The sequence below is a fragment of the Isoptericola hypogeus genome (assembly GCF_039531145.1).
In the GTDB taxonomy this organism is placed as follows: domain Bacteria; phylum Actinomycetota; class Actinomycetes; order Actinomycetales; family Cellulomonadaceae; genus Isoptericola; species Isoptericola hypogeus.
Genome location: NZ_BAAAPM010000004.1, coordinates 237,811 through 278,501, shown reverse-complemented (window position 1 = coordinate 278,501; position 40,691 = coordinate 237,811). Strand labels below are relative to the sequence as shown.

General features: G+C 74.3%; 36 protein-coding genes (1 of these 36 running past the window's edge). 12 read left to right on the top strand and 24 right to left on the bottom strand.

Annotated features, from left to right (window positions below; translation table 11 throughout):
• Nucleotides 1-61: 61 nt before the first annotated feature.
• The 3 genes from ABD254_RS12620 to pgsA form a co-directional block, all read right to left on the bottom strand.
• The gene (locus tag ABD254_RS12620) at nt 62-409 is read right to left on the bottom strand and encodes a helix-turn-helix domain-containing protein (RefSeq protein ID WP_344248765.1); all 348 of its coding nucleotides are present in this window, start codon (nt 407-409) and stop codon (nt 62-64) included.
• Nucleotides 410-644: 235 nt separating this feature from the next.
• Nucleotides 645-1,118 (bottom strand): CinA family protein, encoded by a 474-nt coding sequence (locus ABD254_RS12615; RefSeq protein ID WP_344248783.1) that lies wholly within the window; start codon nt 1,116-1,118, stop codon nt 645-647.
• Nucleotides 1,115-1,714, bottom strand: a complete 600-nt coding sequence (gene pgsA / locus ABD254_RS12610) for a CDP-diacylglycerol--glycerol-3-phosphate 3-phosphatidyltransferase (protein ID WP_344248764.1) — start codon at nt 1,712-1,714, stop codon at nt 1,115-1,117. The genes ABD254_RS12615 and pgsA overlap by 4 nt, the downstream gene beginning before the upstream one ends.
• 95 nt (nt 1,715-1,809) lie before the next feature.
• Between pgsA and ABD254_RS12605 the strand changes: the two genes are divergently transcribed.
• A complete protein-coding gene (locus ABD254_RS12605) occupies nt 1,810-3,129 on the top strand; it encodes a CapA family protein (protein ID WP_344248763.1) in 1,320 nt (439 codons plus the stop codon).
• A 59-nt stretch (nt 3,130-3,188) separates the two neighbouring features.
• On the opposite strand, the gene ABD254_RS12600 is transcribed toward ABD254_RS12605, so the two are convergent.
• A complete protein-coding gene (locus ABD254_RS12600) occupies nt 3,189-6,008 on the bottom strand; it encodes an FtsK/SpoIIIE family DNA translocase (protein WP_344248762.1) in 2,820 nt (939 codons plus the stop codon).
• A gap of 64 nt (nt 6,009-6,072) precedes the next feature.
• Nucleotides 6,073-6,486 carry a hypothetical protein gene (locus ABD254_RS12595; RefSeq protein ID WP_344248761.1) on the bottom strand — a complete coding sequence of 138 codons (414 nt, stop codon included), beginning with the start codon at nt 6,484-6,486 and terminating at the stop codon, nt 6,073-6,075.
• Between the two features lie 92 nt (nt 6,487-6,578).
• Between ABD254_RS12595 and ABD254_RS12590 the strand changes: the two genes are divergently transcribed.
• The gene (locus ABD254_RS12590) at nt 6,579-7,163 is read left to right on the top strand and encodes a TetR/AcrR family transcriptional regulator (protein WP_344248760.1); all 585 of its coding nucleotides are present in this window, start codon (nt 6,579-6,581) and stop codon (nt 7,161-7,163) included.
• 48 nt (nt 7,164-7,211) lie between these two features.
• Here the strand turns inward: ABD254_RS12590 and add are convergent, their stop codons facing one another.
• From add to dapA, 4 genes are all read right to left on the bottom strand, one after another.
• Nucleotides 7,212-8,225, bottom strand: a complete 1,014-nt coding sequence (add, locus tag ABD254_RS12585) for an adenosine deaminase (protein WP_344248759.1) — start codon at nt 8,223-8,225, stop codon at nt 7,212-7,214.
• Nucleotides 8,222-9,046, bottom strand: a complete 825-nt coding sequence (locus ABD254_RS12580) for a DUF4328 domain-containing protein (RefSeq protein ID WP_344248758.1) — start codon at nt 9,044-9,046, stop codon at nt 8,222-8,224. Before ABD254_RS12580 ends, add begins: the two co-directional genes overlap by 4 nt.
• A gap of 231 nt (nt 9,047-9,277) precedes the next feature.
• Nucleotides 9,278-10,963: a ribonuclease J gene (locus tag ABD254_RS12575; RefSeq protein WP_344248757.1), complete on the bottom strand. Its 1,686-nt coding sequence runs from the start codon at nt 10,961-10,963 to the stop codon at nt 9,278-9,280.
• Nucleotides 10,964-10,985: 22 nt separating this feature from the next.
• Nucleotides 10,986-11,921 (bottom strand): 4-hydroxy-tetrahydrodipicolinate synthase, encoded by a 936-nt coding sequence (gene dapA, locus ABD254_RS12570; RefSeq protein WP_344248756.1) that lies wholly within the window; start codon nt 11,919-11,921, stop codon nt 10,986-10,988.
• A 109-nt stretch (nt 11,922-12,030) separates the two neighbouring features.
• Between dapA and ABD254_RS12565 the strand changes: the two genes are divergently transcribed.
• The 5 genes from ABD254_RS12565 to ABD254_RS12545 all read left to right on the top strand — a co-directional run bounded on the left by ABD254_RS12565 (nt 12,031) and on the right by ABD254_RS12545 (nt 17,741).
• Entirely contained in the window at nt 12,031-13,503 is a 1,473-nt protein-coding gene (locus ABD254_RS12565) for an NAD-dependent succinate-semialdehyde dehydrogenase (protein ID WP_344248755.1), read from the top strand.
• A gap of 187 nt (nt 13,504-13,690) precedes the next feature.
• Nucleotides 13,691-14,467: an AzlC family ABC transporter permease gene (locus ABD254_RS12560; protein ID WP_344248754.1), complete on the top strand. Its 777-nt coding sequence runs from the start codon at nt 13,691-13,693 to the stop codon at nt 14,465-14,467.
• Nucleotides 14,464-14,784 carry an AzlD domain-containing protein gene (locus ABD254_RS12555; RefSeq protein ID WP_344248753.1) on the top strand — a complete coding sequence of 107 codons (321 nt, stop codon included), beginning with the start codon at nt 14,464-14,466 and terminating at the stop codon, nt 14,782-14,784. Before ABD254_RS12560 ends, ABD254_RS12555 begins: the two co-directional genes overlap by 4 nt.
• 35 nt (nt 14,785-14,819) lie before the next feature.
• The gene (locus ABD254_RS12550; protein ID WP_344248752.1) at nt 14,820-15,329 is read left to right on the top strand and encodes a GNAT family N-acetyltransferase; all 510 of its coding nucleotides are present in this window, start codon (nt 14,820-14,822) and stop codon (nt 15,327-15,329) included.
• Nucleotides 15,330-15,431: 102 nt separating this feature from the next.
• A complete protein-coding gene (locus ABD254_RS12545) occupies nt 15,432-17,741 on the top strand; it encodes an aryl-beta-d-glycosidase (RefSeq protein ID WP_344248782.1) in 2,310 nt (769 codons plus the stop codon).
• Between the two features lie 83 nt (nt 17,742-17,824).
• Here the strand turns inward: ABD254_RS12545 and ABD254_RS12540 are convergent, their stop codons facing one another.
• Nucleotides 17,825-18,472 carry a TetR/AcrR family transcriptional regulator gene (locus tag ABD254_RS12540; RefSeq protein ID WP_425553764.1) on the bottom strand — a complete coding sequence of 216 codons (648 nt, stop codon included), beginning with the start codon at nt 18,470-18,472 and terminating at the stop codon, nt 17,825-17,827.
• Between the two features lie 152 nt (nt 18,473-18,624).
• Here ABD254_RS12540 and ABD254_RS12535 point away from each other — a divergent pair, with 152 nt between their 5' ends.
• From ABD254_RS12535 to ABD254_RS12520, 4 genes are all read left to right on the top strand, one after another.
• Nucleotides 18,625-19,944, top strand: coding sequence for an MFS transporter (locus ABD254_RS12535; protein WP_344248750.1), 1,320 nt, complete (start codon nt 18,625-18,627; stop codon nt 19,942-19,944).
• Nucleotides 19,944-21,845, top strand: coding sequence for a glycoside hydrolase family 3 protein (locus ABD254_RS12530; protein ID WP_344248749.1), 1,902 nt, complete (start codon nt 19,944-19,946; stop codon nt 21,843-21,845). Before ABD254_RS12535 ends, ABD254_RS12530 begins: the two co-directional genes overlap by 1 nt.
• Before the next feature lie 103 nt (nt 21,846-21,948).
• Complete coding sequence (locus tag ABD254_RS12525; RefSeq protein WP_344248748.1) at nt 21,949-23,127, top strand: MFS transporter; 1,179 nt, start codon at nt 21,949-21,951, stop codon at nt 23,125-23,127.
• A gap of 80 nt (nt 23,128-23,207) precedes the next feature.
• Complete coding sequence (locus tag ABD254_RS12520; RefSeq protein WP_344248747.1) at nt 23,208-23,732, top strand: hypothetical protein; 525 nt, start codon at nt 23,208-23,210, stop codon at nt 23,730-23,732.
• On the opposite strand, the gene ABD254_RS12515 is transcribed toward ABD254_RS12520, so the two are convergent.
• From ABD254_RS12515 to ABD254_RS12480, 8 genes are all read right to left on the bottom strand, one after another.
• Nucleotides 23,710-24,186, bottom strand: a complete 477-nt coding sequence (locus ABD254_RS12515; protein ID WP_344248746.1) for a hypothetical protein — start codon at nt 24,184-24,186, stop codon at nt 23,710-23,712. The two genes, ABD254_RS12520 and ABD254_RS12515, sit on opposite strands and share 23 nt — an antisense overlap.
• Nucleotides 24,183-24,950 (bottom strand): 4-hydroxy-tetrahydrodipicolinate reductase, encoded by a 768-nt coding sequence (gene dapB / locus ABD254_RS12510; protein WP_344248745.1) that lies wholly within the window; start codon nt 24,948-24,950, stop codon nt 24,183-24,185. Before dapB ends, ABD254_RS12515 begins: the two co-directional genes overlap by 4 nt.
• 84 nt (nt 24,951-25,034) lie before the next feature.
• Nucleotides 25,035-26,363, bottom strand: coding sequence for a M16 family metallopeptidase (locus tag ABD254_RS12505; RefSeq protein ID WP_344248744.1), 1,329 nt, complete (start codon nt 26,361-26,363; stop codon nt 25,035-25,037).
• Nucleotides 26,364-26,370: 7 nt separating this feature from the next.
• Nucleotides 26,371-28,608: a polyribonucleotide nucleotidyltransferase gene (locus ABD254_RS12500; protein ID WP_344248743.1), complete on the bottom strand. Its 2,238-nt coding sequence runs from the start codon at nt 28,606-28,608 to the stop codon at nt 26,371-26,373.
• A gap of 235 nt (nt 28,609-28,843) precedes the next feature.
• The gene (gene rpsO, locus ABD254_RS12495; RefSeq protein ID WP_344248742.1) at nt 28,844-29,113 is read right to left on the bottom strand and encodes a 30S ribosomal protein S15; all 270 of its coding nucleotides are present in this window, start codon (nt 29,111-29,113) and stop codon (nt 28,844-28,846) included.
• 159 nt (nt 29,114-29,272) lie between these two features.
• Nucleotides 29,273-31,105 (bottom strand): peroxidase family protein, encoded by a 1,833-nt coding sequence (locus ABD254_RS12490; protein WP_344248741.1) that lies wholly within the window; start codon nt 31,103-31,105, stop codon nt 29,273-29,275.
• Between the two features lie 320 nt (nt 31,106-31,425).
• Nucleotides 31,426-32,400 (bottom strand): bifunctional riboflavin kinase/FAD synthetase, encoded by a 975-nt coding sequence (locus ABD254_RS12485; protein ID WP_344248740.1) that lies wholly within the window; start codon nt 32,398-32,400, stop codon nt 31,426-31,428.
• A gap of 94 nt (nt 32,401-32,494) precedes the next feature.
• Entirely contained in the window at nt 32,495-33,088 is a 594-nt protein-coding gene (locus ABD254_RS12480) for a TetR/AcrR family transcriptional regulator (RefSeq protein ID WP_344248739.1), read from the bottom strand.
• Between the two features lie 120 nt (nt 33,089-33,208).
• Between ABD254_RS12480 and ABD254_RS12475 the strand changes: the two genes are divergently transcribed.
• Nucleotides 33,209-34,357 carry an ABC transporter permease gene (locus ABD254_RS12475; RefSeq protein WP_344248738.1) on the top strand — a complete coding sequence of 383 codons (1,149 nt, stop codon included), beginning with the start codon at nt 33,209-33,211 and terminating at the stop codon, nt 34,355-34,357.
• A 10-nt stretch (nt 34,358-34,367) separates the two neighbouring features.
• Here the strand turns inward: ABD254_RS12475 and truB are convergent, their stop codons facing one another.
• From truB to ABD254_RS12445, 6 genes are all read right to left on the bottom strand, one after another.
• Nucleotides 34,368-35,336 (bottom strand): tRNA pseudouridine(55) synthase TruB, encoded by a 969-nt coding sequence (truB, locus tag ABD254_RS12470; RefSeq protein WP_344248737.1) that lies wholly within the window; start codon nt 35,334-35,336, stop codon nt 34,368-34,370.
• Between the two features lie 121 nt (nt 35,337-35,457).
• Nucleotides 35,458-35,916 carry a 30S ribosome-binding factor RbfA gene (gene rbfA, locus ABD254_RS12465; protein WP_344248736.1) on the bottom strand — a complete coding sequence of 153 codons (459 nt, stop codon included), beginning with the start codon at nt 35,914-35,916 and terminating at the stop codon, nt 35,458-35,460.
• A 118-nt stretch (nt 35,917-36,034) separates the two neighbouring features.
• Nucleotides 36,035-38,923, bottom strand: a complete 2,889-nt coding sequence (gene infB / locus ABD254_RS12460) for a translation initiation factor IF-2 (protein WP_344248735.1) — start codon at nt 38,921-38,923, stop codon at nt 36,035-36,037.
• 183 nt (nt 38,924-39,106) lie between these two features.
• Entirely contained in the window at nt 39,107-39,319 is a 213-nt protein-coding gene (locus tag ABD254_RS12455; RefSeq protein ID WP_425553762.1) for a YlxR family protein, read from the bottom strand.
• A gap of 159 nt (nt 39,320-39,478) precedes the next feature.
• A complete protein-coding gene (nusA, locus tag ABD254_RS12450) occupies nt 39,479-40,546 on the bottom strand; it encodes a transcription termination factor NusA (RefSeq protein WP_344248733.1) in 1,068 nt (355 codons plus the stop codon).
• A gap of 2 nt (nt 40,547-40,548) precedes the next feature.
• Nucleotides 40,549-40,691, bottom strand: partial view of a ribosome maturation factor RimP gene (locus ABD254_RS12445; RefSeq protein WP_344248732.1) — the 3' end only. It continues 460 nt past the right edge of the window; the window shows 143 of its 603 coding nt (coding positions 461-603); the start codon falls outside the window, past its right edge — the gene reads right to left on this strand; the stop codon is at nt 40,549-40,551.

Here is a 40,691-nt window from a genome sequence, read left to right as displayed (position 1 = left end):
CCCCGGACGACGGTCCGAGGCGGGCACTTCGCCCTGCCACTTGACAGAACAGGCCTACATATCAGCCGACCGGCGCGAGGTCCTCGCGCCGTGCCGGCCCGACGCCACGGGACTCGCCGCGGCTGAGCATGCCGGCGAACACGTCCGCCGGGATGGTGTCGGGGATGTGCAGGCCCTCGGCGACGGCGATCCGGTCGCTCACCTCGCGCAGCACGATGGACATCGGGACGTCCAGCGCCTCGCAGATGGACGCGAGCAGCTCGGAGGACGCCTCCTTCTGACCGCGCTCGACCTCGCTGAGGTAACCGAGCGAGACCCTCGCCGCGGACGACACCTCACGCAGGGTGCGCCCCTGACGCTGCCGCGCGTCGCGCAGCACGTCGCCGATCTCTCGTCGCAGTACGACCATCTCGCGCCCCCTCTCCGTGTCCGGCCCTGCCGGCTGGTGTCCGGTCGTGACCGTGGTCCTCGTCCGTCCTGTCCTGCCCCTGGTTCCAGGGGTGGCACTACCGTATCGTGCCCGCGGCGGCTCAGGCCGTGCGGGGCGAAGATCGAGACGGCTTCGTGCCCTGTCGGTGATCACAACTGCCGCAACGTCTCGCCCCGGGCCCTTGTTCCCGGCATCACGAGCCGTCACGCATCCTTCACCGGAGCGCCTCGAGCGCCAGCTCGAGCGCCGCGCGCACCGCGCCGTCGCGGACGGCCGCGCGGTCGCCCCCGAGATCCAGGCGCCGCACCAGCGCGGCGCCGGGCGCGCTCACGGCGACGTACACCTCGCCCGGCGGGTGGCCGTCCTGCGCCTGGGGCCCGGCCACGCCCGTCGTCGCGACGCCCACGTCCGCGCCGACGACCCGGCGCACCCCGTCGGCCATCTGCGTCGCGACGTCCGGGTCGACGGCGCCGCGCGCGGCGAGGAGCGCAGCGTCGACGCCGAGCAGCGAGGACTTCACCTCGGTCGCGTACGCGACGACGCCGCCCCGCACCACGGCCGACGCCCCCGGCACCTCGACGAGCGCGGCCACGAGCAGCCCGCCGGTGAGCGACTCCGCCACGCCGAGCGTGAGGCCTGCCAACCGCGCCGCGTCCAGCACCTCGGACGCCGGCGACGCCGCCGTCATGCCGCCGCGCGGCCCGGCCGACGCCGCGCCTCGGCTCGCAGCCGCCACCCCTGCACCGCGTAGTCGACGCCCGTCACGACCGTGACGACGATCGCGACGGCGAGCACGACCCACGCGACGACGCCCACGAACGCCGGCAGGTGCGCGAGCGGCAGCAGGAACAGCGAGATCGCCGCGATCTGGAGGACCGTCTTGATCTTGCCGCCGCGCGACGCGGGCATCACCGCGTACCGGAGCACCACCATGCGCAGCACCGTCACGCCGAGCTCCCGGACCAGGATCACGGCCGGCACCCACCAGGGCAGCTCGCCGAGCGGCCACCAGAGCAGGACGAGGGCGGCACCGACGAGCGCCTTGTCCGCGATCGGGTCCAGCAGCTTGCCGACGTCGGTGACCAGGCCGCGGGACCGCGCCAGATGTCCGTCGACGCGGTCGCTCAGCGCCGCGAGCAGGAAGATCCCCGTCGCGACGAGCCGCCAGGTCACCGACTCCCCGTCCTCGACGAGGAGCGCCCAGGCGAACACCGGCACCAGCAGGATGCGCAGAACGGTCACCGCGTTGGCGATGTTCCAGGGCGAGGGAGCTTCCGTGACCACGGGCCCACCCTATCCGCGCGGGTTTCACCCGGCGCCGCCGCGGTCGCTGCCGGACGGTCGGTGCGCAAGCACCCGGGGCGCTCTATCCTCCTCGGGTGGCCCGCCACACGTCCGACGACGGACCCCGCCCGCACCGACGCCTCCGGCTCGTCCTCGTCGCGCTCGGTTCCGCGGCGACGGCCGCGGTGGTCGCCGCCGCCCTCACGGGCGTCCTCCCGCCGGGGTCCCAGGACGCACCCGGGCCCGAGGCCGACGCGGGGACGTCCGCGGGAGGCCCGGCGTCGTCGGCGCCCGCCACCTCGCCCGCGCCCGAGCCCACCCCCGAGGCGGCGCGCTTCACGCTCCTCGCGGCCGGCGACATCCTGCCCCACGGCCCGGTCGTCGCGTCCGCGACCGGGGCCGACGGGTCGATCGACTTCAGCCCGCTGCTGGCCGGCATCGACCCCTGGGTCACCGGCGCCGACCTCGCGCTGTGCCACCTGGAGGTCCCCGTCGCCCCGCAAGGGACGCCGGCCAGCGGCTACCCCCTCTTCGGCGCGCCGCGCGAGCTGGTGCGCGACCTCGGCGAGCAGGGCTGGGACGGCTGCTCCACGGCGTCGAACCACTCCGTGGACCGCGGCTATCCGGGGGTCCGCACCACGCTGCGCCGCCTGGACGCGACGGGCATGGGGCACGTCGGCACGGCGCGCGCCGCCGCCGAGCAGGACACGCCCCAGCTCTACCACCTCGAGCGCGCGGGACGGCAGGTCACGGTGGCCCACCTGGCCGCGACCTACGGCCTCAACGGCCTGCCGATGCCCGCGGAGGCTCCGTGGGCGGTGACCCTGATCGACGCCGACGAGATCGTGGAGCAGGCCCGCGCGGCGCGCGAGGCGGGCGCCGACCTCGTGCTCGTCAGCCTGCACGCCGGCGTCGAGTACACCGAGGTGCTCACGGACCAGCAGACGGAGGTCGTACGCCGGCTGGCCCGGTCCCGCGCGGTCGACCTCGTGATCGGCCACCACGCGCACGTGCCGCAGGCGATCGACCGGGTCGGGCGCGGGCCCGACGGCGACGGGATGTGGGTCGCCTACGGCCTCGGCAACCTGCTGTCCAACCAGTCCGACGACTGCTGCGACCCGCGGACGAGCAACGGCGTCCTCCTGTCCGCGACGGTGACCCAGGAGGCCCCGGGCTCGCCCGCGCGGGTGACGGGCGTCCGCTGGACCGGCACGACCGTCGACATCGCCGCGGGCCACGAGGTGCGTGCCCTGCCCGACCTGAGGCACGACCCGGCCGGCACGACGTTCTCCGCCGCCGAGATCGCGGCCCGCCAGGAGCGGGTGGCGGACGCCGTCGGCGGTGCGGCGAAGCAGCGCATCGCGCCCCAGGAGCCGACCGGCCCCGCGCCGGACGTCGTCCCGCGGCGCGGCTGAACGACGGTCGCGACGCGGTGCCCGGGACGATGCCGGCTCGCGTGCGGTTCAGGCCGGGCTCAGCGCCAGCCGTGCTCCGGGTCGGTGTCCGCGCCGTCGTGGTAGTCCGTCGCGACCGGCGGCGCGTGCCCGTCGGTCCCGTCCGCGTAGGGGTCGGCCGCCGGGGCCGGGGCGCCGCCGTCGGCCTCCTGGTCGTACGCCTGGGACGTCTCGCCCCGGATGAGCGCGAGGGCCGAGGGCAGGTCGTCGGGGAGCACGAGCACCTCGCGCGCCTTCGACCCCTCCGACGGGCCGACGATCTCCCGCGACTCGAGCAGGTCCATGAGACGGCCCGCCTTGGCGAACCCGACGCGCAGCTTGCGTTGCAGCATCGACGTGGAGCCGAACTGGGTGGTCACCACCAGCTCCGCGGCCTGCAGCAGCAGGTCCAGGTCGTCGCCGATGTCCTCGTCCACCTGCTTCTTCGCGGCGGCCGGGGCCGTGACGTCCTCCCGGTACACGGGCTTGAGCTGCGACTTCACGTGCTCGACGACGGCGTGGACCTCGGACTCGGTGACCCACGCGCCCTGCACGCGCATCGGCTTGGCCGCTCCCATCGGGAGGAACAGCGCGTCGCCCTGGCCGATGAGCTTCTCGGCGCCCGGCTGGTCGAGCACCACGCGCGAGTCGGCGAGCGACGACGTCGCGAACGCCAGCCGGGAGGGCACGTTCGCCTTGATGAGGCCGGTGACGACGTCGACCGACGGGCGCTGCGTCGCCAGCACGAGGTGGATGCCGGCCGCGCGCGCGAGCTGGGTGATGCGCTGGATCGACGCCTCCACGTCGCGGGGCGCGACCATCATGAGGTCCGCGAGCTCGTCCACGACGACCAGCAGGTACGGGTACGGCGCGATCTTGCGCTCCGAGCCCGGCAGCGGCTGGACCTTGCCCGAGCGGACGGCGGCGTTGAAGTCGTCGAGGTGCTTGTACCCGAAGGCCGCGAGGTCGTCGTAGCGCGCGTCCATCTCGCGCACCACCCAGTCGAGGGCCTCGGCGGCCTTCTTGGGGCTGGTGATGATCGGCGTGATGAGGTGCGGGATGCCCTCGTAGATCGTCAGCTCGACGCGCTTGGGGTCGACGAGGATCATGCGCACCTGCTCCGGCGTCGAGCGCATGAGGATCGACGAGATCATCGAGTTGATGAAGCTCGACTTGCCGGCTCCCGTGGCGCCGGCCACGAGAATGTGCGGCATCTTCGCGAGGTTCGCGACGACGTAGCCGCCCTCGACGTCCTTGCCGACGCCCATCACCATCGGGTGCTCGGTGCGGCGCGCGGCCGACGAGCGCAGCACGTCGCCGAGCACGACCGTCTCGCGGTCGGAGTTCGGGATCTCGATGCCGATCGCGGACTTGCCGGGGATGGGCGACAGGATCCGCACGTCGGCGCTCGCGACGGCGTACGCGATGTTGTTGGACAGCGAGGTGATGCGCTCGACCTTCGTCTTCGCCCCGACCTCGACCTCGTACCGGGTCACGGTCGGCCCGCGGGTGAAACCCGTGACCTGGGCGTCGACTCCGAAGTCCTCGAAGACCTTGGTCAGCGCCTCGACGACGCGGTCGTTCGCGGCCGAGCGGGTCTTGTGCGGCGCCCCCTTGCCGAGGGAGTCCTCGCTGGGGAGCAGGTAGACCGTGTCGCCGTCGAGCATCGGCTGGGTGCCGCGACCCATGGGCGGCAGGTCGGAGGGCGGTGCGGCTCCGGCCGGCTCCTCGACCAGCGCGGGCGACTCCGCACCGACGGCCGCCGCCGCCCCCGCCGCGACGACCTGCGTGGGCGCCGCCTTGTCGACCTTGCGGGTCGAGCCCGTGCGCGCCGCGGCCGCCTCCTTCTCCAGCAGGGCCGCCTTCTCGAAAGCCTCGTCGCCGGCGTACTCGTCCAGCCCTGCCGCCTCCGCCGCCTCCGCCGCGCGTTGCGCCTTGGTCTTGCGGGTGCGCTTGGGGCGCGGCGCGGCGCCGTCCGAGCCGTCGTGCCGCGAGACACCCTCGGCCAGCGGGAGACCGTCGTCCCCGACCTCCTCGGGCCGGTGGTTGCCCGTGAGCCGGTCGTACACGCCGCGCAGGCGGTCGGGGATGCGGTGCACGGGCGTGGCCGTGACGACGAGCAGGCCGAAGAAACCGAGCAGGAGGAAGAGCGGGACGGCGACCCACTCGGTCACGCCGGTCACGACGGGCGTGGCGGTGACGTACCCGATGATGCCGCCCGCGTCCTGCAGGGCGGCGAAGCCGTCGCTCGGCGCGGGCGTGTCCTCGGCGACGGCGACGAGCGCGCACACCGACACGACGATGAACGTCAGGCCGATCGCGACGCGAGAGTTCGCCTGCCCCCGCTCGGGGTGCCGCATCACGCGGAACCCGAGCCAGAGCAGCAGCACGGGCACGGCCACCCCGGCCAGGCCGACGGTGCCGGCGACGACGGCGTGCACGACGTCGCCGAACGTGCCGGAGATCCCCCACCACTCCCGCGCGGCCACTACCAGCGCGAGGGCGATGAGGAAGAAGGCGACGCCGTCTCGGCGGTGCTCGGGTTCCAGGTCTCTTGCTCCCTTGGTGATGCTGCGGGTCACGGCGCCCAGCCCGTGCGCGACGCCGAGGTACAGCCCGCGGACCGCGCGGACGGGCCACGACGGACCGCTGCGCGCCGGGCGCCGGGCGGGCGAGCGGCGGGTGCCGCCCGACGAGCCCTTGGTGCGGCCCGAGCCCTTGCCGCTCCGGCCACCGGCCCGCGAGGACGAGCTGCGCGCGGGCGCGCGACGAGCAGGGGCGGACACGGACGCGTTCCGCCCCGTCCGCGCCGTTCCCCGCGGGGTCCCGGTGACCTTCCGGGCAGGTGTCCGGGTCGCCATGATGTCCCACCGTACCCGCGGACGCGGGGCCGACGGCGCAGGTCGCGGACGCGTGTCCCGGACCTCAGCCCGCCGTGAGGAGCCCGAACGCGAGGGTCACCACGCCGGCGGCGAGCGCGAGCGCCCCCAGCGGGAGCAGCACGACGGCGCGGTTCGGCGACCGGCGGCCGGCGCCCATCGCCGAGAAGAAGAAGCCGGCCGGCAGGAGGATCGCCCCGACGAGCACCCCGGTGGCCGCAAGCCAGCGGGGGAAGCCCGCCAGGTCGGTCGCCTCGGCGAGCAGCAGGCACAGCAGCCCCAGGATGACCAGCACCCCGGCGTGCGCGTGGCCGGCCCGGAAGAAGGACGTCTGGAAGCCGGTCGCTGCGACCTTGCCGGTGACGACCTTCACCAGGAAGTACCCGCCGGACTCGATGCCCACGACGGTCAGCAGCACGATGCCCGCGGTGACGCGGGCGGGATCGGAGAGCTCGAGCACGGTGACGTCCTCTGGTCGACGGGAACCCTGTTTACGAACACTGTTATAGAACACCGTTCGCAAACTCTCGTCAAGGGGTCTACGCTCGCGGCATGGCTCGCCCACGGCTGCACGACGACGCCCTGCGCACCCGGCTGCTCGAGGTCGCCTCCCGGGCGATCTCGACGGGCGGGGAGCAGGCGGTGTCGGTGCGCTCGGTCGCGGCCGCGGCGGGCACGAGCCCGTCGGCCGTGTACGCCTTGTTCGGCTCGCGCGACGCGCTCGTGTCCGCGGTCAGCGCCGAGGGCTTCCGCCGCTTCGCCGAACGCCTCGCCGCGGTGGGGCGCACCGACGACCCCACGGGCGACCTGCTGGCCCTGGGCGCCGCGTACCGGCACAGCGCGCTCGCCGACCCGCACTTCTACCGGACGATGTTCGACCGGGCCGTGCGGCCCGGCGCCGACGCGCCGCCCCCGGTCGAGCAGCCCACGTTCCTCGTGCTGCGGGACGCCGTCGCGCGGGTGCTCGGTGCCGCCAGGCCCGAGCAGGCCGCGACCGTGGCCGTCGGGCTCTGGGGCCTGGTGCACGGCCTCGTCTCGCTCGAGCTGGCCGGCCTGCTCCCCGGGGACGAGGCCGCCCGGGCCGCCCGCTACGAGGCGGCGGCGGGCGCCCTCGGCCCGGCCCTGTTCAGGACCTGAGCGCTCCCCCGTGCGCTCGTACGCTGCCGAGGGCGAGCTGCCGTTCTGTCAGCCCGCCGCGCGCCAGGCGTCGACGGCGGCGAGGTGCCGCGCGATCTGCTCGGGCGGGAGGAAGGACCCGGCGAACGACGCAGCGGCGAGGTCGGCCCGCTGGTCGCGGGTCAGCGCGAAGGCCGCCGTCACGGCGTCGTCGACCTCGTCCACGTACGCGCCGAAGTAGGACGGGTCGTCCGAGTTGATCGACACGTTCAGGCCGGCCGCCATCATCGCCGGCAGCGGGTGGGCCGCCAGCGACGGCACCGCGCGCAGGCGCACGTTCGACCACGGGCAGACGGTCAGCGGCACCCGCTCGGCCACGAGGCGCGCCACCACGGCCTCGTCCTCCATCGCGCGGATCCCGTGGTCGACCCGCTCGACCCCGAGGACGTCGAGCACCTCGACGGCGTTCGACGCCGGACCCTCCTCCGCCGCGTGCGCGGTGCGGCGCAGCCCGTGCGCGGCCGCACGCTCGAACGCCCGCGCGAACGGCGTCGCGGCGAACCCGACCTCCGTTGAGGCGAGGCCGACCGCGGCGAACGGCGCGCCCGCCGCGAGGACAGCGTCGAGCACCGCCTCGGCCTCGGCCGCCGGGCGGTGTCGCAGGAACGCGAGGATCAGCAGCCCGGAGACGCCGTGCGACGCCTCGCCGTCCGCCACGCCCTCGGCGAGGCCCGCGACGACGTCCTCCAGGGCGACGCCCCGCTCGAGGTGCGTCTGCAGGTCGACCATGATCTCGGCGTGCCGCACCCCGCCCGCCGCGGCCCGGCGCAGGTAGGCGCGGGTGAGGTCCGCGAAGTCGTCGGCGGTGCGCAGCACCTGCGAGGTCGCGTGGTAGAGGTCGAGGAACGACTGCAGGTCGCCGAAGGCGTACGCGGCGCGCAGCTCGCCGGGGTCGCGGTACGGCAGGGCGACGCGGTTCCGCTCGGCCAGCGCGAACGCCAGCTCGGGCTCCAGCGTGCCCTCCAGGTGCAGGTGCAGCTCGGCGCGCGGCGGGCGCGCCGGGGGCGGCGTGGTCGCGGTCATGCCCCGCAGGCTACGTCGGCGGCGCCGGGACCTCGCCGCCCCGGCCGGGACACGGCCGAGCGCCGGACGCCGCCGGTCGGCACGACCGCCCGCTCGCGCTGGACCCGCGTGACCTCGCGAACGATCCCCACCCACAGGACCAAGGGCACCCACGTGAGGACCGTCACGACGGTCTCGTACGGCACGAGGACCACCGGCTCCTCCGGCCTGAGGTCGAGGGCCCGGAGCGCGACCGAGTTCGTGGCGAGGGACAGCGCCACCCACCAGCCCCACCACGCGCCCAGGGAGCCCGCGCGGTGCGCGGCGAGCCGTTCCCCCATGGTGGCGCGTCGCAGGTCCCGCACCATCTGGCATGGGAACCAGAAGGAGACGACGGGGAGCACCCACGCGAACCACGGCCAGGCGTCACCACGCCGAGGCCCATTGCCAGGGGCGAGGTGCGTCGCGAAGACCTGGCTGCGGCGGACCCACGTGCCGACGACCACGAGGGCCGCCGACTGCACCACGAGGAGTCCGAGCGACAGCCAGGCGTACGCCGTCGGGGCGGCGGCCGTTGTTCCCGCCGCACGCTGCGCGACCTCGCCCGGTGCCGACGCCAGCAGGAGCAGCTGGACGACTCCCCACACCAGGGCCAGTGCGATCGACGCCCGAGCGAGCCCGACCGGCGCCGGCGGCGTCGTCCACCCGGCTGGGAGCGCCGGGAACGGCTCGAGGTCCGTCGACCGCCCCCGCCGGGTGTCGGACCGGTGCACGGACGTCGGACGGACGACCACCGGCCGGGCGGCGGGACGGACGGCGGGCTGGACGGACTCGGACGGCATCGGCGCTCCTTCTCGGGCGTTCAGGGACGTGCCCGGCACCGTAGCCGTGCGGCGTCGGGTACCCGCCGAGATATCCACAGGGCCGGCACGGGTCGCCCCGTGCCGGCCCTGCCGGGTCCTGTTCCTGCGCTCCGGCTCAGGCCTCCACACTCCTGGTCGGCCCGAGCCTGCGCTCCGCTACGGGCGCGTGCCTTGCTCCGCTGCGGCCCCCACCCTGCGCTGCGCTCCGGCTCAGGCCTCCACGACCACCGGCACGATCATGGGCCGCCGGCGCAGCCGCCGGTTGACCCACTGCCCGATGACCCGCCGCATGATCTGCTGCAGCTGGTAGGTGTCGGTCGCGCCCCCGGCGATGGCCTCCTCGAGCGCGGCCACGACGTCGGGCTGGATCTCCTCGAACACGGCGGCGTCCTCGGCCATGCCTCGGGCCAGGATCTGCGGCCCCGCGAGCACCTTGCCGGTGGCGGTGTCCACCACGGCGAAGACGGAGACGAAGCCCTCCTCGGCCAGGGTCCGGCGGTCCTTGAGCTCGTTCTCCGTGACGGCGCCGACCGTGGAGCCGTCGACGAAGACGTAGCCGCAGGGCACCGCGCCGACCACGGACGCCTTGCCGTCCACCAGGTCGACGACGACGCCGTCCTCGGCGAGCACGACGCGGTCCGCCGGGACGCCGGTGCGGACGGCCAGCGCCGCGTTGGCCACGAGGTGCCGGACCTCGCCGTGCACCGGCATGACGTTCTTGGGCCGCAGCACGTTGTAGCAGTACAGGAGCTCGCCGGCGCTCGCGTGCCCGGAGACGTGCACCTTGGCGTTGCCGGAGTGCACGACGCGCGCCCCGAGCCGCGTGAGGCCGTTGATGACCCGGAACACCGAGTTCTCGTTGCCCGGGATCAGCGACGACGCGAGGATCACGGTGTCGCCGTGCCCGACCTGGACCTTGTGGTCGCCGTTGGCCATCCGGCTCAGGGCGGCCATCGGCTCACCCTGGGAGCCCGTGGACATGTAGACGATGCGGTCGTCGGGCAGGCTCGCGGCCTGCTTGAGCTCGATGAGGACGCCCGGGGGGACCGTGAGGTAGCCGAGCTCCGCGGCGATGCCCATGTTGCGCACCATCGACCGGCCCACGAGCGCGACCTTGCGGCCGTGCGCGTGCGCGGCGTTGAGCACCTGCTGCACGCGGTGCACGTGCGACGAGAACGACGCGACGATGACGCGCTTCTCGGCCTGGGCGAAGACGTTGTCGAGCACCGGGCCGATCTCGACCTCGTTGGTCACGAAGCCGGGGACCTCGGCGTTGGTGGAGTCGACCATGAACAGGTCGACCCCCTTCTCGCCCAGGCGCGCGAAGGCGCGCAGGTCGGTGACGCGGCCGTCGAGCGGGAGCTGGTCCATCTTGAAGTCGCCCGTGTGCAGCACGGTGCCGGCGCCGGTGGTGACCGCGACGGCCAGCGCGTCCGGGATGGAGTGGTTGACGGCGACGAACTCGCAGTCGAAGACGCCGAACCGCTCGGTCTGGCCCTCCGCCACGACGCGCAGCACCGGCTTGATGCGGTGCTCCTTGAGCTTGGCGTCGACGAACGCGAGCGTGAGCCGCGAGCCGACGAGCGGGATGTCGCGGCGCAGCCGCAGGAGGTACGGCACGGCGCCGATGTGGTCCTCGTGCCCGTGCGTGAGCACGATCGCCTCGATGTCGTCGAGACGGTCCTTGATGTACTCGAAGTCCGGCAGGATGAGGTCGACGCCGGGCTGATGGTCCTCGGGGAAGAGGACGCCGCAGTCGATGATCAGCAGGCGGCCCTCGTACTCGAGGACGGCCATGTTGCGCCCGACCTCGCCCAGGCCGCCGAGGGCGACGATGCGCAGCCCCTTCGACGGCAGGACGGGGGGCAGGGGAAGTTCGGGGTGAGGGTGGCTCACGGGGCCTCCAGGCCAGTCGGTATTACGGAAGTGTGGGTGCGCCCGTCCGGGCGTCTTCGAGCAGTCCGGCCGCGGCGAGCGCGTCGCGCACGTGGGCGACGTCGACGTCGGACGCGGCGACGTTGGGCAGGCGCAGCTCGCGGTTGTCGAGCACGCCGAGCACCTCGAGCGCGGCCTTGACCATGACGGCCTGGGCGCCGGCGCCGTTCATCGCCTCGATCACCGGCAGGGTCGGCAGGAACGCCTCGAGCGCGCCCGCGGTGTCCCCGGCGTCCCAGCGGCGCACGACCTCGGCGAAGGCCGCGCCCACGACGTGCGCGGAGACGGAGACGATGCCCGCGCCGCCGACGGACAGGAAGGGCAGCAGCAGGCTGTCGTCGCCCGAGTACCAGGCGAGGCCGGTCTCGGCCGCCAGACGCGCGGCCGCGGCCACGTCGCCGGTGGCGTCCTTCGTCGCGACGACCCGCGGGTGCCGGGCGATGCGCTCGTACGTCGACGCCGCGATCCGGACGCAGGTGCGGCCGGGGACGTCGTACAGCATGACGGGCAGGTCGGTCGCGTCGGCGACCGTCGCGAAGTGCCGGTACAGGCCCTCCTGCGTGGGGCGCGAGTAGTACGGCGAGACGACGAGCAGCCCGTGCGCGCCGGCCTCGGCGGCCTGCTCCGCCATCCGCACCGCGTGGACGGTGTCGTTGGAGCCCGCCCCCGCGAGCACGAACGCCCGGTCGCCGACAGCGTCGACGACCGCCCGCACGAGGTCCGCCTTCTCGGGCGCATGCGTGACGGGGGACTCCCCCGTCGTCCCCGACAGGACCAGACCGTCGTTGCCGTCGTCGACCAGACGCTTCGCGAGGCGGGCCGCGGCGTCGAGGTCCACCTCCCCCGCGACGTTCATCGGGGTGACCATCGCGGTCAGGACGGCGCCGAACGGGCGCACGTGGGTCGGGGCAGACGTCATGGGGTCAACCGTACCGGGCGGACGGTGGCCAGGGACCGCGCCGAGGGTGCTCCCGACGGGGTGTCCTGTCACATGTCGAGCGGACGGCCGCCCGTGCATACTCGGTGCCATGACCGCACCGCCGCTGTCCCCCGCACTCGTCGCGCACCTGCCGACGGGCATGCTCGCGGGCGGGCACTGGGGTCCGGCCACCGGCGGGCGCACGTTCGAGGTCGCCGACCCCGCCAGCGGCGAGGTCCTGTTCGACGTCGCCGACGCCTCGCCCGAGGACGCGCGCCGCGCCCTCGCGTCGGCCGCCGACACGGCCGCCGCGTGGCGCGCGGTCGCGCCGCGCGAGCGCTCCGAGCTGTTGCGCGCCGTCTACGAGCGGATCGTCGCCCGGTCGGACGCGTTCGCGTCCCTCATCACCGCCGAGTGCGGCAAGCCGCTCGCCGAGGCGCGCGCGGAGGTGCTCTACGGCGCCGACTTCCTGCGCTGGTACGCCGAGCAGGCCGTGCGGGCCGAGGGGCTGGCGCGCACCGCCCCGGCGGGGGCCAACCGCCAGCTCGTGCACCGCCGGCCCGTGGGCCCCGCCCTGCTCGTGACGCCGTGGAACTTCCCCATCGCCATGGCGACCCGCAAGATCGGGCCCGCTCTCGCCGCCGGCTGCACGGTCGTGATCAAGCCGGCGCACGCGACGCCGTTGACGACGATGCTCGTCGCGGAGGTGATCCGGTCCGAGCTGGCGGACCGCGGGCTGCCGGCGGGCGTCGTGAACGTCGTCCCGACCGCGAGCGCCGGCGACGTCGTCGGCCCGCTCCTGACCGACGAGCGGCTGCGCAAGCTGTCGTTCACCGGGTCGACGGCGGTGGGCGCCACGCTGCTGCAGCAGGCGGCGGGCCAGGTGCTGAACTGCTCCATGGAGCTCGGGGGCAACGCCCCGTTCGTCGTCTTCGCGGACGCCGACCTCGATGCCGCGATCGACGGCGCCACCGTCGCCAAGCTGCGCAACGCCGGTCAGTCGTGCGTCGCGGCCAACCGGTTCCTCGTGCACGACTCGCTCGCGCGCGAGTTCGCCCGGCGGCTGGCCGACCGGTTCTCGCACCTGCGCGTGGGCGCGGGCTCCGAGGAGGGCGTCGACGTGGGGCCGCTGATCGACGCGCGCGCGGTCGAGAAGGTCGACCACCTGGTGACCGACGCCACGGACCGTGGGGCCCAGGTCCTCACCGGCGGCACCCGCCCCGACGGGCCGGGGAGCTTCTACGAGCCCACGGTCCTCGAGGGCGTGGACGCCGACGCCCGGGTCGTGCGCGAGGAGATCTTCGGGCCGGTGGCGCCCGTCGTCGCGTTCGCCGAAGACGACGAGGCGATCGCGCTGGCGAACGCCACCGAGTACGGGCTGGCCGCGTACGCGTACACCACCTCCCTCGACCGCGCGATGCGCGCGAGCGACGAGCTCGAGGCCGGGATGATCGGCATCAACCGCGGCATGGTCTCTGACGCCAGCGCTCCCTTCGGCGGCGTGAAGCAGTCCGGGCTCGGGCGCGAGGGCGGGGAGGCCGGGCTCGAGGAGTACCTCGAGACCGTCTACGTCGCGCTCTGAGACCGTCCGGAGCCCGCCCCGGGTCGACCGGGCCGTCCGAGGAATCGACGAGGACGTCCCGCCCGCGGCCGGCCGGCCGTCGTCGAGCGTCTCGAGAAGGTCCGCGAGGCCCGCCCGCTCGCTGACCGCCGCCGCCCGCACGTCGGTCGTTTCTCCACGCCAGGAGAGTCGTGGTTTCCTGGCGCGCGTGACACCAGTGCGACAGCGGGACCCGGCGGTGCGCGCCGCCGTCCGGCAGGGGACGTCCGTCGCGGTCGCGACCGGGCTCTACGGGATCTCGTTCGGGGCGCTGTCGGTGGTGGCGGGCGTGAGCGTGCCGCAGACGATGGCGCTGAGCCTCCTGCTCTTCTCGGGCGGGTCGCAGTTCGCGCTGATCGGCGTGGTCGCCGCGGGCGGCTCGCCGCTCGCGGCCGTGGCGACGTCGACGATGCTGGGCGTCCGCAACACCCTCTACGGCGCCGTCGTGTCACCGCTGCTCGGGGTGCGCGGGTGGCGGCGTCTGGCCGCGGCGCAGCTCACGATCGACGAGTCGACGGCGGTGGCGGTCGGCCAGCGCGACCCCGCCGCCACCCGTGCGGGGTTCTGGACCACCGGCGTCGGGGTTTTCGTCCTGTGGAACGCCTTCACGCTCGTGGGGGCGCTGGCCGGCGACGCGCTCGGTGACCCGCGGGCGTGGGGGCTCGACGCCGCCGCCGGGGCGGCGTTCCTCGCGCTCGTGTGGCCGCGGCTCGCCGAGCGTCGCGCGCAGCTCGTCGCCGCGCTCGCGGTCGCCGTCTCCGCGGCGCTGATCCCGCTCGTGCCCGCGGGCGTCCCGGTGCTGGCCGCCGCCGCGGTGGCGATCGTCGTCGGGCTGGTGTCGGGCCCGCCGAGGACAGCGGCGGCCACCGGCGGGGGCACCGACGGGGACACCGACGGGCGCCGCGGCCGTGGCGCCGTCGACGAGGATGCCGAGGAGGGCCGATGACGACCACCGTCCTGTGGGCGACCGTGCTGGTCGCGTCGCTCGCGAGCTTCGCGCTCAAGCTCGCCGGGCACCTGATCCCGGAGCACTGGCTCGCGGCGGGGCGCGTGCAGCGCACCTCGACGCTCGTCACGGTCGCGCTGCTCGTGTCCCTCGTGGTCGTGCAGACGTTCGCGGACGGCCAGGCCGTCGTCGTGGACGCGCGCGTCCCGGCCCTCGCCGTGGCCGCGCTCGCCCTCGCCCTGCGGGCGCCCTTCATCCTCGTCGTGGTGCTGGCGGCGGCGACGGCCGCCGGCCTGCGCGCGCTGGGCTGGGGCTGACCCGGGCGGGCGGTGCCGCCGCATAGGGTGGCCCGATGGCACTCTTCCGCGAGACGGCCGACGTCTCGGTCCGGCCCGCCGTCCCGGGCGACGAAGCCCCGATGACCCGCGTCCAGGTGGCCGCGTGGCGGGCCACGCACGAGGTGGCGCTCGGCGACGGCGTCGTCGACGCGCTGGACACCGCCGCGATGCAGGACCGGTGGGCCCGCGCGATCTCGTCGCCCCCGGGCCCGGGCTTCGCCGTCTTCGTCGCGCTCGCCGGGCCCGACGTCGTGGGCTTCGCGGCCGTCGCGCCCGGTCAGGTCCTCGCGCTGGAGGTGGACCCCGCCCACCAGCGTGGCGGCCACGGCTCGCGGCTGCTCGCGGCCGCCGTCGACCGGCTGCGCACCGACGGCGCGGACACGGTCGCCACCTGGGTCCTGGACGACGACTCGGCCCGCGAGCGCTTCCTCTCCGCGGCCGGGCTGGGCCCGGACGGCACGCGGCGGGTGCTCGCCACCGGCGTGCGCGACGTCGTCGAGCACCGGTGGTCCGCCGGCATCTGAGGCCCCCGGACCGTTTCTTACCGCGCGGTAGGTTTCTTGGTAGGCTGGCCGGCGCGCGCCCACCGGCGCGCTCGTCGACCCCGAGGGAGTGCCTCCGTGACCCTGGACCAGTCCGCACCGCGGCCCGCCACCACCGACCGTCCCTTCGACGTGGAGCGCGTGCTCGCCGAGCTCACGCTCGCGGAGAAGGCCTCGCTCCTGTCGGGCCTCGACTTCTGGCACACCCAGCCGGTGGAGCGCGACGGCGAGACGCTCGTGCCGTCGGTCATGGTCACCGACGGCCCGCACGGGCTGCGCAAGCAGGACGAGAGCGCCGACCACCTCGGCCTGGGGGGCAGCGTGCCCGCCACCTGCTTCCCCACCGCGGCCGCGCTGGGCTCCAGCTGGGACGCCGACCTGCTGCGCCGCGTCGGCGAGGCGCTGGGCCGCGAGACCCGCACCCACGACGTCGCCGTCCTCCTGGGTCCGGGCGTGAACATCAAGCGCTCCCCGCTGTGCGGCCGCAACTTCGAGTACTTCTCCGAGGACCCCGTCGTCGCCGGCGACCTCGCCGCCGCACTGGTCGACGGCATCCAGTCCCGGGGCGTGGGCACGTCGCTCAAGCACTTCGCGGCCAACAACCAGGAGGCCGACCGCATGCGCGTGTCGGCCGACGTCGACGAGCGGACCCTGCGCGAGATCTACCTCCCCGCCTTCGAGCGGGTCGTCACCAGGTCCCAGCCGTGGACCGTCATGTGCGCGTACAACAAGGTCAACGGCGTGTACGCCTCGCAGCACGACTGGCTCCTGACGACCGTGCTGCGCGACGAGTGGGGCTTCGAGGGCCTCGTCGTCTCGGACTGGGGCGCCGTGCGCGACCGCGTCGCCGGCGTCGCGGCGGGCCTCGACCTGGAGATGCCGTCCAGCGGGGGCCGCACCGACGCGCAGGTCGTCGCCGCGGTCCGCGCCGGCGAGCTCGACGAGGCGGCCGTCGACGCCGCCGCGCGCCGGGTCCTGCAGCTCGTCGCCCGCTCGCTGCCCGCGCTGCGCTCGACCGGCGCCGAGGACGACTCGTTCGACATCGACGCGCACCACACCCTGGCCCGCGAGGCCGCGGCCGCCGGCACCGTGCTGCTGAAGAACGAGCCCGTCGACGGCGCCCCCCTCCTGCCGCTGGCCGCGCCGGCCGACGTCGCCGTGATCGGCGAGCTCGCCCGCACCCCGCGCTACCAGGGCGCCGGCTCGTCGCAGGTCAACCCGACGCGCCTCGACGACGCCCTCACCGCGCTCCGCGAGGCGGCCGGCACCGACCTGCCGTTCGCGCCCGGCTACACGCTGGCGGAGGGGCCCGCGGACGACCGCCCGGCCGACGAGCTGGTCGCCGAGGCGGTGGCGACCGCGCGCGGCGCCGGCACCGTCGTCGTCTTCCTCGGGCTCCCGGCCGCCTACGAGTCGGAGGGCTACGACCGCGAGCACCTCGACCTCCCGGCCGACCAGGTCGCGCTGCTGACGGCGGTCGCCGCCGCCAACCCGCGCGTCGTGGTCGTGCTGGCGGGCGGCTCGGCGATCTCCGTGTCCGGCTGGCGGGACGCCGTCCCGGCGCTGCTGGTCGGCTGGCTCGGCGGCCAGGCCGGCGGCTCCGGCATCGTGGACGTGCTCAACGGCGCCGTCACGCCGTCGGGCAAGCTCACCGAGACGATCCCGCTGCGCCTCGAGGACACCCCGTCGTACGGGAACTTCCCCGGCGAGCTGGGCCACGTGCGCTACGGCGAGGGCGTGCTCGTCGGCTACCGCTGGTACGACGCGCGCCGCATGGAGGTCGCCTACCCGTTCGGGCACGGCCTGTCGTACACGACGTTCGCGTACGACGACGTCGCGGCGCAGGTCACGGGCTCGGGCGCCGACGCGGCCGTGCGCGTGCAGGTGCGCGTGACCAACACCGGTGCGGTCGCCGGCGCCGAGGTCGTGCAGGTGTACGTGGGCGACCCCGTCGCCCAGGTGCAGCGCCCGGAGCGGGAGCTCAAGGCCTTCGCCAAGGTGCCCCTGGCGCCGGGCGCCTCGCGGGTCGTGGCGTTCGACCTCGACGCCCGCGACCTGTCCTACTGGCACCCGGTGCTGCGGCGCTGGGTCGTCGAGGGCGGGGAGTTCGTCGTGGCGGTCGGCGCGTCGTCGCGCGACCTGCGCGCCCAGGTGTCGGTCGACGTCGACGGCGAGGACGTCACGCTGCCCCTGGGTGAGCTGTCCACGCTCGGCGAGGCCCTCCAGCACCCGGTGGCCGGGCCCGTGGTCCGCGCGGGGCTCGACGGGGCCACCATCGACCCCGTGATGCTGGCGATGGCCACGGACATGCCGCTCGCGGTGATCGCCGACTTCGGCCTGGCCGGCCTGGACCGCGGGGCGCTCGGGCAGCTGATCGAGGCCGCGAACGGCTGATCCCGGCGTCGCGCGACATCCGCCGGTCGAGCCTGTCGAGACCTGGTCTCGACAGGCTCGACCGGCGTTGTGGCGTCGACGGCTCAGGAAGCCGGGTCGACGACGATGAGGTCGAGGTAGGTCTTGAGATCCGCGGCCATGTCGACCCGGGCGTCGCGCGGCCCGTCCAGCGAGTAGAGCCACTGGATCTGCAGCCCGTCCATGAGCGCCACGATCGTGCGGGCCGCCACCGCCGGCTCGATGCCGGGCCGCAGCGTCCCCGCCCCGGCCCGTCGCTCGAGCTCGGTCAGCATCCTGCGCACCGTCGTCGGGTAGCGCTGGGCGAAGTAGTCGTGGGCGGGATGGTCGGGCGACGTGGCCTCGGCGGCGAGCCCCGCGAACACCTCGACGACCGGGCGCCGCAGCGCGTTGCGCTGGACCAGCCGCAGCAGGGCGTCGAACATCGTCCGCCCCTGCTCGAGGTCCCGGTCGAAGTCGGCGAAGTCGATCTCGTCGCGGTGCTCGAGCACGGCCTCGAGCAGCGCGGCCTTGGTCGGGAAGTGGTGCAGCAGCCCGGGGTGGGAGATGCCGACCCGCGACGCGATCTCCCGCAGCGACGCCCCGTGGTACCCGACCTCGCCGAACATGACGATCGCCGCCTGCAGGATCTCCTCGCGCTTGGCCCGGCCCTTGGCGTACCCGCGCCGGGGCGCCGTCCCGCTCTCCGTCGTCGTCTCGCTCACGCCCGCCATTGTGCCCTCTCCGCGCCACCCGCGACCCGGCCAGCAGGAGCTTTGCAGCCAATGCCTACCATGCGGTAGCTTATGGACACCGACCACTTGGTAGGCATTGATGGAAGGTGCGGGCCCGCCGACGGGCCCGCCCCGAGACACAGGAGTCGTCCATGGCAGACGTTCAGGCCTCGACCCCGCCCGGCGCGGCGGCCGTCACCGCGGGGGCGCCCGCTCCCGGTTCCCCCGGCGTCGCCCGCGCCGCCCGCACGGGCGTCGTGGTGGCCTACGTCGTGGCGTTCTTCGCGATGTACATCGCGGTGCTCACGCCCGTCGTGAGCACGCTGGCGCTCAAGGTCGACGCCCTGTCCACGCCGGAGACGCGCGCCACCAACCTCGCCCTCGTCACCGGCGTGGGCGCGTTCTTCGCCTTCGTCGCGAACCCGCTCGCGGGCGCGCTGTCCGACCGCACCACCTCCCGGCTGGGCATGCGGCGCCCGTGGCTGCTCTGGGGCGTCCTGCTCGGCGCGGTCGGGCTGCTGCTCATCGCATTCGCCCCGTCGATCTGGGTGGTCGTGATCGGCTGGGCCGTGGCGCAGACGGCCTTCAACGGCGCGCAGGCCGCCCTCCAGGCGATCCTGCCGGACCAGGTGGCCGAGGCGCAGCGCGCCCGCGTCTCCAGCCTGCTCGGCATGGGCCAGAACCTCGCGCCGCTGGTCGGCATCGGGCTCGCGTTCGCGTTCACGGCGGCCGGCACCGACGAGATCTGGATCTTCCTGGTCCCGACATTCCTCGCCGTGATCGGCATGCTCGCCCTTGTCGCGGTGCTCAAGGACCGCCACCTCGACCCTGCGGACGTCGACACCTTCAAGCTCGGCGCCTTCCTCAAGGGCTTCTGGGTATCGCCGCGCAAGCACCCTGACTTCGCGTGGACCTTCCTCGGCCGCTTCCTCATGCTGTTCGGCTTCGCGCTCTACAACACCTACCAGCTGTACTTCCTCACCGACCGGTTCGGGTACGACAACGCCACCGCGCTGAGCTGGCAGCTGCGCCTCATGGTCGTGCAGGCGGCCGTGATGGTCGTGGCGTCGCTCCTGGGCGGCGTGCTGTCCGACCGCACGGGCCGCCGCAAGGTCTTCGTCGTCGTCGCCACCCTGCTGGCCGGTGCGGGACTCCTGGTCTTCGCCGTCGCGCAGGCCCCGGAGATGCTCTACCTGGGCGCGTCGCTGTTCGGCGCCGGCCTGGGCGCCTACTTCGCCGTCGACCTCGCCCTCGTCACCGACGTGCTGCCGAACGCGGACACCGAGGCCGCCAAGAACATGGGCGTGTTCAACATCGCCAACGCCCTGCCCCAGTCCGTCGCGCCGGCCCTCGCCCCCGCGTTCCTCGCCATCGGCGGCGTGGGCGAGAACTACACCGCCCTGTTCTCGATCTCCGCGGTCATCGTCGCCCTCGGCGCCGTGGCCACCATGTTCATCCGAGGAGCCCGCTGATGACCGCCGACCGCGCGACCACCGAGACCGCCCCCGCCGACGCGCCGTACCGGGACGCGTCGCGCCCCGTCGCCGAGCGCGTCGCGGACCTGCTGGGACGCATGACGCTCGAGGAGAAGGCCGGCCAGCTCTTCCAGACCATGATCGAGGTGGGCGAGGGCGGCACGCTGTCCGAGGGCCCGTCCGCGATGGGCGTGCCCGCCACCACGGACATGCTGGTCAAGCGGCAGATGACGCACTTCAACGTGCTCGCCGCCCCGGCCACGGCACGGGAGTTCGCCCTCTGGCACAACCGCCTGCAGGAGCTCGCGGCGTCGACCCGGCTCGGGATCCCCGTGACGGTGTCCACCGACCCGCGGCACGCGTTCACCGACAACCCGGGCACCGCGCTGCTGTCCGGGCCGTTCTCGCAGTGGCCCGAGACCCTCGGCCTGGCCGCGACCCGCGACGAGCGCCTGACCGAGGAGCACGCCGACGCCGCGCGCCGCGAGTACCTCGCCGTGGGCATCCGGACGGCGCTGCACCCGCAGGTCGACCTCGCGACCGAGCCGCGCTGGGCCCGCGCCAACGGCACGTTCGGGGAGGACGCCGGGCTGACGGGTCGCCTGGGCGCAGCGTACGTGCGCGGCTTCCAGGCGACGGGCGAGGTCGCCCGCGAGGCGGGCCTGCCGGCCGAGTTCGGCGCCGACTCCGTCTCGACGATGACGAAGCACTTTCCCGGCGGCGGCCCGCAGAAGGACGGCGAGGACCCGCACTTCGCCTACGGGCGCGAGCAGGTCTACCCCGGCGGGCGCTTCGCCGAGCACCTCGAGCCGTTCAAGGAGCTGCTGGCCGCCGGCACGCGGCAGATGATGCCGTACTACGGCATGCCGGTGGGCCTCGAGGCCGACCTGGGCCACGGCACCGAGGCGGTCGAGCCGGTGGGCTTCGGCTTCAGCAAGCAGATCCTCACGCGCCTGCTGCGCGAGCAGCTCGGCTTCGACGGCGTGGTCTGCACCGATTGGGGTCTGGTGTCCGACGCGGAGATCATGGGCCAGCCCTTCCCGGCCCGCGCGTGGGGAGTGGAGCACCTCGCGCCGATCGACCGTCTCGAGAAGATCCTCGCGGCGGGCGCCGACCAGCTCGGCGGCGAGGCGTGCCCCGAGCTCGTCGTCGAGCTCGTCCGGTCCGGGCGCCTCTCCGAGGCGCGGGTCGACGAGTCCGTCGCCCGCCTGCTGCGGGAGAAGCTCGAGCTCGGGCTGTTCGACGACGCCCGGTACGTCGACGCCGACGCGGCCGAGGCCGTCGTCGGGCACCCGGACCTGGTCGCCGCCGGGCGCCGCGCCCAGTCCCGGTCCGTCACTGTGCTGGCGTCCGCGGCGTCCGGCGCCGCGCGCCTGCCGCTGGCGCGCGGGACCCGCGTCTACGTGGAGGGCGCCGCCGGCCTGGGCGACGTCCCGACCGACGGCCCGGCCCACGGCTCAGTGCCGGGCGGCGCGACGCTCGTCGCCACCCCCGCCGAGGCGGACGTGGCGCTGCTGCGCCTCAAGGCCCCGTACGACGACCGCGGACCGGGCTTCGAGGGGTTCTTCCACGCCGGTTCGCTCGAGTTCGGCGCGGACGTCGTGGCGCACGTCGCCGACGTCGCAGCACAGGTGCCGACCGTGGTCGACGTCTACCTGGACCGTCCGGCGATCCTCGCCCCGGTGCTCGACGCGCTCGGCGAGACCGGCACCCTGGTCGTGAACTTCGGGGCGTCCACCCCCGCGCTGCTCGACGCCCTCGCCGGCGTCGTGCCGCCGGAGGGCCGCCTGCCGTTCGACCTGCCGCGGTCCACCGCAGCCGTCGAGGCGTCCCGCGAGGACGTCCCCTTCGACACCGCGGACCCGCTGTTCCGGTTCGGCCACGGCCTCGACATCTGAGCCCTCCGACTCACGCCGAACAGGCGGTTGACACCTGATCGCACGCTCCGCGGGCCGATCGCGGTGTCAACCGCCTGTTCGGCGCAGATGGGAGGATGGCGCGGTGGCCCACTCCCCCGTCCCTGCCCGTACGATCCGGGACGCCGCGGCCGGGATCGCCGTCCTGGCGGTCACGAACTTCGTCGCCATCACCACCGAGATGCTGCCCGTCGGCCTGCTGCCGCAGATCTCCGCCGGCGTCGGCGTCTCGGAGTCCGCGGCGGGGCTCCTGGTGACGGTCTACGCCTTCGTCGTCGCGGCGGCCGCGGTGCCGCTCACCGTGGCCACGCGGGGGTTCGCCCGCAAGCCGCTGCTGCTCGGCACGCTGGTCGCCTACGCCGGGAGCAACCTGGTCGTCGCGCTCGCGCCCTCGTACGCCGTGCTCGCCGTGGGCCGCACGTTCGGCGGGCTGGCGCACGCCGTGTTCTTCTCCGTGTCGATCGCGTACGCGTCGCGCCTCGTCGCGCCGCTCTACACGGGGCGGGCCCTCACCCTGGTCACCGCGGGCGGGACGATCGGGTTCGTCCTCGGCGTGCCCCTGTCCACGTCCCTCGGCACGGCCGTCGGCTGGCGGTGGTCGTTCGGGATCCTCGCCGCGCTGTGCCTCGTGTCGTCGCTGCTCGTCGCCCGGCTCCTGCCCGCCGTGACGGTCGAGCCGGCCCGCGCCGCGGGCTCCGGCCCGCGCCCGGGACGGGGCCGGCTCGCGCTCGTCGTGCTCGCCATCACGGTGCTGTTCGCCGGCCACTACACCGTGTACACGTACGTCTCGCCCCTGCTCCTGGCGGCCGGGCTGGCGCCCGAGGCGGTCGGGCCGGTGCTGCTCGCGTTCGGGGCCGTCGGGCTCGTCGGGCTGTGGGCCGCCGCCCGCTACCTGGACCGTGCGCCGCGCGCCGTCGCCGTCGCCGCGATCGGGACCATCGCCGCCACCCTGGTGGTGATCGCGTTCACGCTCTCGTCCGTCGCCGGGATCCTGGTCGCGGGCGGGGTGTGGCTCGCCGCGTTCGGCGCGGTGCCCGCCACCACCCAGGCCGCAGCCCTGCGCACCCGGGGCGCGAGCCCGGACCTCGTCGGCGCGTTCGTCAACGGCTCCTCCAACCTCGGCATCGGCGTCGGTGCCGCCGTCGGCGCCGCCGTCATCGCGGGCCCCGGCTCGCAGACCCTCGCGCTCACCGGCGCAGCGATCGTCGCCGTCGCGCTCGTCGTCGTGCTCCTCGCGCCGGCGGCGTTCCCGCGCGAGCCCTGAGGAGCGTGCGGGCCGAACAGGTCCGGGACGGTAACCCCGGGGTGACACCCCCGTAGCACCGCGCTGCCACCGTGGGTGGCATGAGGATCCTGACCGACTACTTCGCGGCACCCACCGATGCGCTGGCCGCGACGGTCGTCCGCGAGGACGAGGGGCCGTCGACGACCGCCCGGGGATCGGGTCAGCCGCTGTTCGACACCGTCCGGCTGCCGTCGATCGAGCCGTTCGTCATGATCGGCACGCTCGCCGAGGTGGTGTGCGGGCTGCCGTACCCCGAGGTGACGGCGCACCCGCGCCATGGATCGCTCGTCGTCGCGGCCGGCGACGAGGGCCCGTGGGTGGTCACCGTCTCCGACCACCTGACCGCCGCGCTCGCGGCCGCCTCCCCGAGCCGCCTCGCCGACGTCGCGAGGCGCTGGTCCGGCGCGCCCGAGCTGGCCTGGGCGCCGGCGGGGGCCGTCGCCACCGCCGTGCTCGCGCTCGGCGCGCTCGCCGCCCGCGCGGCCGACGCCCGGCACGCCCTGTACTGCTGGACGCGCCTGCCCGACGCCGCGCCGATCGGGCCGCCCGTCGGGGCTCCCGTCAGGCCGCGGGCGCGGTCGTGAACAGCGCCGCGGCCTTGCGGAGCGCCTCACGCGCCCGGCGGCGGTCGCCCGCGGCGTCGTAGGCGAACGCCAGGTGGTACCAGGCCTGCCAGCTCTCGGGGTCCGCCTCGACGCCGGCGCGCCGCTCGTCGAACGCCGCGTCGGCGGCGGCGCGGTCGACGCGCCCGCCGGGCGAGCGCGGCAGGTCGTCCACGGGCAGCTCACCGGCTGCGGCGAGCGTGTCCGCCATCCGCTGGACGCGGGCGGCGAGCAGGAACTCGCGCACGATCAGCCCGATGACGAGCAGCGGGATGACCAGCACGGCGACGCCGATCGCCACCAGCGCGGGCTGGCCGTCGCGGATCATCGCCAGCCCGCGGCCCGCGATCGCTACGACGTACAGCGCGAGCAGCGCCGTGACCGCGACGGCCCCGGCCAGCCCGCGCGGGAGCCGGCGCCGCGGTGCGGCGCTCACGACAGGTCCAGCACGTGCTCGAGCCCCACCGTCAGACCGGGGCGGGACCCGACCTCGCGCACGGCGAGCAGCACGCCGGGCATGAACGACGCCCGGTCGAAAGAGTCCTGCCGGATGACGAGCTGCTCCCCCGCGTTGCCGAGGAGGATCTCCTCGTGCGCCACCAGCCCGCGGAGCCGCACCGCGTGCACCCGCACGCCGTCGACGTCCGCGCCCCGGGCCTCGTGCCCGGTCTCGGTGGCGTCCGGCATCGCGCCCAGCCCGGCCTCCGCGCGGGCCCGCGCGATCGCCGCGGCCGTGTGCCGCGCCGTGCCCGACGGCGCGTCGACCTTGTCGGGGTGGTGCAGCTCCACCACCTCGGCGGACTCGAAGTAGCGCGCCGCCTTCGCGGCGAACGTCATCGCGAGCACCGCGCTGAGCCCGAAGTTCGGGGCGATGAGCACGCCCAGGCCGTGCGGCCGCCCGGCGTTCACGCGCTCCAGGTGCTCGACGACGCGACCCCGGGACGCGTCGTCCCACCCCGTCGCCCCGACGACGACGTGCACGCCGGCGTCGAGCAGCGCGTGCACGTTGGCCTCGGTCGCGCCCGGGACGGTGAAGTCCACCGCCACGTCGGCGCCGGACTCGCGCACGGCCGCGGCGACGTCGTCGCCCCGCCCGACGCGGGCCACGAGCTCCAGCCCGTCGGTCGCCTCGACCGCGGCGCAGGTCTGGGCGCCCATGCGCCCGGACGCCCCCAGGACGGCCACGCGGATCGTGCTCATGGATTCTCCGATCTCGTTCTTCGCCTCGCCGGTCGAGCGTGCCGGGACCCGTCCGTGGTCCCGACAGGCTCGACCGGCCAATCCTCAGTCGCCGAACGGCCCGACGCGGACGACGGACCGGGGCCGTGCCGCCAGGTCGGCCGCCAGCTCGCGCACGTCGGCCGAGGTCACGGCGCGCACGCGCTCCAGCGACTCCTCGACGCTCAGCAGCTCGCCGTAGACGAGCTCCGCCTTGCCGAGGCGGCTCATCCGCGACCCGGAGTCCTCCAGGCCGAGCACGAGGCCGCCCGAGAGCTGGCCGACGCTGCGCTCCAGCTCGGCATCCGTGATGCCGTCGGCGGCGAGCCGCTCGAGCTCCTCGACGAGCAGCTCGGTCACCTGGTCGACCTTGGCCGGCGAGCAGCCCGCGTACAGGCCGAACGTTCCGAGCCCTCCGTGGCCGGACGCGAACGAGTACGTGGTGTAGGCCAGGCCCCGGCGCTCCCGGATCTCCTGGAAGAGCCGCGACGACATGCCGCCGCCGAGCACCGCGTTGAGCACCGACAGCGTGAAGCGCCGGTCGTCGGTGGACGCCAGGCCGGTGGACCCGACGATGACGTTGGCCTGCTCCACCTGGCGGCGGACGGTCAGCTCGACACCCTCGGTCGGGACGCCCTGCGTCTGGGCGGCGACGGGACGGCGCTCGCGCGGCAGGCCGGCGGCGTCCAGCTCCCACCCTCCGGCGGTGAGCACGTCGGTGACCTGCCCGACCAGCGTGTCGTGGTCGACCCCGCCGGCGGCCGCGACGACGAGCGTCTCCGGCCGGTAGTGCCAGCGGTAGTGCTCCCAGACCGCGTCGCGCGGGACGGCGCGGATGGTGTCCGGGGTGCCGCCGATCGGCCGCCCGAGGGGGTGGCTGCCGAGCACGGCGGCGGAGAACTCCTCGTGCACGACGTCGCCCGGGTCGTCGTCGTTCATCGCGAGCTCTTCGAGGATGACGCCGCGCTCGGTCTCGAGCTCGTCGTCGTCGAGGCGCGCCGAGGTCACCATGTCGCCGATGACGTCGACCGCCATCGGCAGGTCGGTGTCGAGCACGCGGGCGTAGTAGCAGGTGTGCTCCTTGCCCGTGGCCGCGTTGGCCTCGCCGCCGACGGCGTCGAACGCCTCGGCGATGTCCATGGCGGACCGGCGCGCGGTGCCCTTGAACAGCAGGTGCTCGAGGAAGTGCGTGGAGCCGAAGTGCCCGTCGGACTCGTCCCGCGAGCCGACCCCCACCCAGGCGCCCACCGTCGCCGAGCGCAGGCCCGGCATCTGCTCGGTGAGCACACGGACGCCGCCGGGCAGGACGGTGCGACGGATCGTCGCGCCGTCCTGCCCGGCGGTGAGGTCGGCACCGGGCTCGCCCGCGGGGACGAGCGGAAGGTGCCAGGTCATCGGAGCGTCAGGCCTCCGCGGGTGCGTCGGCCGGCGCCTCGGGCGCCTCGTCGGCGGCCTTCTCGTCCTCCGTGACGGCGACGAGCGAGAGCTTGCCGCGCGGGTCGATCTCGCCGATCTCGACCTGGACCTTCTGGCCGATCGAGAGCACGTCGTCGACGTTCTCCACGCGCTTGCCGCCCACGAGCTTGCGGATCTGGCTGATGTGCAGCAGACCGTCCTTGCCCGGCGACAGCGAGATGAACGCGCCGAACGACGTCGTCTTGACGACGGTGCCGACGAACCGCTCGCCCACCTCGGGGACGTGCGGGTTTGCGATCGCGTTGATCGCCGCGCGGGCGGCCTCGGCCGAGGGGCCGTCGGTGGCGCCGATGTAGACGGTGCCGTCGTCCTCGATGGAGATGTCCGCGCCCGTCTCCTCCTGGATCTGGTTGATCATCTTGCCCTTGGGCCCGATGACCTCGCCGATCTTGTCGACCGGCACCTTCACGGAGATGACGCGCGGGGCGTTCGGGGACATCTCGTCCGGCACGTCGATGGCCTCGGCGATGACGTCGAGGATCGTCAGGCGCGCGTCGCGCGCCTGGCCCAGCGCGGCCGCGAGGACCGACGCCGGGATGCCGTCGAGCTTGGTGTCGAGCTGGATGGCGGTGACGAACTCGCGCGTGCCGGCGACCTTGAAGTCCATGTCGCCGAACGCGTCCTCGGCGCCCAGGATGTCGGTCATCGCGGCGTACCGGGTCTCGCCGTCGACCGTGTCGGAGACGAGGCCCATCGCGATGCCCGCGACCGGCGCCTTGAGCGGCACGCCGGCGTTGAGCAGCGACAGCGTCGAGGCGCAGACCGAGCCCATCGACGTCGAGCCGTTGGAGCCGAGGGCCTCGGACACCTGGCGGATCGCGTAGGGGAACTCCTCGCGGCTCGGCAGCACCGGAACGAGCGCACGCTCGGCCAGGGCGCCGTGCCCGATCTCGCGGCGCTTCGGCGAGCCGACGCGGCCCGTCTCGCCCGTGGAGAACGGCGGGAAGTTGTAGTTGTGCATGTAGCGCTTGCGCGTGACCGGCCCGAGCGAGTCGATCTGCTGCTCCATGCGCAGCATGTTCAGCGTGGTGACGCCGAGGATCTGCGTCTCGCCGCGCTCGAACAGGGCGGAGCCGTGCACGCGCGGGAGGACCTCGACCTCGGCCGAGAGGGTGCGGATGTCCGCGAGCCCACGACCGTCGATGCGGACGCCGTCGGTGAGGACGCGCTGGCGCACCAGCTGCTTCTGCAGCGAGCGGTACGCGGCCGACAGCTCCTTCTCGCGGCCGTCGAAGCCGTCCTGGAGCTCACCCAGCATCTGCGCCTTGAGCTCGTCGAGGCGGTTCTCGCGGTCCTGCTTGTCGGCGATGGCCAGGGCGTCGCGCAGCGGCGCGGCCACGGCGGACTCGACGGCGGCGTACGCGTCGGGCTGGTACTCCGGGAAGACCGGGAACTCCCGGACCTCCTTGGAGGCCTGGGCGGCGAGCGAGGCCTGCGCCTCGCACAGGGCCTTGAGGAACGGCTTGGACGCCTCGATGCCCTCGGCGACGACCTCCTCCGTCGGCGCGGAGGCGCCCTCGGACTTGATGAGGTTCCAGGCGTTGTCCGAGGCCTCGGCCTCGATCATGGCGATCGCGACGTCGTCGCCGACGATCCGGCCCGCGACGACCATGTTGAACACGGCCCGCTCGAGGTCGGAGTACTTCGGGAACGCGACCCACTGGCCGTCGACGAGCGCGATGCGCACACCCGCGACCGGGCCGGAGAACGGCAGGCCGGAGATCTGCGTCGACGCGGACGCGGCGTTGATCGCCAGCACGTCGTAGGCGTCGTCCGGGTGGATCGCCATCACGGAGATGACGACCTGGACCTCGTTGCGCAGGCCCTTGACGAACAGGGGGCGCAGCGGGCGGTCGATGAGGCGGCAGGCGAGGATCGCCTCCGTCGAGGGACGGCCCTCGCGGCGGAAGAACGAGCCGGGGATGCGGCCCGCGGCGTACATGCGCTCCTCGACGTCCACCGTGAGGGGGAAGAAGTCGAACTGCTCCTTGGGGTGCTTGCCGGCCGTCGTGGCCGACAGCAGCATCGTCTCGCCGTCCAGGTACGCGGCGACGGAGCCGGCGGCCTGGCGGGCGAGGCGGCCCGTCTCGAAGCGGACGGTGCGGGTGCCGAAGCGGCCGTTGTCGATGACGGCCTCGGCGAACTGGATCTCGGGACCCTCCACGGGTGCCCTCCTTGATCTCGAGGGCGCGGCCACGGCTCGGCGGTCTTCGATCGAGGCCCACGGATCCCCGCCCGCGCTCCGAGGGAGCTCGCGGTGGGTTCGGGAGGCCACTACCGAGGACCGGACGAGATACCGGCCGCGCGGTGGTGGTGTGCGGGCGGGGTCGCCCGTCACGGGAACAATGACATCACACCACAGCCCGGCCCCTGAGGCAGGGACCGGGCTGGCGGCGGAGTCAGCGGCGCAGACCGAGGCGCTCGATCAGCGCGCGGTAGCGCTCGATGTCGATCTTCTGCAGGTAGCCGAGCAGGCGGCGGCGCTGGCCGACCAGGAGGAGCAGGCCACGACGGCTGTGGTGGTCGTGCTTGTGCTCCTTGAGGTGCGCGGTGAGGTCCTTGATGCGCTGCGAGAGCATCGCGATCTGCACCTCGGGCGAGCCGGTGTCGCCCTCGTGGGTCGCGTACTCGGACATGATGGACTGCTTGGTGGCAGAGTCGAGCGGCATGGGCTCTCCTTGGTGTCGTTGCGCGGTGCTCCGGGACTGATTCACCGGGGCGCTCTGGATCCGCGGCCGATCTGACGGCCCCACCATGCTACCAGCGCGCTGCCCGCCAGGATCCGGCGGGCGGCGCGACGTTGCTCACGCGGCGCTCGTGCGAACCGCTCACGCGTCGCCGTCGTGCCCGGCCGGGCTCCCGCCGACCTCGCGGAACGTCCCGTCGGGCTGCGGGAGCACCCCGGCGAACATCAGGAGGTCCGGCAGCGTGACGATGAGACGGCCGCTCTCCAGCCGTACGCCGTCCGCCGGCGTCCAGCCACCGGGCGCCTCGAGGAAGGAACCCTCGTCCTTCCGCAGGAGGTAGACGAAGGTCTCCGCGAGGATCCGGCTCCCGACCTCGCCGAGGAAGTTGCCGTTCCCCTGGAGCTCGGCCTCCTTGAGCACGTAGAACCAGAGCGGTGTCGCCTCGAGCTCGTCCAGCGCCTGCACCACCTGGGGAAAGGTGTTGGACCGGAGCTGCCCGGCCGTCAGCGGCTCGACGCCCAGGGCCTCCGCGACCTTCTCCCCGGTCGGCAGCGACAGCCAGTAGCCGCGCACGAGGTTGCGCCGGGCGAGATGCTTGAGCATCTCCTTCACCCGGTCGGCGAGGCCGTTCCCCTCGTTGCGCATGTCGGACAGCGGTCCCGCGAGGAAGGTGTCGATCTTGCGGGCCGCGCGTAGCCCGAGGGCGTCGCCCTTGACGACGAACCGCGACCACTCGATCGGCCAGTTCGACGGCAGCACCCGTCCCCGGTTCGGCGGGGGCGCTCCCAGGCCCCCGTTGCCGGTGAACTGGAAGAGCTGGTCGAGCGTGGCGATCCCGCCGGGACCATCACCGGTGAAGTTGACGTTGAAGTCGTAGACCCCGCGCACCATCGAGTGCCCGAACCGGAACGCGGCCACGGCGAACTCGAGCGGCATCGCGATCGGGTGCGGTGGCGCGAACATCAGCGTGTCCGACAGCAGCACCTGGTCGAGCACGCCGGGCTTGGTCAGCGTGCGCAGGTAGTCGTTGACGACGAGCCACTGGTAGTGGAACCGCACCAGGTCCTGCGCCCGCTCGAAGACCGCGCGCGGCTCGACGACCTCGGGCTCGTTCTCGCGGACCCAGTCCACGACCGCGTTGTGGAACCGGATCATCCCGAGGTGGAACTGACCGACGACGAGGTTCTCGTCGTTGCGCTGGTCGGGGATCTTCGGCTGTCCGACCGTGGGGCGGTCGGCCGTCGGCCCGTCGAACGCGTCGACGTCCTCCTGGGAGTACCTCGGCAGGTCGCGCTGGGCGTCCGTGCCGGGTTCGACGAGAGAGAACGCGAGGGTCCCGAAGGCCACCGGGTCGCCGGACACCCGGTCGAGCGCGAGCTTCGCCGGATCGCTGGACGAGTAGGCCGCCTCGCTGCGCGTCGGAGGCCGCGGCGGCTCGTCCGGGAACCGGGGGCCGCTGCCGTACAGGCTGTCCAGGTTGAGCGCGGGGTGCCGGCCGTTGCGCAGGGACGTCACGACCTCGTCGGGCGGGACGACGCGGAAGTCCTCGTCGACGATGTCCCCGAGCACGAGGTCGCCGGTCCCCGGGTCGCCCGTCGTGTCGGGGCCGTTGGTGTTCAGGGTGATGTCGTGGTCGATGAACTGGCCCCAGTACGTGTACACGGCGGGGACGACCGAGTCCCGGGAGCCGTCGGGGCCCGACATCTCCACCATGCCGTCGCCGAGCTTGTTCAGCGCCGCCAGGATCCTCGGGATGTCGTCGTCGCCGGAGGGGAAGTGGGCGCCGGGGTCGCCGCGCAGGTCCCCGAACAGGTAGTCGAACGCAGTCGTCGCCTTGAACGTGCCGTTGACGTAGTCGTCGCGCATGGCCTTGGCCGTGCCCGGGAGCAGCGTCGCGCTGGACAGCCGCGGGTCGGAGCCGTCGAGGTCGGGCACGACGGGGACGACGGTGCTTCCGTGTCCGGTGCTACGCACCGTGCGTCCGACGGGGTTGGTGCTGAGATCGGTCGGTCGAGCCGCCATGGATCTGCCTCTCTCTCGAGGGCGGGTGCCCGGACACCGCCGGGCACGCCAGTGCCGCACGTCCGGGCCGTCCCGACGGCGTTGCCGACGGGACGGCCCGGACATGCGGTGCGGCGCTCGCACGCCGCCGCAAGGGCAGGGAGAGGAGGCGTGGCGCGTCGCGACCAGATCGCGCGATCTGTGACCAGGGTCCACCTGGCCTCACCAGGACAGAACGCCCGCGGACGGGCCTGTGACACGGCGGGCGGGAATTCACCCGCACCCGGCGGCGGTCAGCGCAGGATGTCGCGCGCCCGGTCGACGTCGTCGCGCATCTGCGCGACCAGAGGCCCGACACCGTCGAAGCGGAGCGTCGGACGGAGCCGCTCCACGAGCTCGAGCACCACCGGCTCGTCGTACAGGTCGAGGTCGGTGCGGTCCAGCACGTACGCCTCGACGCGCCGCTCGACGCCGTCGAACGTCGGGTTGGTGCCGATGGAGATGGCGGCCGGAAGGTCGGCGTCGGCGTGCCCGGGCGCGGTCTCGGCGAGGAGCGGGCGCAGGAGGCGGCCGGCGTACACGCCGTCCGCCGGCACCATCCCCTCGATGCCGCCGAGGTTCGCCGTCGGGAAGCCGAGCTCGCGGCCACGGGCGTCACCGTGCACGACGACGCCCCGCACACGGTGCGGGCGCCCCAGGATCTCGGCCGCCTGTGCAACGTCGCCCTCGGCCAGGAGCGCACGGGCGGCGGACGACGACCACCGCTGGCCGGCGCCGTCGGCGGCGGGCAGGCAGTCGCCGACGTCGTCGACGGCCACGACCTCGAAGCCGTGCTGCCCGCCGAGCTCCACCATGGTGGCCAGCGTGCCGACGTTGCCCTTGCCGAACCGCACGTCGTGCCCGACGACGACCGTGCGGGCGCCCAGCCCCTCGACGAGGTAGCGCGTGACGAACTCCTCCGGCGTCTGCGCGGCCAGCTCGAGCGTGTAGGGCACGACCAGGACGGCGTCGAGCCCGGTGCGCCCGAGCAGGGAGAGCCGGTCGGTCAGGCCGGTGAGCAGGTCGGGCGCGCTGTCGGGGCGGTGCACGACCGCGGGGTGCGGGTCGAAGGTCAGTGCCACGGCGTGCCTGCCGTCGGCCCGCGCGAGCCGCACCAGGCGCTCCAGCACGGCCTGGTGCCCGCGGTGGACGCCGTCGAAGTTGCCGATCGTCACGATCGACGGTCCGAAGCCGCCCGGGACCTGGTCCAGGCCCGTGAACACCTGCACGCGTCGCGCTCCGTCTCGTCGAGGATCGGCTGGTCGGCACCCGCGCCGGGTGCCGACCGTCAAGGATAGACCGACGCCGGCCGCGCCGGCGGCGTCATGCCGGCAAGACCGTCGCGGCAGCGGCCAGGTACTGGTCCGGATCGAAGTCGTCGAGCAGCGCGCGCTGCATGAGGAACCCCTGCCCGAGGCCCAGCATCGCGGGTATCAGCAGCTGCGCGGCGGCGTCCGGTCCGTCGGGCGCGAGGTCGGGGCGCGTTCCGAACCAGGCGCGCAGCGCGTCCAGCAGGACGCCCCGCAGCTGCCCGACGACCTCCTGGACGACGTCGTGGATCACGGGGTCGACGGTCGCCTCCGCCCACAGCTGGACGAGCACGCGGCCGTCCTCGAGATCACGCGTCATCCCGCCGGTGAGGAGGGTGAGCACCTCGAGGGGCGACGGCGGGCTGCCGTCGCGCGAGGCGTCCTCGATCTCCGAGCCTCGCCGGGAGAGCACCTCCTCGGCGACGGCAGCGAACAGCGCCTGCTTACCGTCGTAGTGGCCGTAGATCGCGCCTGCGGAGAGCCCCGACTCGGCGACGACGTCGGAGATGGAGGCGCGCTGGTACCCCTTGGCGGTGAACGCCCGCAGGGCGGCGGCGCGGATCTGCGCGCGCCGCGCCTCGCGGTGCTCCTCGGTGACTCGCGGCATCGGACCCCTTGGCTCCCGGGCGGTCGCGGACGGTTGACAAGCCTAGGCCCTCGGGCGCACTCTCTCGACAGAGAACGAACATTCGTTTTTTATTGTCCCCGAGCCTCCGGACGGAACACCATGGTCACCGCACCCGCCGCGTCGTCGCCCGACCGCGCCGCGCCCTCCCCCGTCCCCCACACCCCGTGGGGTCGCGTCGTCGCGGTCGGCCTGGCCGTCGCCGCCCTCGTCGCCGTCGTCGTGCTCGCCTTCTCCTGGCCCTCGGTGACCGCCGAGCCGCACGACCTGCCGGTCGCCGTCGCCGGCCCGCAGCCCGCGGTCGAGTCCGTCCGCGCCGCGCTCGACGAGCAGCAGCCCGGCGCCGTCGACCTGCGCCAGGTCGACGACCGCGACGCGGCCGTCGAGGCGATCCGCACCCGCGACGTCTACGGCGCCGTCGTCCTGGGCGTCGACGGCACACCCGAGGTGCTGACGGCGTCCGCGGCCAGCACCGCGACGCACCAGCTGATGACCGGCCTCGCGGCGCAGCTGCAGCAGCAGCTCACCGCACAGGCCGTGGCAGGCCTCCAGGAGGCGGCCGCCCAGGGGGTGGTACCGCCGTCCGACGCCGCCCTGCCCGCCGTCACGGTGACCGACGTCGTGCCACTGTCCGACGAGGACCCGCGAGGCACCGGCCTGGCCGCCGCGCTCTTCCCGCTCGTCCTCGGCGGGATGGCCGGCGGGATCGGCATCTCGCTGGCGGTGATCGGCGCCGGTCGCCGCATCCTCGCGGTCGGCGTGTACGCCGTCGTGGGCGGCCTGGTGCTCACCGCGATCATGCAGGGCTGGTTCGGCTCGCTGCAGGGCGACTGGTGGTGGAACGCCGCGGCGATCGCGCTGGCTCTCGCGGCGATCGCCGCACCGATCACGGGACTCGTCGCAGTCCTGGGCCGAGCGGGCATCGCCGTCGGCGCCGTGACGATGATGCTCGTGGCCAACCCGATCTCCGGCGCGACGATGCCGCCGGAGTTCCTGCCCTGGAGCTGGGGCGCGATCGGCCAGTGGTTCCCGCCCGGCGCCGGCGGCACGCTGCTGCGCGACCTGTCCTACTTCCCGGACGCGAGCGCCGCGGCCGCGTGGACGGCGCTCGGCCTGTGGGCCGGCGCCGGGGTGTTGCTGTCCCTGGTCGGGCACTTCCGCACGGCCGGCGGCGCCGAGCCCGACGCGGAGGCGCTGCAGGACGAGGCGCTCGAGCACGCCGCGCACCGCGCGGAGCACGCCCATCCCTGATCCGCCGGCGTCAGCCGCCGGCCGGGGCGAGCACGAGCACGGGCTTCGCCAGCGCCTCGCCCCGGCGCCGGGTGTCCTCCAGGAGCGCGACCAGCACGCCGTCGGGCCCGATCGCCGCGACGGTCCCGGCGGTCCCGCTGGGGGCGACCCACTGCCCGTAGCCGAGGGCGCGCGCCTCGTCGGCCGACAGGTCGCGCACGGGGAACGTGGCGCGGGCGGCGTCGGCGAGCGGGAGCGTCGCGAGGACGCCGTCGGCGTCCGCCTGGGCCTCGAGCTCGTCGAGCGTCCGCGCGGCATCGAGCCGGTAGCCGCCGACGCGCGTGCGCCGCAGCGCGGTGAGATGCCCGGCCACCCCGAGCGCCGCGCCCAGGTCCCGGGCCAGCGCGCGCACGTACGTGCCGGAGGAGACGACGACGGACACGTCCACGTCGAGCACGGGCACCCCGTCGGGACTGGAGGCGGCGCGCGTGGCGAGCACCTCGAACGAGCTCACCGTGACCGGGCGGGCGGCCAGCTGGACGTCCTCGCCCGCACGGGCGCGCGCGTACGCCCGCTTCCCGTCGACCTTGATCGCGCTGACCGTGGTGGGCACCTGCCGGATGTCCCCCGTGAGCGCGGCGACCTGCGCGGCGAGGGCCTCCTCGTCAAGGCCGTCGCCGACGCCGGGCGCGGCCACGACCTCGCCCTCGGCGTCGTCGGTCGTGGTGCCCACCCCGAGCCGCAACGTCGCGTCGTACGCCTTGTCGGCGCCCACGACGTAGGTGAGCAGCCTCGTCGCCCGGCCGACGCCGACGACGAGCACGCCCGTCGCCATCGGGTCGAGCGTGCCCGCGTGGCCGACCTTGCGCGTGCCGGCCAGCCGTCGGCACCTGCCGACGACGTCGTGGCTCGTCCAGCCCGCCGGCTTGTCGACGACGAGCAGGCCGTCGGGTGCCGTCGGTCGGCGCTCGCGGTGCGGCGCCGGCGTGCGGGTGCTCATGGGTTCCCTCCTGCGCGCGGCGTCAGGCCCGCGCGGCGTCCAGCCGTGCCTTGGTGAGCACCGGTCGCGGCTCCACGCCGAGACCGGCGAGCGGCGCCGACGCGGGCCCGGCGCGCGTGGCTCAGCGGTCGCCCGCCTCGTCGTCCTCGTCGTCCTCCGGCCTGCGGTACGGGTCCGCCTCGCCGGCGAAGCCCTTGCCCTCGCGCAGCGCGGCGAGCTCGGCGTCCCGGCGGCGCGCCTCGAGCAGCGCGGCGTCGAGGTGGGCCGCCGTGTCGGGCACCGAGTCGAGGTGGAACTCGATCGTGGGCGTCAGCCGGATGCCGGTCTGCTTGCCGACCTCGGAGCGGATCAGGCCCTTGGCGCTCTCCAGCGCAGCGGCCGTCCCGGCCCGGTCCTCGTCCGAGCCGTAGACCGTGTAGAACACCGAGGCGTTCTGCAGGTCGCCGGTGACGCGGACGTCCGTGACCGTCAGGAAGCCCAGGCGCGGGTCCTTGATCCGGGTGTCGAGCAGCTGCGCGACGATCTCCTTGATGCGGTCCGCCAGCTTGCGGGCACGCGGGCTTACGGGCCGGTCGGCCATGAATGTCTCCCTCGTTTCGGCACCGGCGGTCGGTGCCGGCTGTTGACGACGACGGCGCCCCGCCTCCGCACGCGGCGGGCGGCGGGGCGCCGTCGATCTCGGTCTGGCGGTGGGACCGTCAGGCGCGCGGCTTCTCGCGCATCTCGAAGGTCTCGATGATGTCGCCCTCGGTGACGTCGTTGAACGACCCGAGACCGATACCGCACTCGAAGCCCTCGCGGACCTCGGTGACGTCGTCCTTCTCGCGACGCAGCGACTCGATCGTGAGGTCGTCCCCGACGATCTTGCCGTCGCGCAGCACGCGCGCCTTGGTGTTGCGCTTGATCGTGCCCGACCGGATGATCGAGCCCGCGATGTTGCCGAACTTCGAGGAACGGAAGACCTGACGGATCTCCGCGGTGCCCAGCTGGGCCTCCTCGTACTCCGGCTTGAGCATGCCCTTGAGCGCTGCCTCGACGTCCTCGATCGCCTTGTAGATGACCGAGTAGAACTTGACCTCGACGCCCTCGCGGTCCGCGAGGTCCTCGACGCGCTCACCGAACTTCACGTTGAAGCCGATGATCACGGCGTTGTCGACCGTGGCCAGGTTGACGTCGTTCTGCGTGATGGCGCCGACGCCGCGGTGGATGACGCGGAGCTGGACCTCCTCGCCGACGTCGATCTTGAGCAGCGCGTCCTCCAGCGCCTCCACGGCACCGGAGACGTCGCCCTTGAGGACCAGGTTGAGGGTCTCGACCTTGCCCTGCTGGAGCGCCTGCGTGAAGTCCTCGAGGCTGATGCGCTTGCGGCGCTTGGCCAGGAGGGCGGCACGCTCGGCGGCCTCGCGCTTCTCCGCGATCTGACGGGCGGTGCGCTCGTCCGGCGCCACCAGGAAGGTGTCGCCGGCGCTCGGCACCGACGCGAGACCCAGCACGAGCACCGGGCGCGCCGGCCCGGCCTCGGTCACGGACTCGCCGTGCTCGTCGAACATGGCGCGCACGCGGCCGTGGGCCGTGCCCGCGACGATCGCGTCGCCGACCTGGAGCGTGCCGGACTGGACCAGCACGGTCGCCACGGCGCCGCGGCCCTTGTCGAGGTTCGCCTCGATGGCCACGCCGCGCGCGTCCTTGTCGGGGTTCGCCCGCAGGTCGAGCGCCGCGTCCGCGGTGAGCAGGACGGCCTCGAGCAGCTCGTCGATGCCCTTGCGCTGCAGGGCGGAGACGTCGACGAACATCGTGTCGCCGCCGTACTCCTCGGCCACCAGGTTGTACTCGGTGAGCTGCTGGCGGATCTTGGCGGGGTTGGCCCCCTCCTTGTCCACCTTGTTCACCGCGACCACGATCGGCACGTTCGCCGCCTGGGCGTGGTTCAGCGCCTCGATCGTCTGCGGCATGACGCCGTCGTCGGCGGCGACCACGAGGATCGCGATGTCGGTCACCTTGGCACCACGCGCACGCATGGCGGTGAACGCCTCGTGACCCGGGGTGTCGATGAAGGTGATCGCGCGGTCGACGCCCTCGTGCTCGGCGTGCACCTGGTAGGCACCGATGTGCTGCGTGATGCCACCGGCCTCGCCCGCGACGACGTCCGTGGAGCGGACCGCGTCGAGGAGCTTGGTCTTGCCGTGGTCGACGTGACCCATCACGGTCACGACCGGCGGACGCGCCATGAGGTCCTCGTCCGACTCGTCGGCCTCCTCGGCCTGCAGGTCGATGGAGAAGGACCCGAGCAGCTCCCGGTCCTCCTCCTCCGCGGAGACCATCTCGATCTGGTAGCCGAGCTCGGCCCCCAGGGTCGCGAAGGTGTCCTCGTCGAGGGACTGCGTCGCGGTCGCCATCTCACCGAGGTGGAACAGCACCGTGACGAGCGACGCGGGGTTGGCGTCGATCTTGTCGGCGAAGTCGTTGAGCGAGGAGCCGTGCCGCAGGCGGATGACGGTCTCGCCGTTGCCGCGCGGGACCTGCACGCCGCCGAGCGACGGCGCCTGCATCTGCTCGAACTCCTGGCGCTTCGCGCGCTTCGACTTCCGCCCGCGGACGGGACGCCCACCGGCGCGCCCGAAGGCGCCCTGCGTGGAACCACGACCCGCGCCACCACGGCCGCCCGGACGGCCGGCGAAGCCGCCGCCACCACCGGGACGGAAACCGCCGCCGCCACCGGGGGCGCCGCCGGGGCCACCGCCACGGCCGCCGCGGCCGCCGCCGGCGGGCGCCGGACGCTCGCCGGGACGCGGCATCGAGGTCTTGCCCGGCATCATGCCCGGGTTCGGGCGCGGACCGCCCGGACGCGGCGCCGCGGGGCGGGGTCCGCCCGGACGGGGGCCGCCGGGGCGCGGACCGCCGGAGCGCTCCTGCGTGGCCTCGCCGCCACGGTCGGGGCGCTGCCCCGGACGCGGCATGCCCTGGCTCGAGGCGAACGGGTTGTTGCCCGGACGCGGGCCGCCGGAGCGCTGCCCCGGACGCGGCATGCCCTGGCTGGAGGCGAACGGGTTGTTGCCCGGGCGCGAGGTGCCCTGACGGCCCTTGCCGTCGCGGGCGCCGTCGCGGCCACCCTCGCGGCCGCCGTCACGACCACCGTCGCGCGCCGAGCCGCCGGGCTTGGGCCCTGCGGGACGCGGGCCGGGCGTGGGCCCACCGGGCTTCGCGCCCGACGGCCGCGCACCGGCGGCAGGCTGGGGAGCCGGGGCCGCGGGGGCCTCGGCGGGCGCGGCCGACGCGGCCGGTGCCTCGACGGCCGGCGCGGCGGGGGCCGGGGCCTGCTCGACGACGGGCTGGGGCGTCTGCTGCGGCGCGGGCTTGGGAGCCGTCCGCGCCGGGCTCGCGGGCGTCGCCGCCTTCGGCGCGGCCTTGGACTCGCCGGCCGCGGGCGCGGCGCCCTTGAACTTGTCGCGCATCATGCGCTCGACCGGTGCCTCGAGCGTCGAGGACGCCGACCGGACGAACTCGCCGGACGTCTTCAGCTCGGCCAGCAGGGTCTTGCTCTCCACCCCGAGCTGCTTGGCCAGCTCGTGTACGCGGATCTTCGGCACGTCTCTCCTGTCTCGGCCCTCCTGCGAGACAGGCAGGACCGTCGTTAGTACTGAGTACTCATCGCACGGGACTCATCGGGTGCCCATCGGCTTCTGACCCGCTTCCTTGTCGACTTCGTGTGGTTGCGGCCGAGCATGCTCGGTCGCGAAGGCCGGGGCCGCGCGCGGCTCCGACCGGAGGGCTCAACGGCCCGGCTGCTCCAGATGATCCCGGATCCCCGTCAGGTCGAGGGGGCCGGCCACGCGCAACGCGCGCGGCACCGCCCGCCGTCGAACGGCGAGCTCCAGGCAGGCGGACGTCGGGTGGATCCAGGCGCCACGCCCCGGCAGGGACGCGCGCACGTCGGCGACGACGCGGGGCTCGCCCCGGCGCTCGTCGTCCGACGGCTCGAGCACCAGCCGCAGGAGAGCGGACCGCAGGTCACGCTCCCGGCACCCGACACACGTCCGCACCGGCCCGGTCGATCCCGGGGTGGCACGAGGGGAGGTCGGATCCTGGGCGCGTGGCCCGGTCCCTGACAGTCTAGCGCGACGTGGCACGTGCCGTGACCGGCCTCAGTCCACGTCCCCGCGGGACACCGCCGCGTCACCTGCGTCGCCGGCCGCCTCCGGGCCGTCGGCGGGCGCGGCCTCGTCCGACCGGATGTCGATCCGCCACCCGGTGAGCTTTGCAGCAAGTCGGGCATTCTGCCCCTCCTTGCCGATCGCGAGGGACAGCTGGTAGTCGGGCACGACCGCCCGCGCGGCCTTGGCGTCGGCGTCGACGACGGTGACGGAGCTCACACGGGCCGGGGACAGCGCGTTCGCCACGAACCGCGCCGGGTCGTCGCTGTGGTCGACGATGTCGATCTTCTCGCCGTGCAGCTCGGCCATCACCGCGCGGACGCGCGCGCCCATCGGGCCGATGCACGCCCCCTTCGCGTTGAGCCCGGTCACCTTGGAGCGGACGGAGACCTTCGAGCGGTGCCCGGCCTCGCGCGCGATCGCCGTGATCTCCACCGAGCCGTCCGCGACCTCGGGGACCTCGAGCTCGAAGAGCTTGCGGACCAGGCCCGGGTGGGTGCGGCTCAGCGTGACCTGAGCGCCCTTCATGCCGCGGGACACCTCGACCACGTAGGCGCGCAGCCGCTCGCCGTGGACGTACTCCTCGGTCGGCACCTGCTCGTGCGGCGGCAGCACGGCCTCGGTGCCGCCCACGTCGACGAGCACCACGCGAGGGTCGCGGCCCTGCTGGATCGTGCCGGCGAGGACCTCGCCCTCCTTGCCCCGGAACATACCGAGGACCTGGTCGTCCTCGGCGTCGCGCAGCCGCTGGACGATGACCTGGCGGGCGGTCGCCGTGGCGATCCGTCCGAAGTCGGCCGGGGTGTCGTCGAACTCGGGGCCGAGCTCCACCGTGGGGCGGGCCTCGGGGTCCTCGGGGTCCGGGGTGCGGATCTCCTCCCGCGACCACACGGTCACGTGGCCCGACCGGCGGTCGAGCTCGATCCGCGCGTGCGAGTACGCGTCGGGGGTGCGGTGGTACGCCGAGAGGAGCGCCTGCTCGATGGCGGCGACGAGGACGTCAAGGCTGATGTCCCGCTCCCGCTCCAGCAGTCGCAGCGCGCCCATGTCGATGTCCATCGTCAGCCTTCCTCGTGACGGGCGGAGCCCGTGGTGTCGTCAGTAGTCTCGCCCGCAGTCGGGTCGTCCGCCCCGCCCGGGCCGTCGCCCTCGTCGGCGTCGAGCCGCTTGAGCTCGACCTCGACCTTGCCCTTGCGCACGTCCG

Bases quoted from the DNA above. Each gene is read 5' to 3' on its own strand.
- ABD254_RS12620 (WP_344248765.1), bottom strand. From the start codon at position 409: ATGGTCGTACTGCGACGAGAGATCGGCGACGTGCTGCGCGACGCGCGG.
- ABD254_RS12520 (WP_344248747.1), top strand. From the start codon at position 23,208: ATGAGGATCCTGACCGACTACTTCGCGGCACCCACCGATGCGCTGGCC.
- rpsO (WP_344248742.1), bottom strand. From the start codon at position 29,113: ATGCCGCTCGACTCTGCCACCAAGCAGTCCATCATGTCCGAGTACGCG.
- dapA (WP_344248756.1), bottom strand. From the start codon at position 11,921: ATGACGTCTGCCCCGACCCACGTGCGCCCGTTCGGCGCCGTCCTGACC.
- ABD254_RS12565 (WP_344248755.1), top strand. From the start codon at position 12,031: ATGACCGCACCGCCGCTGTCCCCCGCACTCGTCGCGCACCTGCCGACG.
- rbfA (WP_344248736.1), bottom strand. From the start codon at position 35,916: ATGGCCGACCGGCCCGTAAGCCCGCGTGCCCGCAAGCTGGCGGACCGC.
- ABD254_RS12615 (WP_344248783.1), bottom strand. From the start codon at position 1,118: ATGACGGCGGCGTCGCCGGCGTCCGAGGTGCTGGACGCGGCGCGGTTG.
- ABD254_RS12535 (WP_344248750.1), top strand. From the start codon at position 18,625: ATGGCAGACGTTCAGGCCTCGACCCCGCCCGGCGCGGCGGCCGTCACC.
- add (WP_344248759.1), bottom strand. From the start codon at position 8,225: ATGACCGCGACCACGCCGCCCCCGGCGCGCCCGCCGCGCGCCGAGCTG.
- ABD254_RS12550 (WP_344248752.1), top strand. From the start codon at position 14,820: ATGGCACTCTTCCGCGAGACGGCCGACGTCTCGGTCCGGCCCGCCGTC.
- ABD254_RS12540 (WP_425553764.1), bottom strand. From the start codon at position 18,472: ATGGCGGGCGTGAGCGAGACGACGACGGAGAGCGGGACGGCGCCCCGG.
- ABD254_RS12555 (WP_344248753.1), top strand. From the start codon at position 14,464: ATGACGACCACCGTCCTGTGGGCGACCGTGCTGGTCGCGTCGCTCGCG.
- nusA (WP_344248733.1), bottom strand. From the start codon at position 40,546: ATGGACATCGACATGGGCGCGCTGCGACTGCTGGAGCGGGAGCGGGAC.
- ABD254_RS12475 (WP_344248738.1), top strand. From the start codon at position 33,209: ATGGTCACCGCACCCGCCGCGTCGTCGCCCGACCGCGCCGCGCCCTCC.
- ABD254_RS12530 (WP_344248749.1), top strand. From the start codon at position 19,944: ATGACCGCCGACCGCGCGACCACCGAGACCGCCCCCGCCGACGCGCCG.
- ABD254_RS12505 (WP_344248744.1), bottom strand. From the start codon at position 26,363: ATGACCTGGCACCTTCCGCTCGTCCCCGCGGGCGAGCCCGGTGCCGAC.
- truB (WP_344248737.1), bottom strand. From the start codon at position 35,336: ATGAGCACCCGCACGCCGGCGCCGCACCGCGAGCGCCGACCGACGGCA.
- dapB (WP_344248745.1), bottom strand. From the start codon at position 24,950: ATGAGCACGATCCGCGTGGCCGTCCTGGGGGCGTCCGGGCGCATGGGC.
- ABD254_RS12480 (WP_344248739.1), bottom strand. From the start codon at position 33,088: ATGCCGCGAGTCACCGAGGAGCACCGCGAGGCGCGGCGCGCGCAGATC.
- ABD254_RS12600 (WP_344248762.1), bottom strand. From the start codon at position 6,008: ATGGCGACCCGGACACCTGCCCGGAAGGTCACCGGGACCCCGCGGGGA.
- ABD254_RS12590 (WP_344248760.1), top strand. From the start codon at position 6,579: ATGGCTCGCCCACGGCTGCACGACGACGCCCTGCGCACCCGGCTGCTC.
- ABD254_RS12580 (WP_344248758.1), bottom strand. From the start codon at position 9,046: ATGCCGTCCGAGTCCGTCCAGCCCGCCGTCCGTCCCGCCGCCCGGCCG.